53 protein-coding genes, 1 tRNA gene and 1 pseudogene (2 of these 55 running past the window's edge) are annotated in these 56,673 nt (G+C 62.9%); 32 read left to right on the forward strand and 23 right to left on the reverse strand.

The window, feature by feature from the left end; all coding sequences use genetic code 11:
* From U1E20_RS03715 to U1E20_RS03735, 5 genes are all read left to right on the forward strand, one after another.
* On the forward strand, window positions 1-80 hold the 3' portion of the coding sequence (locus U1E20_RS03715) for an IS5 family transposase (protein WP_409979238.1). It extends 886 nt beyond the left edge of the window; the window shows 80 of its 966 coding nt (coding positions 887-966); its start codon lies off the left edge, out of view; its stop codon occupies window positions 78-80.
* Between the two features lie 185 nt (window positions 81-265).
* Entirely contained in the window at window positions 266-1,213 is a 948-nt protein-coding gene (gene thiL, locus U1E20_RS03720) for a thiamine-phosphate kinase (protein ID WP_409979239.1), read from the forward strand.
* A 183-nt stretch (window positions 1,214-1,396) separates the two neighbouring features.
* Window positions 1,397-3,577 carry a sodium-translocating pyrophosphatase gene (locus U1E20_RS03725; protein WP_409979240.1) on the forward strand — a complete coding sequence of 727 codons (2,181 nt, stop codon included), beginning with the start codon at window positions 1,397-1,399 and terminating at the stop codon, window positions 3,575-3,577.
* Window positions 3,578-3,687: 110 nt separating this feature from the next.
* Window positions 3,688-3,915, forward strand: a complete 228-nt coding sequence (locus tag U1E20_RS03730) for a ribbon-helix-helix protein, CopG family (RefSeq protein ID WP_409979241.1) — start codon at window positions 3,688-3,690, stop codon at window positions 3,913-3,915.
* 121 nt (window positions 3,916-4,036) lie between these two features.
* Complete coding sequence (locus U1E20_RS03735) at window positions 4,037-6,070, forward strand: NAD(+) synthase (RefSeq protein WP_409979242.1); 2,034 nt, start codon at window positions 4,037-4,039, stop codon at window positions 6,068-6,070.
* A 57-nt stretch (window positions 6,071-6,127) separates the two neighbouring features.
* Here the strand turns inward: U1E20_RS03735 and U1E20_RS03740 are convergent, their stop codons facing one another.
* Window positions 6,128-6,301: a DUF1328 domain-containing protein gene (locus U1E20_RS03740; RefSeq protein ID WP_409979243.1), complete on the reverse strand. Its 174-nt coding sequence runs from the start codon at window positions 6,299-6,301 to the stop codon at window positions 6,128-6,130.
* 184 nt (window positions 6,302-6,485) lie between these two features.
* Between U1E20_RS03740 and U1E20_RS03745 the strand changes: the two genes are divergently transcribed.
* Window positions 6,486-7,151 (forward strand): DUF6629 family protein, encoded by a 666-nt coding sequence (locus U1E20_RS03745; protein WP_409979244.1) that lies wholly within the window; start codon window positions 6,486-6,488, stop codon window positions 7,149-7,151.
* Here the strand turns inward: U1E20_RS03745 and U1E20_RS03750 are convergent.
* Window positions 7,148-8,014 (reverse strand): D-amino-acid transaminase, encoded by an 867-nt coding sequence (locus U1E20_RS03750; protein WP_409979245.1) that lies wholly within the window; start codon window positions 8,012-8,014, stop codon window positions 7,148-7,150. The genes U1E20_RS03745 and U1E20_RS03750 overlap by 4 nt on opposite strands.
* A gap of 191 nt (window positions 8,015-8,205) precedes the next feature.
* On the opposite strand from U1E20_RS03750, the gene U1E20_RS03755 reads away from it, so the two are divergent.
* Both U1E20_RS03755 and U1E20_RS03760 read left to right on the forward strand, forming a co-directional pair.
* Window positions 8,206-9,603, forward strand: coding sequence for a hypothetical protein (locus U1E20_RS03755; protein WP_409979246.1), 1,398 nt, complete (start codon window positions 8,206-8,208; stop codon window positions 9,601-9,603).
* Window positions 9,604-9,611: 8 nt separating this feature from the next.
* Window positions 9,612-10,643: a M14 family metallopeptidase gene (locus U1E20_RS03760; protein ID WP_409979247.1), complete on the forward strand. Its 1,032-nt coding sequence runs from the start codon at window positions 9,612-9,614 to the stop codon at window positions 10,641-10,643.
* Window positions 10,644-10,663: 20 nt separating this feature from the next.
* Here the strand turns inward: U1E20_RS03760 and U1E20_RS03765 are convergent, their stop codons facing one another.
* The 4 genes from U1E20_RS03765 to U1E20_RS03780 form a co-directional block, all read right to left on the reverse strand.
* Entirely contained in the window at window positions 10,664-11,038 is a 375-nt protein-coding gene (locus tag U1E20_RS03765; RefSeq protein WP_409979248.1) for a copper-binding protein, read from the reverse strand.
* Window positions 11,039-11,069: 31 nt separating this feature from the next.
* Window positions 11,070-11,516 (reverse strand): four-helix bundle copper-binding protein, encoded by a 447-nt coding sequence (locus tag U1E20_RS03770; protein ID WP_409979249.1) that lies wholly within the window; start codon window positions 11,514-11,516, stop codon window positions 11,070-11,072.
* Window positions 11,517-11,605: 89 nt separating this feature from the next.
* The gene (locus tag U1E20_RS03775; RefSeq protein ID WP_409979250.1) at window positions 11,606-12,220 is read right to left on the reverse strand and encodes a DUF938 domain-containing protein; all 615 of its coding nucleotides are present in this window, start codon (window positions 12,218-12,220) and stop codon (window positions 11,606-11,608) included.
* 203 nt (window positions 12,221-12,423) lie between these two features.
* Window positions 12,424-13,383, reverse strand: a complete 960-nt coding sequence (locus U1E20_RS03780; RefSeq protein ID WP_409979251.1) for an endonuclease/exonuclease/phosphatase family protein — start codon at window positions 13,381-13,383, stop codon at window positions 12,424-12,426.
* Window positions 13,384-13,487: 104 nt separating this feature from the next.
* Between U1E20_RS03780 and U1E20_RS03785 the strand changes: the two genes are divergently transcribed.
* From U1E20_RS03785 to U1E20_RS03810, 6 genes are all read left to right on the forward strand, one after another.
* Entirely contained in the window at window positions 13,488-14,177 is a 690-nt protein-coding gene (locus U1E20_RS03785; protein ID WP_409979252.1) for a Crp/Fnr family transcriptional regulator, read from the forward strand.
* 148 nt (window positions 14,178-14,325) lie between these two features.
* Window positions 14,326-14,691: a polysaccharide deacetylase gene (locus tag U1E20_RS03790; protein WP_409979253.1), complete on the forward strand. Its 366-nt coding sequence runs from the start codon at window positions 14,326-14,328 to the stop codon at window positions 14,689-14,691.
* A 264-nt stretch (window positions 14,692-14,955) separates the two neighbouring features.
* Entirely contained in the window at window positions 14,956-16,314 is a 1,359-nt protein-coding gene (locus U1E20_RS03795; protein WP_409979254.1) for a tetratricopeptide repeat protein, read from the forward strand.
* 12 nt (window positions 16,315-16,326) lie between these two features.
* Complete coding sequence (locus U1E20_RS03800; RefSeq protein ID WP_409979255.1) at window positions 16,327-17,223, forward strand: FecR domain-containing protein; 897 nt, start codon at window positions 16,327-16,329, stop codon at window positions 17,221-17,223.
* A 49-nt stretch (window positions 17,224-17,272) separates the two neighbouring features.
* On the forward strand, window positions 17,273-19,489 hold the full coding sequence (locus U1E20_RS03805) for a CHASE2 domain-containing protein (RefSeq protein ID WP_409979256.1): 2,217 nt from the start codon (window positions 17,273-17,275) through the stop codon (window positions 19,487-19,489).
* A 78-nt stretch (window positions 19,490-19,567) separates the two neighbouring features.
* The gene (locus U1E20_RS03810; protein ID WP_409979257.1) at window positions 19,568-20,254 is read left to right on the forward strand and encodes a hypothetical protein; all 687 of its coding nucleotides are present in this window, start codon (window positions 19,568-19,570) and stop codon (window positions 20,252-20,254) included.
* 38 nt (window positions 20,255-20,292) lie between these two features.
* Here the strand turns inward: U1E20_RS03810 and U1E20_RS03815 are convergent, their stop codons facing one another.
* From U1E20_RS03815 to U1E20_RS03825, 3 genes are all read right to left on the reverse strand, one after another.
* Complete coding sequence (locus U1E20_RS03815) at window positions 20,293-20,622, reverse strand: hypothetical protein (protein WP_409979258.1); 330 nt, start codon at window positions 20,620-20,622, stop codon at window positions 20,293-20,295.
* A 162-nt stretch (window positions 20,623-20,784) separates the two neighbouring features.
* Window positions 20,785-21,510, reverse strand: a complete 726-nt coding sequence (locus U1E20_RS03820) for a DUF2076 domain-containing protein (protein ID WP_409979259.1) — start codon at window positions 21,508-21,510, stop codon at window positions 20,785-20,787.
* Between the two features lie 215 nt (window positions 21,511-21,725).
* Window positions 21,726-22,115 carry a hypothetical protein gene (locus U1E20_RS03825; protein ID WP_409979260.1) on the reverse strand — a complete coding sequence of 130 codons (390 nt, stop codon included), beginning with the start codon at window positions 22,113-22,115 and terminating at the stop codon, window positions 21,726-21,728.
* 238 nt (window positions 22,116-22,353) lie between these two features.
* Here U1E20_RS03825 and rplS point away from each other — a divergent pair, with 238 nt between their 5' ends.
* Window positions 22,354-22,740 (forward strand): 50S ribosomal protein L19, encoded by a 387-nt coding sequence (rplS, locus tag U1E20_RS03830; protein WP_409979261.1) that lies wholly within the window; start codon window positions 22,354-22,356, stop codon window positions 22,738-22,740.
* 192 nt (window positions 22,741-22,932) lie between these two features.
* Window positions 22,933-25,755, forward strand: coding sequence for a DUF2235 domain-containing protein (locus U1E20_RS03835; RefSeq protein ID WP_409979262.1), 2,823 nt, complete (start codon window positions 22,933-22,935; stop codon window positions 25,753-25,755).
* On the opposite strand, the gene U1E20_RS03840 is transcribed toward U1E20_RS03835, so the two are convergent.
* Together U1E20_RS03840 and U1E20_RS03845 are read right to left on the reverse strand one after the other, a co-directional pair.
* Window positions 25,733-26,146, reverse strand: coding sequence for a VOC family protein (locus U1E20_RS03840; protein WP_409979263.1), 414 nt, complete (start codon window positions 26,144-26,146; stop codon window positions 25,733-25,735). The two genes, U1E20_RS03835 and U1E20_RS03840, sit on opposite strands and share 23 nt — an antisense overlap.
* A complete protein-coding gene (locus U1E20_RS03845) occupies window positions 26,146-27,147 on the reverse strand; it encodes a small ribosomal subunit Rsm22 family protein (RefSeq protein WP_409979264.1) in 1,002 nt (333 codons plus the stop codon). The genes U1E20_RS03840 and U1E20_RS03845 overlap by 1 nt, the downstream gene beginning before the upstream one ends.
* A 124-nt stretch (window positions 27,148-27,271) precedes the next feature.
* Between U1E20_RS03845 and leuC the strand changes: the two genes are divergently transcribed.
* Complete coding sequence (leuC, locus tag U1E20_RS03850) at window positions 27,272-28,687, forward strand: 3-isopropylmalate dehydratase large subunit (RefSeq protein WP_409979265.1); 1,416 nt, start codon at window positions 27,272-27,274, stop codon at window positions 28,685-28,687.
* A gap of 25 nt (window positions 28,688-28,712) precedes the next feature.
* Here the strand turns inward: leuC and U1E20_RS03855 are convergent, their stop codons facing one another.
* Entirely contained in the window at window positions 28,713-28,985 is a 273-nt protein-coding gene (locus tag U1E20_RS03855) for a hypothetical protein (protein WP_409979266.1), read from the reverse strand.
* Between the two features lie 95 nt (window positions 28,986-29,080).
* Between U1E20_RS03855 and U1E20_RS03860 the strand changes: the two genes are divergently transcribed.
* On the forward strand, window positions 29,081-29,494 hold the full coding sequence (locus U1E20_RS03860; protein WP_409979267.1) for a metallopeptidase family protein: 414 nt from the start codon (window positions 29,081-29,083) through the stop codon (window positions 29,492-29,494).
* Between the two features lie 98 nt (window positions 29,495-29,592).
* Here U1E20_RS03860 and U1E20_RS03865 read toward each other — a convergent pair whose 3' ends face one another.
* From U1E20_RS03865 to U1E20_RS03885, 5 genes are all read right to left on the reverse strand, one after another.
* Window positions 29,593-32,058, reverse strand: a complete 2,466-nt coding sequence (locus U1E20_RS03865) for a TonB-dependent receptor (RefSeq protein WP_409979268.1) — start codon at window positions 32,056-32,058, stop codon at window positions 29,593-29,595.
* 340 nt (window positions 32,059-32,398) lie between these two features.
* Window positions 32,399-32,734, reverse strand: coding sequence for a hypothetical protein (locus U1E20_RS03870; protein WP_409979269.1), 336 nt, complete (start codon window positions 32,732-32,734; stop codon window positions 32,399-32,401).
* 68 nt (window positions 32,735-32,802) lie between these two features.
* Window positions 32,803-33,129 carry a hypothetical protein gene (locus U1E20_RS03875; protein ID WP_409979270.1) on the reverse strand — a complete coding sequence of 109 codons (327 nt, stop codon included), beginning with the start codon at window positions 33,127-33,129 and terminating at the stop codon, window positions 32,803-32,805.
* Window positions 33,130-33,424: 295 nt separating this feature from the next.
* Window positions 33,425-33,841: a hypothetical protein gene (locus U1E20_RS03880; RefSeq protein ID WP_409979271.1), complete on the reverse strand. Its 417-nt coding sequence runs from the start codon at window positions 33,839-33,841 to the stop codon at window positions 33,425-33,427.
* Between the two features lie 247 nt (window positions 33,842-34,088).
* Window positions 34,089-34,667 (reverse strand): tetratricopeptide repeat protein, encoded by a 579-nt coding sequence (locus U1E20_RS03885; RefSeq protein WP_409979272.1) that lies wholly within the window; start codon window positions 34,665-34,667, stop codon window positions 34,089-34,091.
* A 44-nt stretch (window positions 34,668-34,711) separates the two neighbouring features.
* Here U1E20_RS03885 and U1E20_RS03890 point away from each other — a divergent pair, with 44 nt between their 5' ends.
* Window positions 34,712-34,870, forward strand: coding sequence for a hypothetical protein (locus U1E20_RS03890; RefSeq protein ID WP_409979273.1), 159 nt, complete (start codon window positions 34,712-34,714; stop codon window positions 34,868-34,870).
* 510 nt (window positions 34,871-35,380) lie between these two features.
* Here the strand turns inward: U1E20_RS03890 and U1E20_RS03895 are convergent.
* The 3 genes from U1E20_RS03895 to U1E20_RS03905 all read right to left on the reverse strand — a co-directional run bounded on the left by U1E20_RS03895 (window position 35,381) and on the right by U1E20_RS03905 (window position 39,375).
* On the reverse strand, window positions 35,381-37,459 hold the full coding sequence (locus U1E20_RS03895) for a hypothetical protein (protein ID WP_409979274.1): 2,079 nt from the start codon (window positions 37,457-37,459) through the stop codon (window positions 35,381-35,383).
* A gap of 759 nt (window positions 37,460-38,218) precedes the next feature.
* Window positions 38,219-38,554 carry a hypothetical protein gene (locus tag U1E20_RS03900; protein ID WP_409979275.1) on the reverse strand — a complete coding sequence of 112 codons (336 nt, stop codon included), beginning with the start codon at window positions 38,552-38,554 and terminating at the stop codon, window positions 38,219-38,221.
* A 170-nt stretch (window positions 38,555-38,724) separates the two neighbouring features.
* Window positions 38,725-39,375 carry a TetR/AcrR family transcriptional regulator gene (locus U1E20_RS03905; protein WP_409979276.1) on the reverse strand — a complete coding sequence of 217 codons (651 nt, stop codon included), beginning with the start codon at window positions 39,373-39,375 and terminating at the stop codon, window positions 38,725-38,727.
* A 318-nt stretch (window positions 39,376-39,693) separates the two neighbouring features.
* Between U1E20_RS03905 and U1E20_RS03910 the strand changes: the two genes are divergently transcribed.
* From U1E20_RS03910 to U1E20_RS03920, 3 genes and pseudogenes are all read left to right on the forward strand, one after another.
* A complete protein-coding gene (locus U1E20_RS03910) occupies window positions 39,694-41,379 on the forward strand; it encodes an efflux transporter outer membrane subunit (protein WP_409979277.1) in 1,686 nt (561 codons plus the stop codon).
* Between the two features lie 46 nt (window positions 41,380-41,425).
* Window positions 41,426-42,568 (forward strand): efflux RND transporter periplasmic adaptor subunit, encoded by a 1,143-nt coding sequence (locus U1E20_RS03915; protein WP_409979634.1) that lies wholly within the window; start codon window positions 41,426-41,428, stop codon window positions 42,566-42,568.
* A 15-nt stretch (window positions 42,569-42,583) separates the two neighbouring features.
* A pseudogene (locus U1E20_RS03920) lies at window positions 42,584-45,709 on the forward strand (efflux RND transporter permease subunit).
* A gap of 326 nt (window positions 45,710-46,035) precedes the next feature.
* On the opposite strand, the gene U1E20_RS03925 reads toward U1E20_RS03920, so the two are convergent.
* The 3 genes from U1E20_RS03925 to U1E20_RS03935 form a co-directional block, all read right to left on the reverse strand.
* Window positions 46,036-46,111 (reverse strand) — tRNA-Asn (locus U1E20_RS03925).
* Between the two features lie 75 nt (window positions 46,112-46,186).
* Entirely contained in the window at window positions 46,187-47,095 is a 909-nt protein-coding gene (locus tag U1E20_RS03930; protein ID WP_409979278.1) for a sugar kinase, read from the reverse strand.
* Window positions 47,096-47,143: 48 nt separating this feature from the next.
* Window positions 47,144-47,482 (reverse strand): HesB/IscA family protein, encoded by a 339-nt coding sequence (locus U1E20_RS03935; RefSeq protein WP_409979279.1) that lies wholly within the window; start codon window positions 47,480-47,482, stop codon window positions 47,144-47,146.
* Window positions 47,483-47,682: 200 nt separating this feature from the next.
* Between U1E20_RS03935 and U1E20_RS03940 the strand changes: the two genes are divergently transcribed.
* From U1E20_RS03940 to scpB, 10 genes are all read left to right on the forward strand, one after another.
* Complete coding sequence (locus tag U1E20_RS03940; protein WP_409979280.1) at window positions 47,683-48,837, forward strand: deoxyguanosinetriphosphate triphosphohydrolase; 1,155 nt, start codon at window positions 47,683-47,685, stop codon at window positions 48,835-48,837.
* Window positions 48,838-49,081: 244 nt separating this feature from the next.
* Entirely contained in the window at window positions 49,082-49,408 is a 327-nt protein-coding gene (locus U1E20_RS03945; RefSeq protein ID WP_409979281.1) for a type II toxin-antitoxin system HicB family antitoxin, read from the forward strand.
* Between the two features lie 87 nt (window positions 49,409-49,495).
* A complete protein-coding gene (gene argS, locus U1E20_RS03950) occupies window positions 49,496-51,277 on the forward strand; it encodes an arginine--tRNA ligase (protein WP_409979282.1) in 1,782 nt (593 codons plus the stop codon).
* An 86-nt stretch (window positions 51,278-51,363) separates the two neighbouring features.
* Window positions 51,364-52,701 carry an SPOR domain-containing protein gene (locus tag U1E20_RS03955; protein WP_409979283.1) on the forward strand — a complete coding sequence of 446 codons (1,338 nt, stop codon included), beginning with the start codon at window positions 51,364-51,366 and terminating at the stop codon, window positions 52,699-52,701.
* Window positions 52,702-52,710: 9 nt separating this feature from the next.
* The gene (nagZ, locus tag U1E20_RS03960; RefSeq protein ID WP_409979284.1) at window positions 52,711-53,715 is read left to right on the forward strand and encodes a beta-N-acetylhexosaminidase; all 1,005 of its coding nucleotides are present in this window, start codon (window positions 52,711-52,713) and stop codon (window positions 53,713-53,715) included.
* 147 nt (window positions 53,716-53,862) lie between these two features.
* On the forward strand, window positions 53,863-54,099 hold the full coding sequence (locus U1E20_RS03965; RefSeq protein WP_409979285.1) for a hypothetical protein: 237 nt from the start codon (window positions 53,863-53,865) through the stop codon (window positions 54,097-54,099).
* Window positions 54,100-54,339: 240 nt separating this feature from the next.
* Window positions 54,340-54,627, forward strand: a complete 288-nt coding sequence (locus U1E20_RS03970) for a hypothetical protein (protein WP_409979286.1) — start codon at window positions 54,340-54,342, stop codon at window positions 54,625-54,627.
* Window positions 54,624-55,034, forward strand: coding sequence for a PIN domain-containing protein (locus tag U1E20_RS03975; protein ID WP_409979287.1), 411 nt, complete (start codon window positions 54,624-54,626; stop codon window positions 55,032-55,034). Before U1E20_RS03970 ends, U1E20_RS03975 begins: the two co-directional genes overlap by 4 nt.
* Window positions 55,035-55,290: 256 nt before the next feature.
* Entirely contained in the window at window positions 55,291-56,109 is an 819-nt protein-coding gene (locus U1E20_RS03980; RefSeq protein ID WP_409979288.1) for a segregation and condensation protein A, read from the forward strand.
* An 11-nt stretch (window positions 56,110-56,120) separates the two neighbouring features.
* Window positions 56,121-56,673: the 5' portion of an SMC-Scp complex subunit ScpB gene (gene scpB / locus U1E20_RS03985; protein ID WP_409979289.1), read on the forward strand. Its footprint extends 203 nt past the window's final position; the window shows 553 of its 756 coding nt (coding positions 1-553); the start codon lies at window positions 56,121-56,123; its stop codon lies off the right edge, out of view.

Here is a 56,673-nt window from a genome sequence, read left to right on the forward strand (position 1 = left end):
AGTTGCGCAACGCCGCCGACCTCACGTTGTTCCGCCTCGCCTTCAATTTGCGGCGCTGGCGCGTCCTCGCCGCTCTTTGAGCGCCTTGGCGGCGGCCCAAGTCGTCCCGACGACGAGGCGCAGCCGCAGCCCGCACTCAAAACGACGCCTTCTTGGCAATCAATCCACCCCAAAAAGCCTACTCGCGCCAAAACCGCCTTCCGTGCAAAGGTCTCCAGCATGAGGAGCAAGCGCAGCTCGCGTCTCGAAGCACGTGGGCGAAGTCATGTCACGCTATAGCGAAGACGAGATCATCGCCCGCGTGTTCGCGCCGATCGCCGGCGCGGCGGCGTTGGGGTTAAAAGATGACGCCGCTCTGCTTGCGCCGGAAGGCGCGCCGCTGGTCGTCACCACCGACACGGTCGTCGCCGGCGTGCATTTTTTCGCCGACGACGCTCCGGCGCTGATCGCCAAAAAGGCGCTGCGCGTCAATCTTTCCGATCTTGCCGCCAAGGGCGCCGAGCCGATCGGCTTTCTGTTGGGCCTGGCGCTGCCCGGCGACTGGACCAATGACTGGCTCGACGCCTTCGCCGCCGGGCTCGCGGAGGACGCGCGCGCTTACCGCGCGCCGCTGATCGGCGGCGACACCGGGGCGACGCCCGGCCCGCTGACCATTTCAATCACGGCGCTCGGCCGCGCGCCGCGCTTCGTGCCGCGCACCGGCGCCAGGCCCGGAGACGCGATTTTCGTCTCGGGGCCGATCGGCGACGCCGCGCTGGGTCTTGCCGTTCGCCGCGATCCCGCGCTCGCGGCGCGTCTCCCCGCCGAGGCGCGCGACCATCTCATCGGACGCTACCTGCTGCCGAAGCCGCGACTCGATCTCGCGCCGTGGCTCGCCGCCAACGCCAGCGCCGCGATGGATATTTCCGACGGGCTCGCCGGCGATCTCGCCAAGCTCTGCCGCGCCTCGGGCGTCAGCGCCATGGTCGATCTTCCCGCCGTTCCGCTGTCCGCCGCCGCCCGAGAGGCGATCGCGATCGAGCCGGCGCTGTTCGAGACGGCGATGACCGGCGGGGATGATTATGAAATCCTCATTGCCGCCGGGCCTGACGCGGCCCCTCCGGCGCCCGCCGGCCGCATCGGCGAGATTGCGGCGGGAAAGGCGCCGCCGATCTTCCTCGACGCTCAAGGAAAGCCGGCTTTTTTCAAAAAATTGTCCTTCCAACACTTCTAAAAAATAGCAGCGCCGCAGCATTGCCGCGCGGCTACGTTTCTGGCAGAAAGCCCGCCGGAAAGCCGTGTCCCCGCCCGAGTCGCTCGGCGGGGCCGGTCCTCTTTTTTTCGTTGCGCGACACGATCGCCGCGACGTGACCAATTCGGCCATTCCCCGGTCGAGGAACGAAAAGGCGAAGTCAAAATGGTTCTGTTTCTAACCATCGTCTTCGGACTGATGTCTATCGTTTACGGCGTCAAGACCTCTCAGGAATTGCTTGCGGCCGATCCGGGGTCGGCGCGGATGCAGGAGATTTCGGGCGCGGTCGCCGAAGGCGCGCAGGCCTATCTCAATCGCCAATACAAGACCATCGCCATGGTCGGCGGCGTGATTTTTCTGGTCCTCGCCATTTTGCTCGGCTGGGCGGTCGCCTTCGGCTTCCTGCTCGGCGCCATTCTCTCCGGCGCCGCCGGCTATATCGGCATGAATGTCTCGGTGCGCGCCAATGTCCGCACCGCCCAGGCGGCGACGAAATCGCTCGCCGGCGGCCTCGACATCGCCTTCAAGGCCGGCGCGGTGACCGGACTTCTTGTCGCCGGCCTCGCCCTGCTTGGCGTCGCGGTTTATTATGCGATCCTCACTTGGTACGCCGGCTATGCGCCCTCTGATCGTACGGTCGTCGACGCGCTTGTCGCGCTTGGCTTCGGCGGTTCGCTGATCTCGATCTTCGCGCGCCTTGGCGGCGGCATTTTCACCAAGGGCGCCGATGTCGGCGCTGACCTCGTCGGCAAGGTCGAAGCCGGCATTCCCGAGGACGATCCGCGTAATCCGGCGACGATCGCCGACAATGTCGGCGACAATGTCGGCGACTGCGCCGGCATGGCGGCCGACCTTTTCGAGACCTATGCGGTGACGGTCGTCGCCACCATGGTGCTCGCCTCGATCTTCTTCGCCGGCCAGGAGGGACTGGCCTCGGCGATGATCTATCCGCTCGCGATCGGCGGCCTCTCGATCCTCACCTCGATCGCCGGCACCTATTTCGTGAAGATGGGCGATGACGACACCGAATGGGGCAAATTCGCCGCGCCCTACTTCAAGCAGCTCGGCATCGACGATTCGATCATGGGCGCGCTCTATAAGGGCCTCATCGCCACCGGCGTGCTGTCGATCGCCGGCCTCTTCCTGGCGACCACCGTCACCGTCGGCTGGGGCGAGATCGGCAAAGTGAATGGCGAAGCCATTCACGGCTACGGCCTGTTCCTCTCGGGCGTTCTCGGCCTGATTGTTACTGGCGCCATCGTCTACATCACCGAATATTACACCGGCACCGGCAAGCGTCCGGTGGTGTCGATCGCTCAGGCGTCGGTGACCGGCCATGGCACCAATGTCATCCAGGGCCTCGCCGTGTCGCTTGAAGCGACCGCCGCGCCGGCGCTGGTCATCGTTCTCGGCATCATTCTCACCTATGAGCTTGGCGGTCTCTATGGCACCGCGATCGCGGTGACGACCATGCTCGGCCTCGCCGGCATGATCGTGGCGCTCGACGCTTTCGGCCCGGTCACCGACAACGCCGGCGGCATCGCCGAAATGTCGGGCCTGCCGAAGGAGGTGCGTCGCAACACCGACGCGCTCGACGCGGTCGGCAACACCACCAAGGCGGTGACCAAGGGCTACGCCATCGGCTCGGCGGGCCTCGGCGCGCTGGTGCTCTTTGCCGCCTACACCAATGATCTGAAGCATTTCATCGAGGCGGGCGTGCCCTTCTTCAAGGGCATCGACAAGGTCGATTTCGACCTGTCGAACCCATATGTCGTGGCGGGTCTCCTGTTCGGCGGCCTGATCCCCTATCTCTTCGGCGGCATCGCCATGACGGCGGTGGGCCGCGCCGCCGGTTCGGTCGTCGTCGAGGTGCGCCGGCAGTTCAAGGAGAAGCCCGGCATCATGGCCGGAACGGACCGGCCGGATTACGGCCGCGCCGTCGACATGCTGACCCAGGCCGCGATCAAGGAAATGATCGTGCCCTCGCTGCTGCCGGTGCTGGCGCCGATCGTCGCCTTCATCGTCGCTTGGATTCTCGGCGGCAAGGCCAACGCCTTCGCCGCGCTCGGCGCGCTGCTGCTGGGCGTCATCGTCAACGGCCTGTTCGTGGCGATCTCGATGACCTCGGGCGGCGGCGCCTGGGACAACGCCAAGAAATCCTTCGAGGACGGCTTTATCGACGAGGCCGGCGTCAAGCATGAGAAGGGCTCGGACGCCCATAAGGCGGCGGTGACCGGCGACACGGTCGGCGACCCCTATAAGGATACCGCCGGCCCCGCGGTGAATCCGGCGATCAAGATCACCAATATCGTCGCGCTGCTGATGCTGGCGATTTTGGCGCATTGAGCGAAGCGCGAGGCGGTTTTGAGAGGGCGGGGGAGACCCCGCCCTTTTCTTTTGAAACTGTCCTGAAATCTTGGAAGAATGTCAGAGTCTTCTCCAAGGATCGAAGAGATATGACCCGCGTTCGCGAGACGTTTACGTTCCAAGTGGATAGCGCTCTGCTGGCCCAGATAGGAAAGCTCGCGAAGCAAGAGGGCCGGCAGGCGCACGCCGTCATCGAGGACGCTCTGCGAGCGCACGTCGCGCTACGCAGCAGGGCGAAATCTCGACCTCACGTCATGAACGTCCATAGATCGAGCCTTCAGCGCTACGGCGTCCTCTATGAGAAACTCGCCGAATGAACCGATCGGCGCGTCGAGACGATCGGCGCGAGGCCGTCCGCGGCGAATAGGCATGTGACTTTCGCGCGGGCGTCTTGCATTATCGCAGCGGACGAGCGTTTCGGCGGCGCAGGCGGACTTCATGACCCACCCCTTCTATTGTCTGCACACGCATGGCTTCGTCCGGGTCGCGGTTGCGACGCCGAAGGTGCGGGTCGCCGATCCGGCGTTCAATGCAGCGCGGACGATCGAACTGGCGCGGGACGCCGACAAGCACGGCGCGTCGCTCGTTCTGTTCCCCGAATTGGGACTGTCCTCCTATGCGATCGACGATCTTCTGCATCAGGAGGCGCTGCTCGACGCCGTCGAGGCGGCGCTCGCCGAACTTATCGAAGCGTCTTGCGGCATTCATCCGCTGATCGTCGTCGGCGCGCCGCTGCGTCATCGCGGCCGCCTCTATAATTGCGGCGTCGCGATCCTGCGCGGCCGCGTTCTCGCGGCGACGCCGAAAGTCTATCTGCCGAATTATCGCGAATTCTATGAGGGGCGGCACTTCGCTTCGGGCGCCTTCGTCGCCGGCGAAGAAATCGAAATCGCCGGACAGTTTGCGCCCTTTGGCGCCGACACGCTTCTCGAAGCGACGGATTTCTCTGGCCTCGTCGTCCATATGGAAATCTGCGAGGACGTTTGGGTTCCGATTCCGCCATCGGCGCGCGCTGCGCTCGCCGGCGCAACCGTGCTGCTCAATCTTTCTGCGTCGAACGCGATCGTCGGCAAATCGGACTATCGCGAGACGCTCTGCGCGGCGCATTCGGCGCGCTGCCTTGCGGCCTATCTCTATTCGGCGGCGGGACAGGGCGAGTCCACCACCGATCTCGCCTGGGACGGCGAAGCGCTGATCTGTGAAAGAGGCGACATTCTCGCCAAAGCGCCGCGCTTTTCCGATGAGCCGCAATTGACGCTCGCCGACATCGATATCGGCCGTCTTCTTGCCGAGCGCATGCGGCAGGGCAGCTTCGGCGCCTGCGCCGACGTGGAGCAGGGCGCGACGCATTATCGCCGAATCGCGTTCGAACTTGCCCCGAGCTGCGACCGCGATTTCGGCTTTTTGCGCGACGTCGGACGCTTCCCCTTCGTGCCGTCCGATGAAACGCGACTGGCCGAACTTTGTTTCGAGGCGTTCAACATACAGTCGCATGGACTCGAACAGCGCCTGCGCGCCGCGAAGATCAACAAGGTCGTGATCGGCGTCTCTGGCGGATTGGATTCGACGCAGGCGCTGCTGGTGGCGGCGACGGCGATGGACGCGCTCGGCCTGCCGCGCGAGAATGTGCTGGGCTTCACGCTGCCGGCCTTTGCCACCAGCGAACGCACCAAGGCGAACGCCTGGCGGCTGATGCGTGCGCTTGGCGTCACGGCGCAGGAAATCGACGTGACGTCCGCCTGCAAGCAGATGCTCGCCGACATCGACCATCCGGCGGCGCGCGGCGAAGCGCTTTACGACGCGACTTACGAGAATGTGCAGGCGGGGGCGCGCACGTCGCTTCTATTTCGTCTCGCCAATCGCCATGGCGCGATCGTTATCGGCACCGGCGATCTCTCGGAACTCGCGCTCGGCTGGTGCACCTATGGCGTCGGCGATCACATGTCGCATTACAACGTTAATGCGTCAGTTCCCAAAACGCTGATCCAGCATCTCATCCGCTGGTGCGCCCGCGACGCGCGCTTCGGCGCGGAAACGGCGCCGGTGCTTGAAGATATTCTCGCGACGGAAATTTCGCCCGAGCTTGTGCCCGGCGAGACGACGCAGCGGACCGAGGCGACAGTCGGACCCTACGCCCTGCAGGATTTCAATCTCTATTACGCGACGCGTTACGGATTTACGCCGGCGAAAATCGCCTTCCTCGCCTGGCGCGCCTGGCGGCATGCGGCGGCCGGATCATGGCCGACCGGCGTCGCGGAAAACGACAAGGTCGCCTATGACCTGCCCACGATCAAACATTGGCTCGGCGTCTTCGTGAAGCGTTTTTTTGAGGGCAGCCAGTTCAAGCGGTCGGCGTTGCCGAACGGCCCCAAAGTCAGTTCGGGAGGATCTCTGTCGCCGCGTGGAGACTGGCGCGCGCCATCGGATTCGGTCGCGGACGCCTGGATAAGCTCGCTCGACGACATTCCCTGACGCCGACACGCCGGCCGCTCATGAAGAGCAGCCGGCTCTTCGTCTGTGGCCGGAAAGTCAGGCGCGCCGGAGGAGACTGACGATAACGGACACGATCAGCAGAACCAGCGCGACCCAGAACAAGATGCGCGCGCCTTCAACCGCGACGCCTGCGACGCCGCCGAAGCCGAGAAAGGCGGCGACGAGCGCGACAATCAGAAAAACGACGGCCCAATACAGAAGGTTGCCCATTTTAACCTCCGCTTTCGAACTTACGTCATAGAACTCGGTTACCGCACAGATGTTCCAGAGCCGATGGTCCAGCCGCTGAGGCGCGCGCATGGCTTAGGTCTCGACGTCGTCAAAATTGGCGTTAAAATGGTTCACAGCATTAACGTCACCCGCTCTTGATCAACGTCACTTGCTGTTGGACGTCATGTGCTATTCGCTTGAGGCAAGCATTACCGCTGGGCTCGGCCTGGGATTGGCCGGTTACGGCATGGTTTCAAAAGCGCTGCGGCACGACCGGCGCATGTTGCTCTTCGCCCTGTTTCCGGTGGTGTTTTCAGCGCATCAATTCGTCGAGGCGGCGGTCTGGCTCACCCGCGGCGATCCGATCGCCGGCCAGCCGTTTCGCTATCTTTACACGCTGATCGCTTTCACGGCGTGGCCCGTGCTCACGCCCTTCGCCGCCGCCTATGCCGAATCCGATCCGGAGCGGAAGCGTCTGTGGCGCACCATGGGCCAGGTGGGCGTCGTTTTGGACATTTATCTGATCGCCAAGCTCGCCGGCGCCGACGGCATCGATCTGACGATCTATCGGCATTCGCTCGCCTATGATCCGTTGTTCGAGCGTCCGCCGCTCGCGGCGGATTTTCTCTACCTCGTGCTAACGGTGACGCCGCTCATCTTCAGCGAGAGAAGAGCGATCAATATTTTCGGCGTCGCGGTTTTGATCACCTTCTTTATGGCGCTCGCCGCCAATCGACCGGCTTGGTATTCCGTTTGGTGTCTCGCCGCCGCGCTGTTCAGCCTGATTATCGCGCTCGCGATTGAAGGGGCGCGAAGCTCCAACTATGACGAACTGGAAATTCAGCGCTAGCCCGTCGCGTCAGGATTCATCGCCCATTCGAGATAGAGCGTCCGAAGCAGGCGCGTCTTGTCGCCCGGCGCGCCAGAGCCGATCGGACGGCCGTCGATCTCGACGACAGGCAGCACGAGATTGGAGGCGCTGGTAAGAAAAGCCTCCTTCGCTTCATAGGCCTCGGTGACCGAGAAACATCGCTCCTCGATGGTCAGTTTTTCGCGCGCCGCGAGCGTCTGCACGGCTTTGCGGGTGCAGCCGGGAAGAATCGCGGGCGAGTTCGGACGGGTCACGATCACGTCCGCCTTAGTGAGGATGAAGGCGGTGGAGGACGAACCTTCCGTCACCAGGCCGTGGCGATCGACCATCCAGGCTTCCTGACAACCGGCGTCGAGCGCCGCCTGTTTCGCCAGCACCTGGGCCAGCAGCGCGATGGTCTTGATGTCGCGCCGCGCCCAGCGCAAATCGGGGACGGTGAGGATTTTCACGCCGGTTTGCGCGGCGGGTGAGGCGATGATGTTTTTCTTCTGGGCGAAGGCGACGATTGTCGGCGCCGTTCCGCGCGGAAAACCGAAGTCGCGGTCGCCGGCGGCGCCTCTGGTGATCTGCAGATAGACGAGGCCTTCGTTCACTTCGTTTCTTGCGACGAGTTCAGTCTCGATATCGGCGATCGTCTGTATCGCGGGGGCGTTCGCGATACGAAGTTCGCGCAGGGAATTCTCGAGCCGCGACAGATGCGAATCATTGTCGACGAGCCGTCCTTCGATGATGGCGGCGACTTCATAGACGCCGTCCGCGAACAGGAAGCCGCGGTCCAAAATCGACACGCGCGCCTCGGCGAGAGGAAGGTAAGCGCCATTCACATAGGCGATGTCAGACAAGTTCGGCTCCGGGCGAAGACGCGCAAATCTATCGCAGCGCTTGCGGTTTGTCGCGCGCACGCTCTTGGTTTTATCGATAAGTCGGAAGGCCTACATTAGAGCGATCCGCGGCGAATCGGCTCTCGATCGATATAGGCTTCATGCGACCCAGTCGCGGAACGCCGACGCCCGCGAGGCCGAAAGGGGGAAACTTGGGCGAAGAAATCAAGACGGCTGGCTTCACCCCGGCCGACAAGGCGCGCTTTTTGGGCCGCCTCGCCGAGGAAACCAGGGTCGCCCGCCGACTGTATGAGGAGGAGCGATTTTCGCGCGACGGCCACATGGTGGGGTTCGAAATCGAAACCTGGATCGTCGACCACAATTACGCGCCTTCGTCGATCAATCAGACCGTGCTCGAGGCCCTTAATCACCCGCTCGTCGTGCCGGAACTGTCGCGGTTTAATCTCGAACTCAATTGCGCGCCGTTGCGCCTTTCCGGCGACGCGCTGACGCAAGCGCATGACTCGCTGACGCGGCTCTGGGCGACTTGCAACGACGTGGCCCATCGGCTCGACGCCAATCTCGTGCTGATCGGCACGCTGCCGACAATCCGCGACTCCGATCTCACGCTGGCCAATATGTCGCCGCTCAACCGCTATTATGCGCTGAACCAGGAAGTGCTGCGGCAGCGCGGCGGCGAGCCGCTGCATGTCAATATCGCCGGCCGCGACCGGCTCGCCTCCGTCCATCAGGACGTGATGCTCGAGGCGGCGACGACGTCGTTTCAGATCCATCTCAAGACGCCGGCCGATCTGGCGCATCTCTATTACAACGCCTCGGTGGCGGCTTCCGGGCCGATTCTGGCGGCCTGCGGCAACGCGCCCTTCCTCTTCGGCAAGGCCTTGTGGGAAGAAACGCGCATCCCGCTCTTCGAACAGGCGGTGAAAGTGCCGGGCCCGGCCCGGGTCTCCATGGGCTCGAACTATGCGACGCGATCGCTGATCGAAATCTTCGAGGAGAATATGCGCGATTATGATGCGCTGCTGCCGATGGCGTTCGACGATCCGCCCGAGGCGATGCGGCATCTGCGCCTGCATAATGGCGTCATCTGGCGCTGGAACCGTCCGCTGATCGGCTTCGACGAGAGCGGCGCGCCGCATCTGCGCATCGAGCACCGCATCCTGCCGGCGGGGCCGACCTTTATCGACATGATGGCGAATGCGGCGCTTTATCTCGGCCTCGCCCGCAGCCTCGCCATGTCCGGAGACGGCGCCGGCGGCCTCGCTTTTAGCGACGCCAAGCGCAACTTCTATTCCGCGGCGCGTTTCGGACTCGACGCGCGGCTTGAGTGGCCGGGGGAGGGGGAAATCGCGGCGGACCGACTGCTGCTCGAACGCCTGATTCCCGACGCCAGGGCGGGGCTCAGCGATCTCGGCGTCGCCGAAGACGGCTTCCTCGACATTATCGAAGCGCGTGTGCGAACGCGCCAGACCGGCGCGGCCTGGCAGCGAAAAGCGCTTGAGGCGCGCGGCGGCGATCTTTATGGCCTGATGGCGGCCTATTGCGAACGCCAGCGGAGCGGCGCGCCGGTCCATCAATGGGAAATATGAGGAGTAATGTGACCGACGCGCCTTGTGCCCTGCTCGACCGGCTGCCTGACGGATTTCTCGACTGTCCCGCCAAACGCCTGAAGGACATCCTGCCTCGACCGACGTTGTTCGACCTGAAAGGCCGCGATCCGCGGCCGCTGTTCGTGTCGACCCTGCTGCACGGAAACGAAACCAGCGGCCTCGCCGCGGTGCAGGAGGCGCTGCGCCGGCGGGTTGGGCGCGGATTGAACCGTTCGCTTATCCTGTTCATCGGCAATGTCGACGCCGCCGCGCAGAATCTGCGGACGCTGCCCGGTCAGCGCGACTTCAACCGGGTATGGCCGGGCACGGCCTTTCCTGACGATCCGCTCGCCCATATGGCGCGCTGGATTTACGATTACGTCGCGAAGCGCGAAGCATTCGCCGCCGTCGACATCCACAACAACACCGGCTTCAATCCGCATTACAGCTGCATCAGCAAGCTCGACGCGAAATATGTCGCGCTGGCGCAGCTCTATTCTCGCATCGTGGTGCTGTTTCAGCGTCCGCGCGGCACTTGCGCGGCGGCTTTCGCGGAGCTTTGCCCGGCGATCACGGTCGAATGCGGCAAGTCCGGACTGGAGGCGGGCGCCCAACACGCCATCGAATTGCTCGACGCCTGCCTCTCGATCGCGGAGCTCCCCGACCACCCGCCGGCGGCGCAAGACGTGGAGCTGCTGCGCACTCACGCGATCGTGAAGCCGCCGGCCGGCGCGAGCTTCTCCTTCGATGGAACGCCCGCGGATTTTCTCTTCCGGCCGGACATCGACCATCTCAACTTCAGCGAATTGGGCGCAGGCGCCTCGTTCGGCGCGCTCGGCGACGACGAGGCGCGGCTCGACGTCCTGCCGGGCGACGGTTTCGATACCCAGCCGCTCAATTATTTTGATTACGCCGGCGGCGAAATCAGACTCGCGCGTTCAGCGATCCCCGCGATGCTGACGGTCGACCGGAACGCGGTTCAGCAGGATTGCCTGTGCTATCTGATGCACCGCATCGGCATGGACGGCGTCGGCAAATAACGCCGAAGCGAAAGCGCGCGTTAAGGCTTCTCGGGCTGAACGTCTTCGACGACGTAAAGGCCCTTTGCGTCGCGACTGATCGTGAATTTGATCTTCATGCCCTTCGACAGGCTGGAAAGATCGACGTTCGGCGCGACGCGAAACGCCATCGTCATCGGCGACATTTCCAAGGGTCCCGAGACCGGACCATGGGTGATCATGATCCGCCGCTCGTCGGCGTCGATCGCCCTGACGACGCCGTCGCCCTGACCGGTCGTCTTGCCCGCCGTCTCCGCCGCCTGGGCGATGACGAGGCCCGGCGCATTGACCGCCGCCGAATTGGCCGAGGCGCCGCCGATCCCGAAAAATGCGGCGGCGCCGGCCGCGACGAGGAATGTGAAACGCTTGGTCTTCATCGCGGTTCTCGGCTTCGCAGTGTGGCGTCCGTTAGACCTTACGGCATTCGTTGGCGCATTCTTGGCAAGCCTTGCCGCAGGCCGTGCATTCGGCGATATGTGGAAACTTGTCGCACTGCTTCTTGCAGTCCTCGCAAATCGTGGCGACCACTTTCGCCATCGCAGGAACATGCGAAGAGTTGATCGCGGCCAGCGTTGCGAGCGCGTTGCATGCGGCGACTAGCTGCATTGAGGCGTCGGCGCATTCCGCCATGCTCGTGTCCTTCATCGCGAACATGCCAAGACAATGCCGGAGGCAGTCATTGCCGGTGGACACGCAGTCGATCGTGGCCTTTTCGAGCCCCTTGTAGAGAGCGGGATGCATATCCTCCATTTTGGCGCCGCCGGCGGCCTCGGCGAATGCTTGAGTGGCGAACGCTTGAGCGGCGGTTGCAACCGCGGCGGCGGATCCGACGGCGATAAATTCACGACGTTGCATGGTTTCTCTCCAAGTGGCTTCACTTCAGGCTTGACTACGCTCACGCGTAACGCCGGCGGCGCAGTTGAGCGCCGCCGGGAGGGCTGCGCTCATGCCGCTTCGAAGCTGCGGCGAAAGATGACGCTGAGATTGTTGGCGGGCATTTCCACGACCTGAGGGTCCCCAAATCCTTTCCCGCGCGCGACCCTCGCGACTTCTTCGAGATCACGGACGCCCCAGTCGGCGTTGCGCGCGCGAAGGCTCGCGTCGAACTCAGCGTTGCTTGGCGCGGTGTGGGCGCCGCCCCGCCTGTATGGCCCATATAGATAGAGCGGCGCGTTCCCAGGCAAGGCGCAGCGCGCGCCCTCGAACAGGCTCACCGTCGCGCTCCAAGGCGAAATGTGAATCATATTGATGCAGATCATCGCGTCAGCGGCGCTCACTGGCCAGGGAAATCTTTCGACGTCGAGCGGTAGCGGCGCACAGACATTTGCGGCGCCGGCGGCGGCGATCCAGGCCGCGATGCTCTCGCGTGCTTCGGCGCTCGGGTCCGACGGACAGAATGTCAGGTCGGGGAACGCCGCCGCGAAAAATGTGACGTGCTCGCCGGCGCCGCTTGCGAGTTCGAGCGCCAGCCCCGTCGTGGGCAGAATTTTGCGAAGGACGTCGAGAATCGCTTCTCGATTGCGAGCGGTCGATGGCGCGAAGAGGCGCTTGTCGTTCATATGGCTCCCTTGCTCACCCGATCGCCGCCGATCGCCGAAGCGTTAGCGCCGTTCCATCGCAGGCGCGTGACGAGAGATCGCTAAGCGCGGCCGACTGGCTATTGCGGGGCTATTCAAGAAAGGCGCCGCGCAAGACGCAAGCGCACGCCCTAGTTGAATCGTCAGGAAGGTTCGAGCCCAAACCATTGCGGCTCGATTTATGTTCAGACCAGCTCAAATTCGGCGACCACCGGCGCGTGAAGCGACGCGTCGATCGGGTCGGGCGCATAGACTTCGTCCTGAAGCCCCTCGTTCAGGATCGTGGTTTCGCGCCAGGCGGCGGCGAGCGCGGGCGAGGCGAGGAGGTGGTCGATCAGCGTCGGCCGGCCCGCATGGATGACGGTGAAGCGCCGCGACGGCTCGACGCGCTCCTCCAGCGGGACAAGAATGCGCGGCCCTCGCGCGGCTTCATCTTGCCCGCCGCGAAGGAGTCGCGTCGGCGCATCATGGGCGTCGGCGTTGAAATCGCCGGCGACTGCGATGAGCGCGTCGGGCTCGGCGTCGAACAGCGTCTCGGCGAACAGCCGGGCTTCGAGCGCCTGGCCCTCGCGTTTGAGCGCCGCCACGAACTGGCCTTCGATCTGCGCGCCGCTCGACCCCAGCCCGCGCGCCGTCGCCACTGGAATGGCGCGGGGCGCGCGCAGATGCAGATTGACGACATGAAGCGCACGGCCGTTGGGAAGCTCGACCAAAGCATAGAGCAGCGGCCTGTCCCAGACGATCTCCACCGGCTCGGGCTGTGAGCCGTCCGCCTCGCGCGGCGGCGGCCAGTCCCATCGGGCGACGATATCGTGATGGATCTGGCGGCGCGCGCCCATCGGCCATCGCGACAGGATTGCGAGATTATGCACGTCGGCGGGGACGTCGGCGCCGGGCCGCACGGTCGTCGCCCGATGAAAGGCCGCGTAACGCGTGGTCGCCAGCAATTGGTCGAGCGCGATATATTGCCGTGCGCCGCGCTTATGCTCGCGCTGCGCGTGGATTTCCTGCAGGCACAATATATCGGCGTCGAGCGCCTCCAGCAGAGGGCGCAGCGCGCCGGTTCGGCGCGCGAAAGCGTCCGGCTTGGCCGCCGACCAGTCGAGATTTTCAAGATTGAACGTCGCGAGCCGGAACGCCTGCATGGTCGATCATCGCCCGAACCGCCGGCGCGCGCCAGTAGATTGCGCCTCGACGACATCGACGTTTCGCGGCAATATCGGCGCAATTTCCAATCCGGGAGCGCGATGTGTCCCTCTTCGACGGGATCCCCTTTTTCCTTGGTTTAGATCCCGCTCGCGGGGAACAGCTGGCGCGGCAATGCGTGCGCCGGCGTTACGCCGAGCATGAACTGGTCCTCGACTTCGACGATCCTTCGACCGACGTCTATTTCATCGTCAGCGGCGACGTTCGGGTGCTCATTCGGACCGCCGCCGGCAAGGAAATGATCTTTGGCGACTTCGGACCGGGGAAATTCTTCGGCGAAATGGCGGCGATCGACGGGGCGAAGCGCTCCGCGAACGTAACGGCGCTGACGAACGCCGAACTTTTGCTGGTGCCGCCGATCGTCTTTAAGGAAATCGTGTTCGGCGAGCCCGAAATATGCGAGAGGCTGTTGCGTCTGCTGACCTTGCGCGTGCGCGAGCTGAACACGCGGCTTTTCGAGCGGTCGGTGCTTGATCTCAGGCATCGGCTCTATTCCGAATTATTGCGCATGTCGGCGCCCCGCAAAGGCTCGCCGGACCAGGGGATTGTCTCGCCGCCGCCGTTTCAGCACGATCTCGCCGCCCGAATCGGCTGCCGGCGCGAGCAGGTCAGCCGCGAACTTTCGGCGATGATCGACGAAGGCCTCGCCGAAAAAATCCGCGGCGGGCTCGTGCTGTTACGGCCGTCAATTCTGGAAAAGCGCGTTCAAGAGGCGCTCAACGAAGCGGAATGAGCCGTGTGCGCTCTCGCACAAACAGATGATGCGCGGCGCGCTACCGTCGCTATGCTGCCGGTAGGAGGCGAAGGACCCACGGCAGAGCAAGTGATTGGGAGAAACCAAAATGAATCCCGAATTAATGCCGATTGGGCGTTGCGCGGAGATGGCTGGACTGCGTAGTCATGAGCTTGTCTTGGGCGTGAGCCCGAGCGACAAGCACCAGCGCATGCTGGCGCGTTACCGCCGCGCCGTTTCGCTCGATGCGGCGAGAGGACGAGTCGTCGCCGACATACGCAGCGCCGTGAAGATTGGCGCGGCGCGCCGCGCCGCCGACCTGCTGATCGTGCTGCGCTGGTTGCTCGCACCGGAAGCGTCTCTCGACAGTTCGCCCGCCGTGGCGCGCCCGCGTCGCCGCACGCCTTCGGCGCGCCGGCGGCGGGCGATCGATCCGACGCCGCTCGCGCAGGAGTCCTCTAAGAGCGGCGGTGAAGTCGTCCTGCTCTTCGATTGCGGGCGGCGGCGCCGTTAGGCGCGCCGTCGCCGCCTGTGGTTTTAGCGCAACACCGGACAATTTGTTTCATCCCCGCCGTGGGCGCAGAGGGCGTTGAATAAATTGACAAGTCTTTGCTGCATAGAGGAATTCGCGGTGCGAGCGTCGCGCCGTCCCGGCTTTGCGGCGAAGGCGCCAGGCGCGCGAAAGCTTGCCGCTCCAGGCGACATGAGTCAGCTTTCCGCAGAGCTGGCGGTCGGGTTGCGGGAGCCGCTGATCCAAACTTTCAGGGGCTTGCCTTTCATGACCGCATCTAAAGTGGCGACGAAGCTTGTTGGCGCGCTGCTCGCCGCCTTGGCGTGTTGGGGTCCGGCGATCGCGCAGGAAGACCAGCGCGCCGAACAGGCGCGGCTCGCCGCCCAAATTCAACTTAATCCAACTGACTATGAGGCGACGTATCGTTACGTCCTGCTGTCGACCGAGCTGCGCGACTATGAGGCGGGGATCGGCGCGCTCGAACGCATCCTGATGTTCAACCCCAATCTGTCCCGCGCCCGAAAGGAGCTTGGCTTCCTCTATGCGCGGCTCGGGTCCTATCAGCTTTCGGCCCAGCATCTGCGCAAGGCGCTCGACGAAGGCGGCCTCGATCCGGTTCAGGTTGCGCAGATCGAGGCGCAGCTGCCCGACATCGAGAAGCGCACCCAGGCCAACCGGCTCTATCTGAGAATCCACACCGGTCTCCGGGCGCAGTCGAACGCCAATTTCTTTCCGACCAACAATCTGTTCCAGGTTGGTGGCGTCGGCGTGGCGTCGGCCGCCGCGCGGAAGGGCGACATCAACAGCTTCCAGTTGGTGCAAGCCGCCCATGACTATGATTTTCAGAATGCGCGCGGCGATCAGCTGGAGACGCGGCTCACCGGCTACGCGACCGAACAGTTCCGCCTGCCGCAATACAGCGTGGCGCTCTTTGCCGGCACGATCGGGCCGCGTATCCATGTCGCGCCTGATCTCTATCCGAGCCTGTCGATCAAGCCCTATCTGACGGGCGTGGTGTCCATGCTCGGCGGGACGAATTATCTGAACGCGGGCGGCGGCGGCGTGAGTTTTGGGGCTGAACTCAACCCCAATATTTGGTTCGAGCCGGGCGCCGAATGGCGGACGATCAGCGTCAATCCCCTTCCGGGCTCGTTCAACTTTCTGGGCGCGTCGCCCTACCAGACCTTGTCGACGTTGGCGACGGGTGATGTCGCTACCGGCTATCTGAGCGGGACATACAGGCTGACCAGCGATCTGCGTTTCGAGAGCCGCGTCGCCTATTCCCGCGCTTGGGCGGGCAATCCGCAACAATCTTCGAATCAGGTCGACGTTCAGGCGATGCTGCGGTTCGAGTTCGATCCGCCGTTCGAGATCATCCCGCGCCGATGGACCGTCGCGCCCTATGGCCGCTTCACGCATCTTGCCTTCGACGCCGCCAATCTGCTGATCAACCCGTTCACCGCGCGTCGCGACAACGTCTGGATCGGCGGCTTGCTGGTCGACTTGCCGGTCTCGGCCACTTTCGGTTTCGCCGGCAACGTCGAATTCGCGCGCAATGATTCGAACATACAGAATTTCAAGACGCAGAACCTGTCCGTCAGCTTCGGGCCGACGGCGAAATTCTAACGGAGACGACGGATGAAAAAACTCTCCGTGGCCGCAACGACCGTTTTGGCGCTCCTCGCTTGCCCTGCGCTCGCTGAAAAGGTCGGCAATGTGGGCGCCGTGAATCAAAGCGCCCATGGCACGCCGCCCGGCGCCTCGAAGCGCGCGCTTTCGGTCGGGCTCGGCGTGCAGCGGCGCGAACGCATCGAGACGAGTCCCGAAGGCAGCGCCCAGATCGTCTTTGACGACACGTCGACGATGACGGTCGGACGCAACAGCGCCGTCACCGTCGACAATTTCGTCTATTCCGGCGGGCGCGGTCAGCAGGGCGTGTCGATGGCGAAGGGCGTGATGCGCTTTGTCGGCGGCGGCGTCAGCCATGAGGGCGGAACCAAGCTGCGGACGCCGACGGCGTCGATCGGCGTGCGCGGCGGAACGGCGCTGATTCAAATCGGCGGCTCATGCGGCACGCTGATCGTTCATCAATATGGTTCGATCGACGTCGGCGGGCAGACGCTTACTCGCGCGGGCTATGGCGTTTGCGCGCCGCACGGCGGGCCGGTCTCGGCGCCTTTCCTGGTGCCGCCGGAGAAGATCGCGGAAATCATCGCGGCGCTGGAGAGTGGCAAAAGGCAGCGCGGCGGCGTCAAGCGCCAGCCGACGAGCGAAGAGGCGAATCTGGCGCTGGGCAACGACCCTCCGCCGGACGTTGTCAGCTCGCCTGGGCTCGACGCGCTTGGCCCGATATGGTTCGGCAACGCCCTGGTGCAGAGCCGCGCCAATGTCGACAATCAGCCTGCGACGCTGTTGACGCCCGCGCCGCCACACCGGCATCACGGTCATCGCCAGGGCGGCTATGGCGGCGGAGAAGGCGAGGGCGGCAACGGCGGCAGCGGCGGCCCCATCTTCGGGGGGAATGGAGGCGAATAACGCGGCAACGGCGTTGGCGGCGACCGCGCGGTCGTGATGCGAGGTGCGAATGTTGAAGCGGCGTCGCGCCTATCTTCTCGCGCTTGTCGCCGCTGCGGCGCTCATTCTCCCTTGGGGCGTGGTTCAGCCCAGGGCGCTCGACGATTTGCGCAATTTCGTCTTCGACACGTTCCAGCGCATCGCGCCGCGCGCCTATGACCCCGAGGCCCCGACGCGGGTCGTCGGCGTCGATGAGAAAAGTTTGAAGGCCTATGGGCAGTGGCCTTGGCCGCGGGCGCGGCTGGCCGAGCTTGTCGACCGGCTGCGCGACCTCGGCGCGGCGTCCATCGCCTTCGATTTCCTTTTCGCGGAAGCGGATCGCTACGGCGCTTCACAGCTCGTCGACGCGATTCCCGACGCCCGCGCCCGCGCCGAGGTGGCGAAGCTGGTCGCCAAGACGCCAAGCGGCGACCAGATATTCGCTCAGGCCCTCGCGCGGGCGCCGGCGACGCTCGGCGTCACTCTGACCGACGCGGTCGTCGCGCCGCTGCCGGCGAAGTCGGGGCTGGCGACCGCCGGCGACGATCCCGCGCCCTTTCTCGTCTCCTTCGCCGGCGCGGTCGGCCCGGAGCGTCAGCTGGCGGACGCGGCTCAAGGGCTCGGCGCGACGAATTGGCTGCCGGACCACGACCAGATCGTGCGGCGGGTGCCGCTCGTCATCCGCGCCGGCGAGGTTCTGATGCCGTCGCTGGCGCTCGAAGCCTTGCGCGTCGCGCAGGGCGAGTCGGCGATCGTGATCCGCTCGTCAAACGCCAGCGGGCAAACGGCTTTCGGCAAGCAGACCGGCGTCAATGCGATCAAGGTCGGCGCCTTCGAAATCGAGACCGGGCCCAACGCGGAGGTTCGGCCGCGCTATTCACATAGCGCCGCGGCGCGAGACATTTCGGCGAAGGACGTTTTCGACGGTCGCGTGGCGCGAGAGGAAATCGAAGGACGGATCATCTTCGTCGGCGCGTTGGCGACGGGGCTCGGCGACATCCGCGCCACGCCTCTGGAGCCGGTCGCGCCCGGGGTGGACGTCCATGCGCAGATCATCGAGTCGATCGCTTCCGGCGCGCTGCTCGCGCGACCGGACTGGGCGCCGGGTCTGGAGTTCGTCGTCGCCGCGCTCACATTGCTGCTGCTCATGGGCCTGCTTTACGTCGCGCCGCCGCTCGTCTCGGCGGCGGCCGCGCCGCTCGTCGTCGTCGGGCTTTTCGCAGGCGCCTTTTATCTTTTCGATCGCCACGGCCTGCTGCTCGATCCCGCCTATCCGAGTCTCGCGATCATCGGGGCCTATCTCTTCGGCGCCGTCACGCTGTGGCGCGCCGAAACCTCGGCGCGTCGCCATGTGCGTCAGGCTTTCGGCAAATTCGTCTCCCCCGCCGTGGTGGACCGTCTCGCGGAACATCCTGATCGGCTGGTGCTCGGCGGCGAGACGCGCGAACTCACCGTGCTGTTTTCGGACCTGCGCAATTTTTCGCGGATTTCGGAAGGGATGAGCGCGCGCGAACTCACGCAGTTCATGAATGATTATTTGACGCCGATGACCGACGCCATTCTCGAAGAGGAAGGGACGGTCGACAAATATATGGGCGACGCGGTGCTTGCCTTCTGGAACGCGCCGCTCGACATCGACGATCATCCCCGCAGGGCGGTGCGGGCGGCGCTGGCGATGCGCGAGGCGCTCGTCGGCCTCAATCAGCGGCGCGTCGAGGCCGCTGCGGCCTCCGGCCATGACATTCAGCCGGCGGCGATGGGGCTCGGCCTCCATCTCGGCCCGTGCAGCGTCGGCAATATGGGGTCGATCCGGCGCTTCGACTATTCGATCCTCGGCGACACGGTGAATCTCGCGTCAAGGCTCGAAGGCGCAAGCAAGGCCTTTCAGACCGACATCGTGGCGTCAACCGCGGTGCGCGACGCGGCGCCGGACTTCGCCTGGATCGATCTCGGGCGGGTCCGGGTGCTTGGAAAAAGCGAGGCGACTGAAGTTTTTGCGATCGCCGGCGACAACGGCATAGCCGGTTCCGATTCGTATGTGCGCTGGCGCAAATCGCACGATCTGATGCGCGAGGAGTATGAATCGGGCCGATTCGACGCCGCCGCCGAGCGCGCTTCGGCTCTGGCGCGGTCGGTCCCCGAGCCCTGGCCGGCGCTCTATGTCGCCCTGGAGGAGCGATATCGGATGCTGGCGGGACAGGGGTTGCAGGTTAACTGGTCGTCGGTGTGGAATCTTTCGAGCAAGTGACCTTATCGTCCGAGCGCGACAGCTTTCCGCCGTGTGATCGCATGCGTTACGTCTTCATCTCAGGATCGCTACTCGCGCATGATCTCAAATTCGGTACAGACTTATTGGGGCCTGATCGCATCGCGTCATGACCCAAACGCCTTCGCGGCTCTCGACGCCGCCTACCGCGAACCGCAGCGCGGCTACCACGACTGGGGCCATATCGGCGATTTGCTGGCCAAGCTCGACGACTTCAAGTCGCTGGCCGTGCGGCCCGATCTGATCGCGGCGGCGATCTTCTGGCACGACGCCGTATACGTCACGCGCGCCAGCGACGGCCTGCTGCGTCCCGACGCGGAAAATGTTCGCGCGAGCGCCGAATTGTTCGAGCGCCATTCCAACTTCGATCGAATGGAATCCGCCGCGATTTACGAGCTGATCATGGCGACGGCCAATCACCTCAACGCGCGCGCGACGACCGAGCACTATCCCGGTTTCGCCAGCGACCTTGATTTGTTCCTCGATCTCGATCTTTCCTCGCTCGGCGCGCCATGGCCGATATTCGCGCGAAATCTCGAGCAGCTACGCTTCGAATATGACTGGGTGCCCGAGCCGCTGTTTTGCCTTGGCCGACTCCAAATGATCGACACATTCGCCGCGCGCGGAGACCAGCTCTACAGGCGCGACGAGACGCGAAAGCTTTGGAATGCGCGCGCCCATGAAAATCTCGCGCGCGCGCAGGACGAGCTGCGCCGGCAGGTGGCGCGGCTCGCCTCGTCGGCCTGAATCAGACTCAAAACGACGTTTCCACTTTCTCTGGCCGATCAAAGCGCGTTGCGGCAGACGCTGTTCATCCGTCCGCTCTCGCCTTCTCCAGTCCCGACGGCCACGCCGCGACAGTCCGCCGTCGAATGCGATTGGGCGACAGCCTTTGACTCAGCCCAGTCGATAGGGAGGATGAAGGGTGCGACCGGCGACTGGCCGGCGATAACGCGCACGGGCTGCGGTTCCGGCGTCTTGGCGAGCAGCGCCTTGGCGGCGGCGAAGCCGACATTGGCGGCGAGAATCGCGAAGGCGATCTTCATCGCGAGAGCGATACGCACCGGTCGCGACGCAAAACCAAATTTGGCGAAGCCGTTCGTCGTGCGGTTCATCAGATTTCCCCCGTCCGTCGAGACGGTCCGGCGTGTTGGCCTTCCCGCTCGGTCAGCGATGAGCGGACCCTAAAACGCCCGCGCGGGGGTCGCGGTGCGCTGGCGCACAGGGCGCCAAATGCAAGAACTCCCGGCGTTTTGAGCGCCGGGAGCCCTGTTTCGTCAGACGTCGAAGCCGCCGTCGCCGCCGCTGTCGAAGCCGCCGCCATCGTCATAGCCGGGATCGTAATCGGCGTTCTGCGCGCCCATGGGGTCGTCATAGCCGGGGTCGTAGCCGGCGTCGGTCGCTCCCGACTGGTCGCCGTAGTAGTTGTTGATGATCGTGTCGCCGCCGGTCGGCGTGAAACCGGAGCCGATCCCGAGATTCGCTATGCCGCCATAGCCGGCGCCATGGGTGAACAGGCTGCGAATGCCGTCGGCGAGCAGCACGCCGCCTGCCACGCCCGCGGCGGTGCCGAGCGCGCCCCTCAGAAAACCGCCGCCGTCAGAGACGGGCGGCTGCTGCTGTCCCCAGCCTTGCGGGGCGTAACCGCCGGCGACGGGATTCATGCCCGGCTGCTGGCCCCAGGGACCAGACGGACGGGTCTGCTGCGGGGTTGGGCGCTGTGGCGCCGGACGGGATCCTCCGAACAGGCCGCCGAGGAAGCCGCCGGCGGGCTTCGATTCGAGCTCCTGCACGCGCGCCTCGAGTTCTTCGATCCGCGCATTGGCGCCCTGCAGCGCCTGTTCTTGCACGATCACGGTCTGCGCCAGGAGATAGGGCGCGGCCGGCTGAGTCTTGACCTGTTCGTTGATGAAGGTTTCCGCCTCCTGGTCGCGCGGCGTCGAGGCGGCGCTCTTCGTGCGCTCGAACAGACCAGCGATAAGTTGGCGTTCTTCCGGTGACATAGGTTTCTCCATCGTCGCCGCCCTTTTCGGCGCGGCGCCAAACATATGGCCCCGCCACAAAACGCCGCCAAGAGCCAAGCGCAAGCGGGGCCGATTAAACTTTCGACATCTCCCGGCAAGGATTAGGGCGCGCCCGACCGCCCTTCGCCTTCCGCCGCGCCCACATCGTCGGGCGGGAACTGCGGAAGCGTCAAGGGCTTCCGCTTCCAGGCGCGCTATGACGCGAACCGCGCCGTGGTTTCAGGACTGGAGACCCGGGCGGAACTCGACCAGAAGCGCGCGCCGGCGCTGACGATCTGCTGCGCATCGGCGAATAGCCGGCGCGTATCCTCAGTCGTTAATTCAAAGCGCTTGCTTGTCCAATCCTGCAAGGCGGTCGCGGTGTCGGTAAGCGAGCGCGACGCCGTCAGCTTCGAGGCAAGCTCGGCGGTCAGTGCCGCTTCCTGCTGCATGCGCTCCAACCAGACGCGATTGGCGTCCTGGAGGCGATCCCAAATCTCGTCCCGCGCCTCGGTGAAATCTTCCAGTCGCCGCCGGCCATCCGCCGCTTGCGCCGCAGCGCTTGGCTGCGGGGCTTCGTTACGCCGCTCTTCCTGCTGGGTCATGCGCGTCTCTCCGTCTTCGCTTGAAACGCCAGCGCCCCCGGGGCGACTATATAAGATAATCATCTGGAAAGTCTGTGACGTTTGTCTTGTTCGGCGCTCGGCGGAGCCCATTCGTCGGACGGCGCCGGCTGGCTCGACAAAGGGCGGCCTTTCCGCTATGGAGCGGGCCTCAACTAGAACAGCGTCCCGAAACGCTCGTCGGCCAAAAGGTCAAGACGAAACGGCAGGAGTTTTTGTGATGAACATCATCGAGCAGCTCGAGGCGGAACACGCCGCCAAGCTCATCGAAGGCAAGAAAATCCCGGAATTTCGGCCGGGCGACACAGTCGTGGTGAACGTCAAGGTCAAGGAAGGCGAGCGCACCCGCGTTCAGGCCTATGAGGGCGTGGTCATCGCCCGCCAGGGTTCGGGGCTCAATGAGAGCTTCACCGTCCGCAAGATTTCCTATGGCGAGGGCGTCGAGCGCGTGTTCCCCGTTCACGGACCGCTGATCGACTCGGTCAAGCTCGTGCGCCGCGGCAAGGTGCGCCGCGCCAAGCTCTATTATCTGCGCGACCGCCGGGGCAAATCCGCCCGCATCGCCGAGCGCGTCGAGACGAAGCCGAAGGCCAGCGATAAGGCGTAACCACGTATCGACACAAGGAACCGGCGACGCTGTGCGAAAGTCAGCGTCGCTTTTTTTATGGCCGCCGAAGTCTTCGCCGCGCGCTTGCGAGTCGAGCCTATTCCTGTATCTTAGCGCGGCAGAAGCGCCGGTTTTTGGCGCCTGACGCGCGGTTTAGCGCGAGATTAAATATTGTTTATTGGAGAAATTGCTATGGTGACGTCATTGACTCCGAAGAAAATCGTTCTGTGTTCCGACGGAACAGGCAATAGTTCAGCCAAATCCGAGAAAACCAATGTCTGGCGTCTTTATCAGGCCCTCGATCTTTCCGGGCCGGATCAAGTCGGCGCCTATGACGATGGGGTCGGGACCTCCAAATTCAAATATTGGGCGATCATCGAGGGCGCATTCGGCATCGGGCTGAAGCGCAATGTGCTGGACCTCTATAAATTCGCCTGTCGAAATTATCCCAACCCCAACGGCGTCGCGCGAAATCCGGACGCGCCCCAGCCGGATATTTACGGGTTCGGCTTCAGCCGAGGCGCTTTCACGATTCGGCTCCTCGTCGACTTCATCGTCACGGAGGGGTTGGTCTGCTACCGCTCTGAGGAAGAGCTGGAGCGCAACGCCCGCGCCGCCTATCGGAATTATCGCCGGACGGCGTTTCCGGCCAAGTTACGTCTGCTCACATGGGTCGGACGCTTCATTCGCGATCTGTTTTTCTGGATCAAGGACTCGGCGCTTGGTTTCCAGCCCTATTCTGTGGTCAAGGCGCAAACGAAAGAGGCTGGCCGCGCAAATATTCGCATCAAATTCCTCGGACTATGGGACACCGTCGAGGCTTACGGCCTGCCGGTGGCGGAACTCAAGGACGGCGTCAACAAATTCCTCTGGCCGCTTGTGTTCGGCAGCTTCGAGCTCTCTCCCAACGTCGATCGGGCGTGTCACGCGCTCGCGCTCGACGATGAAAGACAGACTTTTCACCCGCTGCTTTGGGAGGAAGTATCGGAGGATCCAAAAAGGAGGGAGGAGCTGAACCAGCCGCCGGTTCGCCCCGGACGGATTACGCAGGTCTGGTTCTCCGGCGTGCATTCCAATGTCGGGGGCGGTTATCCCGAGGATCAGCTTTCCTATGTATCGCTCGAATGGATTTTGAGCGAAGCAGAGAAGCATGGCCTCGTTCTCGATCAGGGCGTCATTCGCCAATATGCGGACGCCAAATCGCCGTTTGCGCGACTCTATGATTCACGGCAGGGGCTTGGCGCCTATTACCGCTATGGTCCGCGCCAGATCAGGTTGCAGAAAGACAGTCAGGGCAATGATATCCTGCCCATCATACACGGCAGCGTGATTACGCGGATGGTGCGGGGGACTGACGATTATACGTCGGTGCCCCTGCCTGGAAAGTTCTGGGTGCTCGCGCCAGACGGCGAACTTTTGCCGGGAGATTATGACGAGGATATGCCGGCGCTTGACGCCACCAAATGCTCGCCCGCCAGCGTTCCCAGCCTCGTGGCCGAACCGGAAAAGACCGCCGCGGAAAAGGCGACGCTGATCGCAACCATCAAGCAGTTGCCGCGAAGCGCCGACAGACAAAAATCAGTCGAACTCGTCCTCGACACGATCTTCTGGCGTCGCGTCCTCTATGTGTTGACGCTTGCGCTGACATTTTATCTTGCGGCCTTTCGATGGATCGGTGGGACGTTCACAAAAGGGGTCGACTACGCTCTGAAAGGAATTCCATACGTCAACGACCTTTGGGAATATTTGAATCACGCTGAGGACGCAGCGGCCCGTGGCGTCATACGGCAAGGAGCCGATGTCGCCGGCGGACTGATTCCGAGCGGGTTCAATCCCTGGGTTGAGCGGCTCAACGAGCATCATGTCGAAGCGTTCCTTGTCTTGGCGTCGATCGTCATCTGTCTTCGCTTGAGTTCCGCGCTGCAATTGCGCATCCACGACCTTGCCCGCGCGGGGTGGAACGAAGAATTTCGAAAGGCGTATGCTGGTTCGAGAACGGACGCGAAACGCGCCGTCATAGTGCGTGCGGCGATTTGGATTTTCGTGCCGCTTCTTGTTGGCTTCCTGGCCGTTTGGGGGGGCGCACCGACGTGGATCGGGAACGCACTGTTTGGCGCAAGCGGCATAGCCTTCGTCTTCGCGCTGTTCTTCGTGCCGCGCATATTGGAAGACGCCCAAAAAAATGTCCTGGACTTCGAAGCAACGCCCGCTCAGCGCGCTGCGCGCGTTTTGAGGACATACCCGCTATTTCGTGACGGCTATCCGGTGTTGACTAAGAGCATTGTTCCGGCGCTCTTCGCGCTTGCGCTCGTCGCTGGCGGCGCAATGCTCTTCAACCGAACCGCCTATGTTGCCCTCAGCGGCACCAATCTCTTTTGTACGGCATCTGTAGACGCCAAGCTTGTTGAAGGAGTGCCGCAGACATCCGATTTCAGCGTCGACCAAATGTGCTGGCCCACGAAACTGAAGCTCGAACAGGGAAAAACTTATCGCATTACGCTTACATCAAACGGAGATTGGTTCGATCAAGAGTCTCGTACCGACGTGATCGGTTTTCCCGATTCGCGTTCACTGACCTATAAATTGTCTGCGCCTTTCAAGCGCTGGCCAGACTTAAACTGGTTCACGCCCATTATCCGCGTGGGCGATTGGGGCGGCGAGGAGTATCCCCTATTGGCGGGCACGCAAGTGCCCAACAGCTACAGTAAATGCGTCAACGATGTCGAATATGAAAAGCCCGCATTCTATTTTGACGCTCGACTCTCAGACGCTTCTGCGAAGCGGCTGCAAGCCTGTTCCCCGACGCCTCAGTCGGCTCTTTCCATTTCGCAGGAAATTAAGCCCCAGCAGACCGGCGAACTTTTCGTTTATGTGAATGACGCCGCGCCGATGCTGCCCATTGTCGCGAAACTTTTTACCGCGAACAACCGCGGGACCGCGACAATCAAGGTGGAGCCGTTGGATCAGAACGTCGCGAGTTCGACTCCGCCCGCTAGCTCTCTAACGGCGCGTTGAGGATCCAGCGATGTCCAAAGGGGTCGCGCAGCGAAGCGTAGCGCGTCCCCCAGAAGGAATTGGTCGGCGCCGTCTCGATCTTGCCGCCAAGCTTGGTGGCGCGGGAACAGACGTCGTCGACCTCCTGCGCCTTGTCATATTCGAGGCTGACGGAGACGGTGGCGTGTTCGCCCAGCATTGGCACGCGGGTCTGGCCGAATTCCGGAAAAACGTCGGCGAGCATCACCGAGCCGCCGTTGATCAGCAATTCGCAATGGGCGATGCGCAGCCCGTCGACGGACGGCATCAGGGCGCGCTGCTTGGCGTCGAACGCGCCGGTATAAAAGGCGATCGCTGCCGCGGCGGGGCTGACGGTCAAATAGGGCGCGACCCTCGGACGTGGCTGTTTCATCAAATTTCCTCCGCCGGGGCGCGCAGCGGATCGCCCCAATCCTTTCTTCGAATCTTTTCGTAGCGCGGCTTGTCGCGCTTGGGAATGAATGTCTCGCGGAATGCTTTATCAGCGCAGAGCGTTAAAGAAACTCCCGTTTTATTGGCGCGCCGCGGACCGATGATGCGCGCCGAAGGGGGAGAGGCCGCTCGAAACCGTCCAACGGCGAGATAGGCGAATTTTTCGTCCTCGAAGGGGGCGTCGGCGCCCTTGACCTGCCGGTGGGCGCGCCGCCGGGCCAGCCGGACCGAGAAATGGCACCAGTCGGGCGCCGGCAAGGGGCAGGGCGCCTGATGCGGACAGGGCGCGATGATATGCGCGCCGAGCGCCAGAAGCCGGCTCCGCACCCCCATCAGCCGGGCATGGTCGCGCGGCGTCCCCGGCTCGACGATGACCAGCGCGCCGCCGGTTTGCGCCCAAAGCCGATCGGCGACGGCTGGCAGTTCGGATTCGGCGATCTCGGTGAGCGCATAGCCGGCGACGACGAGGTCAAAGGGGGCGGCGTCGGTCGCTCGCGGCGCGGCGAGATCGGCGAGAATCGTCTCGATCGCGGCGGCCGGTCCGCCGTCCCGCATCAGCCCGGCGGCGAGGCGCAGGAACAGCGCGCTGCGGTCGAGGAGCGCGATCTCGGCGATCCCCGGCCACGCCGTCGCCGCGGCGCAGGCGGCCGCGCCAAGGCCGCAGCCGGCGTCGAGCATCCTCTGGGGCGCGAATTCGGGGCATTCCTCCTTGAGCCGCCCGAGCGCGGTGACGATCGCGGCATAGGTCGCCGGCATGCGCGTCGCCGCATAGGCCAAAGCGTCGGACTCGTCGCGGATCGTCTCGAGCGTCGGCTGGCGCGCCCGATAGCCGTCAGACAGCCGTCGCGCCCTTTCGCGCAGCATCGCCTGCGGGCGGCCCGAGAGTCGCGCCTCGACGGCCGCCGCAAGCTGCGCAGGCAGTTCCGGAGAAGGGAGGCTCACCACGGCCTCGGAAAGGGGCGGTCTTCCATGGCGCTTGCGTAACGGGTAGAAGACCCTCAATTCAATAGCAATGCGTCTCGTCTCCCGCTTGAGGGGAGGTAGGGACGTAAGGAAGCGACAGTCTATGGCATCGAAGGCCGCGCCCCGCACGCTCTATGACAAAATCTGGGACGACCATGTCGTCGACCGCCAGGATGACGGCGCCTGCCTGCTCTATATCGATCGCCATCTCATTCATGAGGTGACGAGCCCGCAGGCGTTCGAGGGCCTGCGCATGGCGGGCCGCTCGGTGCGCGCGCCGGAACGCACGCTCGCCGTCGTCGACCATAATGTGCCCACGACCGATCGCTCGCTGCCGATCGAAGACCCGGAGAGCAAGGCGCAGGTCGATCAGCTCGCGATCAACGCCAAGGAATTCGGCGTCGAATATTTCAACGAGCACGACAAGCGTCAGGGCGTGGTGCATATTATCGGGCCGGAGCAGGGCTTCACGCTGCCCGGCATGACCATCGTCTGCGGCGACAGCCACACGTCCACGCATGGCGCCTTTGGCGCGCTGGCGCATGGCATCGGCACGTCGGAAGTCGAACATGTGCTGGCGACCCAGACGCTGATCCAGAAGAAAGCCGCCAATATGCTGGTGCAGGTCGACGGCAAGCTCGCCGACGGCGCCACGGCGAAGGACATCATCCTCGCGATCATCGGCGAGATCGGCACGGCGGGCGGCACCGGACATGTGATCGAATATGCCGGCGAGGCGATCCGCGACCTGTCGATGGAAGGCCGCATGACCGTCTGCAACATGTCGATCGAAGGCGGCGCCCGCGCCGGCCTCGTTGCGCCCGACGAGAAGACCTTCGCTTATCTCAAGGACCGTCCGAAGGGCCCGCAGGGCGACACCTTCGACATGGCGCGCGCCTATTGGGAGACGCTCTACTCGGATGAGGGCGCGCATTTCGACAAGATCATCCGCCTCGACGCGAGCAGACTGCCGCCGATCGTGACCTGGGGCACCTCGCCGGAAGACGTGGCGACAGTGGACGGTTTCGTGCCGAAGCCGGAGAGCGCAAAGACGCCGCAAAAGCGCGCGGCGATCGAACGCGCGCTGGAATACATGGGCCTCAAGGGCGGCGAGCGGATGACTGACATCGAGATTGATCGCGTCTTCATCGGCTCCTGCACCAATGGCCGCATCGAGGATCTGCGCGCCGCGGCGAAGATGGTGGAAGGAAAAAAGGTCGCCGAGCGCGTCAATGCGATGGTAGTGCCCGGTTCCGGTCTTGTGAAGGCGCAGGCCGAAGCCGAAGGCCTCGACAGAATTTTCACCGCCGCCGGCTTCGAATGGCGGGAGCCCGGCTGCTCAATGTGCCTGGCGATGAACCCCGACCGTTTGGCGCCGGGCGAGCGCTGCGCCTCGACTTCGAACCGCAATTTCGAAGGGCGTCAGGGCTTCAAGGGCCGCACGCATCTGGTGTCGCCGGCGATGGCGGCGGCGGCGGCGATCGCCGGCCGTTTCGTCGACGTGCGCAACTGGCGATAGGCTGGCGGCCCTGGCGCAAACGAAATCAGTCGCCGTCCGGGCCGGGTCCTTCTTCGTCCCAATCCGGGTTGCGGCGCCACTCGTCCTCGCTCCACGGACGCGGGTCGCGCCAGGAAGGACCGCCGCGACCCCACCAGTCGCCCTGTCGCTCCAGAGACTGACCCTGCTCGCGGTCGTCCGCGGTCTGCATGACGCCATCGGCGCCAAGCGCGGCGCGCGCGGCGGCGGGCGCGGAAATGGCGGAGCTCACGAAGCCGGCGACGCCAAGCGCGAGCGCTGCGATCAACAATCTGCTCATGACGATCTCCTCTCACAATCATCCTTGCTTGAACATTGGATCGCGCCGAATGTTCCGGCGAAGCCGCCCGGCTTCGCGCGCGTTGTGATGTGACGATGACTCGACAGGAATGGAGCCGTTTAAAACCGCCGACGCTGGCCGATATCGAAGCGCTCGCCGACGCGGCCTATGCCGCTTTGCCGAGCCGCTTCACGCGGCTCTGCCAAGGCCTCGTCATCCGCGTCGAGGATTTTCCCGACGACGAAACGCTCGACGACATGCAATGCGAGAGCGAGTTCGATCTTCTGGGTCTTTTTCGCGGGCGCGGCCTGACGCAGGGCGCGCATCTTTCCGAGACCGGCGAACAGCCGAACATGATCTGGCTCTATCGAAGGCCGATCCTCGACTATTGGGCCGACGGCGAAGATACGCTCGAAGCGATCGTCACCCATGTGCTCGTGCATGAGATCGGCCATCATTTCGGTCTGACCGACGACGATATGGAAGAGATCGAACGGCGCGCCGGATGAGGATCAGCGCGCAGGTTTGGCGAGCTCTTCTTCCGCCCGGTCGACGCCGCTCGCAAGCGCCGCTACAGCGAGTGGTAGCGCACTCGCCAACCCGTTAATCAAAACTTCGCATTCAAGGTCACGAAAGCGGAGCGCGGCGCGCCGGGCATGATGTTATTGTTGTTGGTCGCCGCCGCATAATAGCGTGCGCCGAGAAGGTTCTCGACATTGAGCTGGGCGGAGGTCGTATCGGTGATCTTCCAAAACACCGCCCCATCTACCCGGGCGTAGCCGGGCACCAAGACCGCATTGTCGATCGCGGGGTAGAATTTTGCATTGTAGATCACGCCCGCGCCTAATCCGAGAGCGCCCGGTCGAGCCTCGAAGAGCGACGACACGTCATATTTGTTCCAAAACGAAAATGTGTCGCGAGGGACGTTCGGCGTCACTTTTCCCGGATAGACGAGGAACGGGTCCGCGGAATCGGGAAAGGCGTTCGCGCTTAATACGCGGCCGGACTGGAGACCATAGCCGAGCGAGGCCTGCCACTGATCGGTGACATATCCGACGAGCGAAATTTCTCCGCCCCTTGTCCTTGTATTGGCGGCGACGGCGTTGAAGGCGTTGACCGTAATCGGCTGATTGGTTCGGTTGAGCTGATAGATCGCCGCAGTGAACAGAAGCAGCGGGGTGATCTGATATTTCATGCCGACTTCGAAATTCTGGAAGCCCTGGGGCGCAAGCGCCGCAAGCGAGGGCGTCAGAACGACGAACTGGTCGCTGGAAGCAGGCAGGAAGGAGCGCGAATAAGCGCCATAGAACGACAAGTCATCGTTCGGCTTGACGACAAGACCGAGCCGCGGTGACCATTTGTTGGTGACGTTTCGAATGGTCTGATTGATCGTATCGACGATTTCGCCTTCCGCCTGTTCGGCGGCCTGGCCGGCGGGGTCCGCGCCAGGGGGCAGCGGAAGATCGGCGCCGCGGAAGTTCAGGTCAAAACGATCGAACCGAACGCCCGCGAGCACATCGATATGTTTGGTGATCGCGATCTGGTCCTGAACATAGCCCGACGCCAGCATGAGATTTGTGTAACGGCGCTCGCGCCCGTCGCCGTAGATCATTGGATAGTAAATCGTCGGCGCCAGGAAGGGCGCGTCGACCGCAACCGCGCCGCCATCACAATTGATGACGAAATTGTTTTCCGGCGCGCCGAAGCAGGAGAGATTGCGCTCGCTCGCGGATCTCTGATTTCCGACTTCGGCGCCGACCAGCAACGTGTGCTTGATCTCGGGAGTCATCTGCCAGCGGTAGATGAGGTCCGTCTGGTTGAAGACGTTCCGACGCGGCGTGTTGTGGAGATAACCCTCTATCTCCATCTGCCCGCCCGGCGGGCCTTCGAATAAAAGGACATTCTCGCCGGGGAAGGTGTTGGCGTAACGCTTTTGATAAGTCGCGTAGACGGTGTGATTGCGGATTTCGAGTCCGAAATCGGTCTTGTGGTCGAAATACAGGTCGACCCAATTGACGTCCGCCTTCGAATAATTGTTCTTCTTCGCTTCGGGATTTGCGTCGCCGAAAAACCTGTAACTCGGCGCGAAGGACGGATATCCGGGATAGGAACTCGCCAGACCATTGGGGAATCCCTCGAGATAGGACCCGAGGCCGACCGAGGGAATGCCGCGGTCATTGGTGCGCCAGTCGCGGAAATGCTCGTAGCTAAACGTAATGAACGTGTTCTGCTGCGGCTTCCAAGTGATTGTTGGATTTACGCCATAGCGCTCGAGCTGAAAGAAATTGCGGAAGCCGTATGAATTTTCATAGAGCGCATTCAGGCGGACCGCGAGCGTGTCGGAAACCGCCTGCCCGAAATCAATGGTTACGCGCTTGCGGCCGAAACTGCCGAAACTCGTCTGGATGTCACGGATCGTCTCGCCATCCGCCTTCTTGGTCACCCGGTTGACGATGCCGCCGCCGCCGCCGCGGCCGAAGATCAGGGCGCTTGGTCCCTTGAGCACCTCGACCGCCTTGATGTTGTATAGATCGCGGTAATATTCCGCGTCGTCGCGCACGCCGTCCCTGAAAAAGTCGGCCGACGTGCTCTGGCCGCGGATGGTGATCGCGTCCTTGTTGCCTTCGCCTCCGGTGACCGTCACGCCCGGCACGTAAGTGAGCGCCTGCTGAATGCTCAAGGAGCCACGATCCTCCAGCTGTTGCTTGGTGAGGATCGTAACGGACTGCGGGATATCAAGGATGGGCGTGTTGGTCTTCGTCGCCGTCGACGTGCCATGCGCCACATAGCCCACGACGCCGCTCGGCCCGCCGCCCAGCGTCTGTCCGGCGGGCACAAAGGGCGCGGGCTCGGGCGATGGCGCAGGCGGCGCGGATGAGGGCGCGGCATTGACCGCGTGCGTTGCGCGCGGCGTTGAGGCATGTGAGACGGTCTTTTTCTTTCCGCCAACATCGATCCTGGGGAGCGCCTGCTGTGCATAGGCCAAAGGATCGGTGGAGAGAAAAGCGGCGATCAGAAAAACGCTGGCTCGGACGCGGTTCCATTTCGTTTTGTGCGAGATCGACCCGGTCACGAAAGGCCTCAGGGCAAGGAAATGAGTCGGCCGCCACCGGAGTTCGACCAAATTTTTGATTGAGTATTACCGTGAAAACCCTTCGTCAACAGCTTGAACAGCACATTGGAATATTTTTCAATTACATTGAAGCTGTTGAGAAATAAGCCGCAAAATCTTTTTCTTGCGTATTTTTACGCTTGACTGTTGCGCAAATGATACGCTGAGGAGCTCTCACAAGGACGCGGGCAAAACCAAATCCGCCAGGTTTTGCAAGGGCGAACAGGCGGGGCCAGCGCCTTCCGGCCCGTCAGTAACGACAGGTCGATCAAGCCAATCAACAGGAATTCATGTCAGACGATCAGTTCTGTCGATCATCATTTTTTCCGCCTTCGTTCTCGCATTCGAACGCTTCTTTCTCAAACGGAATGTTGCGGTAGGCGGCGTCGTGATCGCGGCAGCGCGATAGGTTTGTAAGATAATCGCGCAGATAGATGAAATAGAAGCGCGCGACGCCGTGCCGGTCGATCTGCTCCTGATGAATCAGTTCATGCCGAAAGAGCGTCTTTGAAACTTCCGACTCGTCGCCCTTGAAGAGGATCGTGCGGCCGACCACCATGCCGCGGTAGTTCCGCGCGAGGGGCAGCTTGAAAATCCAGTGGCGATAGCGCACGCGAGGAGAGGGGCGGGACGACATTTGGCGAGAGCGCATTGGAGGCCGTCGAATTTCGGGCGGTAGGATAAGCGTGCTAACCGCCGATCGTTTCAATCGCCGTGCCCGGCGCCATAACCGCCGTTCCAGCCGCCATAGACGCCGCCCCAGCCGCCCCGGTTCTCGAATTCGCCATGGTCGCCTCGCTCCCGATAACCGTGGTCGCCGCCATAACCGCCCCAGCCGCCGCCGCGACAGCGCCGCTGCGGTCCCCATGGCGTATCCACGATCCAGCAGCGCTGATTGCCGCCGCTCGCAAGCTCGATGCGCGCGTCGGACGCGAGCGATCGCACGACCGGCGCGGCGAACGCCGGCGCCGCGGTCGCGAAGCAGCAAGCGAGCGCGAAGGAGAGAAACAGAGGCCGGGCAGGGTGACGCATATCAATCAGCTCCGAAATCGTCGCATTGCGCGAGGGTAAGAAATGAGCGCTGAACTCGGCAAGAATGAGAAGCCGAGCTTCTTCGCGTCATTGCGCGGGGTTTAGAGAATATCCGCCGTCAAGGAGCGGACAGTGGGGCGCTGACGCGCGCGTAACGCCCGTCAGTCTCGCAGGCCGCCGTCGGCGTCGCGAGTCCTCAAGAAGAAGCGCAAGCGCGTCGTTTGCGTAGGTTACGCCCCGACCCCGCGGAACGTCGGGGCGTTTTGATGGGGCGCCGGGCTAAGCCGTGGCGTTTCTACCAACCCCAGGCGCCGTAGCCCCAGCCGGGATAGCCGCAGACATTCACCCAGGTCCGCCCCCATCCGGTCCAGACCGGGCGATAACAGCCGTAGCCATAGCCGCCGTAGAACGCCGGGCGGTAAAAATAGCGACGGTAACCCCATCCGCCATATCCCCATCCCGGGCGCCGCCAGCCATAGCCGCCCCAGCGACCCCAGCCGCCGCCCCAACCGCCGAAACGACCGCCGCCCCAACCGCCAAAGTGGCCGCCGCCCCAACCGCCAAAGTGGCCGCCGCCCCAGCCGCCGAAATGGCCGCCGCCAAAGCCGCCGAAATGGCCGCCGCCGAAGCCGCCATGTCCCCAAGCGAGAGCTTCTCCGGGGATGATGAGCGTCGCGGCCAGTGCGGAAATAAGAGCAATTCTTCGAAGCATCGCCATGCTCCCTTATCCAAGAACGCCCCTCGTCGCCACGAAGTGTAGCGGAGCTTCTGCGGCAAAGTGTTTCGCAACTATTTCCGAGGCGCCGCGCACGCGCGCCGCCCTCGTCGTTCATCGAAAAAATAGCTACGCGGCTCCAACCGGCGCATCGCGGCGCGCGACGACCGTGAACAGAGGCGGTCGAGACGCCATCATTTTTGGCGAATGCCGAGTGACGGTCGCATGCGGAAAACCGAGCTTCTCAAGCGAGCGCGATTCTGCCGCGAATCGCCAAGAGATCGGGATGCAGCGGGTCCAAGGCGATTGCCGGTTTGCTCGCCCGCAAAGCTTCTTCATTCTGGCCCAGGGACAAAAGGCTCATCGCAAGCCGGTTGGCGACATTTGGCAGATCAGGACGAATTTCAAGCGCGCGTCCCAGCAAACGCACTCTTTCAATGTTGTCGCCTTTCTCCGTCTCGCTGGCCAACAAAACCTGCATCAAGGTCAACGCATCTCGATCAGGCGGCTGATTGAAAATCGGCTCATAATCGAGTCCGGCGCAATTGTTGAACATAATACGTTCTGTTGCGGCAAAAATATCTTGGTCAAAAAACCGATGGCTTGGGCAGTGACGAGGAAAAAAGGCATATCCAGCGGTTCGTGTCGCGGCAATTTTCGGTAGTTGCTCTTCAAGCTGGGCCTCTGACATCGGCGTGGCAATCGCCGCTGCGATTCTCTGAACGGATTCTAGCGGATGGGCGGAAAGATCTTTATATTTTAGCAGGAAAGCGTTCTGCTGCGGTTCTTGGATCCATTTTTGAAAAAATGGATATAATACCAAGCGTTTACCGCTAAGAAGTGAGGCATGTATCGCGCGAAATTTTCATGTTTGAAGACAAGAGTATAGTTATCGAAATTTGCGATCGATTGTTCCAGAGGATTTCGGTACTGCACAAGCGCCAAATCGCTGTTTATTTTCCTTGGCAGCGTCAAATCCAAGTCGTGGTTTTTCTGATAGAAGAAGCGCGTATGCTCGCCGATTAGCGATGCGTGTTTTTTGCATGGAACAGTCTTGCAGCATTCATTTGTGAGATAAAACTCGCAATATTCGTATTTGTCGTGGTACGCAGCTCTCAAAAGCCTTTCGAGAAAATGGTGCCCCGATCGGGGCATTGAAATCCCAACAATCACGGACATGGCACAACTCTCTTTCTCGAATGTGAATCGGCCGTATCCGGTCCCGATTTTTAACATTGACATGACGCTGTCAACACTCCAGACAGGGATTGAATCGGGATCCGACCTATGGTCCTGTTCGAACGCAACTTCTCACGGCTTGGCGGCGTTTGACGTGACCACATTGTCGCGGACACCGCCGCCGGCGCGTGGAGTTGTGGATGGCCGACCTTGGCCCGTCTTCCGACCAGGGAAATCGTGATTTTGAAAGCCGGGCGCCGGACTGCAATGGCGACTAATACTATTCATTGCGCGCAGTCGGTCGATCGGTCCGGCATTCTCATGCCGATGCGCGACCGCACGGACGCCAATTATCCTTTATGGGCGAAGCCGGCGAGTGAGGAAACGGAAAAGGTCCTGCAGCCCCTGCCAGAATCGAAAACGCCGCGCTGGCGGGGGCTCTTCGGCCTTGGACGCTTCTTCATGAATTCCGCGCATGGCAACCTCCCCATTCGCCGAGAATGGCGCATGGCGTCCAACCGGCGCGTTGCGGTGCGCGACGACCGTGAACAGAGGCGGACGAGAAGCCATCATTTTTGGCGAATGCCGAGTGATGGTCGCGTGCGGAAAACCGAGCTTCTCAAGCATGAATGAAATTGCTTCAGGCGACAGCGACCACCAGTGGACGAGGCCGTTCGGTAACGGGCTCGGCGCAAAGAGCATGTTGACCCCATTGTTTGCGCCTCCTGCAGCAGGCAATTCGCGCAAGCTGGGTCCGCTGACCACATCGGTGACAATAATGGTGTTGTCGGTTAAGGCGGCGAGCCTCTGCAACGCCAGGAACGGGTTCGACAAGTGAAGGAGGATCGCGCCAAAAACGGTCACATCGAAGCGACCAATATCGCCTGGAGGTTCATAAATATCCGCATAGACCACGCTGGCGTTGAAACCGAGCGCGCGTTTCGTGAACCACCAGCTATTGCGCATTGCAGCTGCGGACTTTGTTCCAGCAAATCTCTGTTCCGTCAGGTCGAGACCTCGGAACGGCACCAACTCGGGGCCACGCCCGATCGGCAAATCTAGCACGACGAGGTTGGCGCCGCTCGACGCGAGATAAGCCGACAGAAAGCCGCTGGCCGGCCGCGCTTCGAGAACGCGTTTCCTGGCAAAATCAAAGTTGCCGAAATAGGCCTGTTCATGGCCACGCAAATCCCACGCGCCGGCGAGGACGCGTCCGCTTCCAAAATCGATCGTATGGTTAAATAAGCAATCTTTTTGTTCGACCGCGGCGTGGTAATTGGCGAGCGCTTGTTGAAATGACGGATTCAACTGGCCAAGATATCTGTGCTTTCGGTGCGATTCAGTCTTAAAGTAGCTGTCGATCTCTTCGGTCGTCGCCGACTTGCGCCATTTGGGGGTCTGAAGCTCTCTCACCCGCTGCAATAGCTCGGCGTATGGCACGGTTCCGCCTCCTGCAGACTCTGCAGCGCTCAGGAACTCTTCCGCGCAGCCATAATCGCCCATCGCGAATGCGGTGCTCCCGCGAATAGCCAAGAGATCGGGATGTAGCGGGTCCAAGGCAATTGCCTGCTCGCTCGCTCGTAAAGCCTGTTCGCTCTCGCCAAGGGACAAAAGGGTGGATGCAAGCAGGTTGGCGACGTTTGGCAGATCAGGACGGATTTCAAGCGCGTGTCTGAGCAAACGGGCTCTTTCAACGCCGTTGTCTTTCTCCATTTCGCTGGCCAACAAAACCTGCATCAAGATCAACGTGTCTTGATCAGGCGCCTGTTCGAAAATCGGATCATAATCGAGTCCGTCGCAATTGCTGAATATTATATGTTCCGTTGCGGCAAAAATATCTTGGTCGAAAAACCGATGGCTTGCGTAGTTGCGACGAACGAAGGCGTGTCCGGCGTTGCGTGTTGTGGATATTTTCGGCAGTTGCTCTTCAAGCTTGGCCTCCGATATCGGCGTGGAAATAGCCGCCGCTATTTTCTGAATCGATTCTACCGGGTGGGCGGCAAGATATTCATATTGGAGCAGGAATACATTCTCCTGCGTTTCCTGGATCCATTTTCGAAAAAAACGGATATAATACCACGCGTTTACTGCCATGAAGTGGGGCAAATATCGCGCAAAATTTTCATGTTTGAAGACAAGAGTGTAGTTATCGAAATTTGCGATCGATTGTTCCAGAGGATTTCGGTATTGCACCAGCGCCAAATCGCTGCTTATTTTCCTTGGCAGCGTCAAATCCAAGTCGTGGTTTTTCTGATAGAAGACACGCGTGTGGTCGCCCATTAGCGACGCGTTTTTTATGCATGGTACAGTTTTGCAGCATTCTTGTGCGACATAAAAATCGCAATATTCGTATTTCCCGTGGTAGGCGGCTTCTAAAAGCCTTTCAAGAAAATGGTGCCCGCATCGTGGCATTGAAATTCCAACAATCACAGACATTGCAACACTCTCTTGCGTGACGATGATTTTGCCTTAATCAGTCCTGACTTTTAACATGGAAATGACGGTGCCAACAATCCGAACAGGGGATTGAATCGGGATCCGCGCGATAGCTCCTGTTCGGACGCGACTTCCCAGGGCCTGGTGCTTTCGACATTACGACATTGTCGCCGAGAACGCCGTCGGAGCGCGGATTTGTGGACAGCCGACCTCGCACCACCATCCGACCAGGGAAATCGTGATTTTGAACGCCGGGCGCCGGACTGCAATGGCGACCAAGCTCGCTGCAATTCAAGCTGAACTCGATCGCCCCTGTTGATATGGCGGCCGACCGCCATTTTGAGGCGAACATCATGCCCCAACAAATCGACGCAGCTCGCGACCTAACGCCGCGAAGCGTCGTGAAGGAACGAAGGTACAAGGGAGAGCAACCTAGCCATTGTTTTAAGGCGCAGCCAGCCGCAGTGTTATCTATCCTGTATGTGCGAGGAGGGACTGCTCGTGAAGGTCGGCCGCGGGCGGTATCGGGCCGCCATTCCGAAGGCTGCTTGAATCGTCGCATTGTGGCCAGCTTCGGATGCCCTGCTTTGCCGACGCCGACCACGAGAAGCAGGCCTCAGACGAGCATCGGCGTTCCGTCATTCAACGCAACCCGCCGGAACAATTAGGGAGGAGTGGACCTCGCCGAGATCGCCGGCGAGCGGATGCGCGAAGCGCAAGCACGGCGGCGCGTGAGAGACGTGAGAACCTCTCACTTTCTCACGCTTTCGCCGAACGTGATGGCACAAGCTGACAGGGGATCGAACTGACCCGCCCGACGGGCTCGCCCTCGCGATGAATTTGTCCGCTGGCGGGGACAGGCCTCTCTGCGGAAGAAGCCTCGTGTACGTCCTCGCTTGACCAAACCTCGATCAGGTCCGCTCCGTCGTAAAGTTCGACCCGGTGCATGTCGGTGGAATTTTTATAGCGCGCCACAACGCCGCTGAAATTGCTGCGGGCCCGGCTGGCGTCGCGATCTCGTAGCGTTCCGAGTTGCTTCGCGCCCTTCCAGATGACGATGTTGAAACGTGGTTCACTCGATCGATTGGCATTCATTGTTGCGGCCCCGAATTCGAATCGCCCATGCTCATGCTTGCATAATTCGCGCAGCTTGCATTCACTCGGGCGTATTCAAAAATCGCCTGCGAAGGCGGGGGCCACAGGTTCGTAATCGTGTCGGGTGCGGAGGCGCGCGATCCTTGCGCGCTATCGCCATCTGGCGAGCTTCAACCGAGGGAAGCGTTCGAGGCGCCGTAAGCCTTTAGGAAAACCGCGATCCCCGACTGCATCATCTTTTCATATTCCGCTTCGCTGCGCAGTTCGAGGCCAAGCGCGACGCGCATCGGAAGATCCGCGACGGCGAGATTAAGCAATTGTTCGGCGGCCAGTTGCGCGTCGTCGAACAGGAGCAGGCCTCTATTCTTCGCCTCGTCGAGATAGCCGGCGACAAAGTCGAGCACCGTCTTCTTTCCGGTGGTGAAATAGAGGCGGCACAGTTCGGGAAAGCGCCAGCGTTCGCTGGAGACGGTTTGGAAAAAGGCCGCGGACTCCTTTGTTAGAAAGTGCGAGACGAAGTGCCGGCATAGCATTTCGAGCGCGGGCGTCAGCCCGACGTCGAGATCGGGAGCGGGGATGTCGCGACATTTCTCGTCGCACTCTTTTTGAACGAGATGACTGAACAGCGCCTCCTTGCTCGGGAAATAAGCGTAGAGCGTCGCCTTCGAAACGCCGGCCGCGCGCGCGATGGCGTCCATGCTCGTTTCCGAAAATCCATGCTTCAGGAACTCTAGGCGCGCCGCGGAGAGGACTTGCGTCTCCTTGCGGCCTTGGACAGGCTCTTCCGCCACTCCCGAAGCTGGCTGTGCGCTCGTCGTCATATGATTTCGGTCTTCCCGTCGTTGTTCGTCGCCGCCGACTCCGTTTTCCGCCTCGTCCGCTCCGACCCGGAATTATTCCAAAATGGACGATACCGGCTCTCGCCGAGAGGAGCACCCCAAAATCAGGTTATCTTGGCGTGAATTCAGATCGATTGGCGGTTCGCCTTTCCCGTCAGCAAACTGAACTATACGGTTCAGTTTAGCATTGACTCGGGCTGAGCGCATCAACATAATGACCCGACAGAACTGAACCGTTCAGTTTTTCAGACAGGGTTGTTAATGCCGCCGTTTACGCCTCAGGGTCGTCCTGACGCCGCTATGGTCGAGATCAATGCGCGAGGCGAAACGTCTCAGCCGCCCGGTCGCGGCGGATGGCGTTTCCTGCGTCTTGGCATTTCGGCGGCGGCCGCGATTGCGAGCGCCTTATCGTTGCCAGGTTGCGCGGTTGGTCCGGATTTTGTCGGGCCTCCGACGCCGGAGAACGCGGGCTATACATCGGGCAAGTTCTCGCCGGTCACGCAATCCGCCGCCGCCGCAGGCGGCGCGTCGCAACGGCTCGTCTCGGGGCGAGACGTGCCCGGCGAATGGTGGCGGCTGTTCCGCTCAAAGCAAATTTCGGCGCTCGTGGCCGAGGCGGTAGAAAATCACCCAAACATCGAGGCCGCGGAAGCTGCCCTTCGCCAGGCGCGCGAGACCACGGAATCCGATGTCGCCTCCTTCTTGCCGTCGGCCACTCTGTCACAGAGCGTGTCGCGCACGCAAATGACGACGGCGCAATTCGGCGGCTTGGGGCAAAGCTCCTCGTCGAGCGGATCAAGCTCCTCGTCGAGTGGATCAAGCTCCTCGTCGAGCGGACCGGTCGCGCTCATCTATACGCTCCACAATTCGAATGCCGCCGTGTCCTTTACGCCCGACGTCTTCGGCAAAACAGCGCGCACCGTCGAGGGCGATTTCGCCGCCTCGGAATATCAGCGATACCAGCTCGAGGCGACCTATCTCGCGCTCACCGCCAATGTCGTGACCGCCGCGATCACCGATTCATCTTATGCGTGGCAGATTAAAGTCACGCGCGAACTCATCGCCGCCTATCAGAAGCAGCTCGACATATTGCAGAAGCGCTTCGAGCTCGGCGCCGTGAGCGCGGCCGACGTGGTATCGGAGAAGGCGCTGGTCGCCCAAGCGCAAGCGACGCTCCCGCCGCTCGAAAAAGCCCGGGCGCAGACGCGCAATCAGCTCATGGCCTATCTCGGCCGCTTTCCCAATGACGATAAGGGAGAGGCGATCGACATAGAGCATTTGCATCTGCCGCGCGATCTGCCGCTCAGCCTGCCGTCCAATCTGGTGCGTCAGCGTCCCGACGTTCTTTCGGCCGAGGCGCAATTGCATCAGGCGAGCGCCAATGTGGGCGTGGCCACCGCCAATATGCTGCCGCAACTCACGCTGACCGCCAATGGCGGAAGTCAGGCAGCCAATTTCGCGCAATTGTTCTGGCCTCAAACCTCAGTCTACAGTCTGGCGGCGCAGCTCTCCGGCCAGGCGTTCGACGCTGGCCGATTATTCCATCAGCGCGAGGCGAAGCTCGCCGCGCTCCAACAGGCGGAAGCGCAATATCGCGCGACGGTGATTAACGCCTTCCAGAATGTCGCCAACGCGTTGCAGGCGATCAAGCATGACGCGGAGACCTTGCGTTCGCAGGTGGCGGCGGAAAAGGCCGCCGCCGAGAGCTTGAACATTTCGCAAGCTCAGTATGACGCCGGCTCGACGACCTATCCGACGGTGCTTAACGCCGCGCAGACCCTGCTTAACGCCCGTCTCAATCGCGTCCAGGCGCAGGCGGCGCGCTTTTCCGATACGGCGGCGCTCATGCAGGCGCTCGGCGGCGGCTGGTGGAATCGCATCGACGAGACGCCGGCGTCGCTGCCCAAACCCACCGACCTCATTTCGACCATGCCGATCGCGGCGGCTATACGCGCGGAGCATGAGGAACGCACCAATGCCCGTTAAGACGCTTTCGCCGGTTAAGACGCTTTTGCAAGACCGTCTTGGATCGATGTTCAAGCCCATGATGATCATGCTGGGGAGCGTCGCCGTCGTATTCGGCGGCCTTTACGGCTTCGTCAGCTTCCGCTCGATGATGATCGGGCAGTTTCTCGCCTCCATGGCCAATCCGCCGCAGACCGTTTCGGTGACCACGGCGGCCTATGAGCCATGGCTCCCGAAACTTTCCGCCGTCGGCACGTTCCGCGCCGTGAACGGCGCAGACCTCTCACTCGAATCCTCGGGCATCGTCGAGAAGATTCACTTCCAATCGGGGGAAGACGTCGAAGCCGGGAAGATTCTCGTCGAGCTGCGCAAGGATACGGACAATGCCAGGCTCGAATCATTGAAAGCCACGGCGGAGCTCAACGCCATCAACCTGCGCCGCGATCAGGCGCAACTTAAAATCCATGCCGCGAGCCAAGCCGCGGTGGATACCGACGTCGCCAATCTGAGAAGCGCCAACGCCCAGGTCGTGCAGCAGGAGGCGGTGATCGCGCAGAAGACCTTGTTTGCGCCCTTCGCCGGAAGGCTCGGCATCCGCCAGGTCGATATTGGCCAATATATTGGCGCGGGAACGGGGATCGTGACTTTGCAGGCGCTCGATCCGATCTTTCTCGACTTTGTCCTTCCCCAGCAGGCCTTGAATGGCGTCACGGTCGGCCAGGCGATTACCGCGACGGTGGACGCCTTTCCCGGCCAGAGCTTTAAGGGCAAGATCGACGCCATCAGTTCTAAGGTGGATCTCGCGAGCCGCAATGTGCAGATACGCGCGAGCCTCGCCAACGCCGATCGCAAGCTGCGGCCCGGCATGTTCGCTTCGGTCGAGATCGCGACCGGCAAGCCCCAACGCCTCATCACGCTGCCGCAAACCGCGATCGTCTACGCGCCTTTCGGCAATTCGGTGTTCCTCGCGCAAAAAGGCGAGGAGAGCGCCGACAAGAAAGCGCCGCAAGGCGCCGGACTCGTCGCGCATCAGGCCTTCGTTCGCCTCGGCGAGACGCGCGGCGATCAAGTGTCGGTGCTCGAAGGCGTCGCAGAAGGCGCCACCGTCGTGACGGCGGGACAGGTCAAGCTGCGAAACGGCGCGCCACTCGCCATTTCGCAAAGTCCGCAACCGCCCGTCGACGCCGATCCCAAACCCGTGGATCAGTGAACGGAGACTTCGCCGATGCGCTTCACCGACATTTTCGTGCGTCGCCCGGTGCTCGCCACCGTGGTGAGCCTGCTGATCCTGGTGCTTGGCCTGAGATCGCTGACGACCCTTCCCGTGCTGCAATATCCGCGCACGCAAAACGCCGTCGTCACGGTGATGACGTCCTATTTCGGCGCCGATCCAACGACCGTCGCCGGTTTCGTCACGACCCCCCTGGAAAACGCCATCGCGCAGGCGAACGGCATCGACTATCTCACTTCGACGAGCCAGATCGGCGTAAGCACGATCACCGCTAATCTGCGGCTCAATTACGATTCCGGCAAGGCGCTGACCGAGATCAGCACCAAGGTCGATTCCGTGCTCAACCAATTGCCGCAGGCCGTGCAGCGTCCCGTCATCACCGTCAAGATCGGCCAGACGACCGACGCCATGTATATCGGCTTCAACAGCGACATGCTGACGCCGAGTCAGGTGACGGATTATCTTATTCGCGTCGTGCAGCCACGCCTGCAATCCGTACCGGGCGTGCAGACGGCGGAACTCATCGGCGGCAAGACATTCGCGCTTCGAGCCTGGCTCGATCCGGTCAAGCTCGCCGCCTATGGCCTCACGGCGACCGAAGTCGCCGCCTCTCTCCAGGGCAATGACTATATCGCCGGCCTCGGCTCGACCAAAGGCCAATGGGTGCAGGTCAATCTCTCGGCGGCGACTTCGCTTCACTCGCTCGAAGAGTTTCGCGATCTCGTCGTCAAGCAGGTGAACGGCGCCAATGTGAAGCTGAGAGACGTCGCCAATGTCACGCTCGGCGCCGACGACTATGAATCCTCGGTGTCGTTCAACGGCAAGCAGGCGGTCTATATTGGCATTCTGGTGGCCCCGAGCGCGAATCTGCTCGACGTCGTCAAAGGCGTCAAAGACGCCTATCCCGACATTGTCAAAGCGCTGCCCGAGGGGCTGAACAGCGAGATCGTCTACGACACGACGAATTTTGTGAACAGCTCCATCGACGAGGTCATTCACACGCTGATCGAAGCGGTCCTCATCGTCACCGCGGTCGTCTTCGCCTTTCTGGGATCGTGGCGATCGGTGCTGATCCCAATCGTGGCGATCCCCCTCTCGCTGATCGGCTCCCTGACTTTTCTTTTTGCGCTCGGCTTTTCGATCAATCTGCTGACGCTGCTGGCGCTCGTGCTGGCGATCGGCCTCGTGGTCGACGACGCGATCATCGTCGTCGAAAACGTCAACCGGCATCTTGGCGAAGGCCTGACGCCTTTCGACGCGGCGCTGCTGGCGGCGCGCGAACTCGCCGGACCGATCGTCGCGATGACGATCGTGCTGATCGCCGTCTATGTGCCGATCGGCTTCCAGGGCGGCCTCACCGGCGCCCTCTTCGTCGAATTCGCTTTTACGCTAGCGTCCGCGGTCACCGTGTCGGGGATCGTCGCGCTCACCCTCTCCCCGGTGAGTTGCGCCCTGGCGCTCAAGCCGCCGGACCCGAACAATAAGACGCTCGAATCCCGCATTGTCAGCATTATCGACGCCAGGATGGACGCCGTCAGGGATCGCTATCACGGCCTGTTGGACTCCTCGCTCAATTTTGTCCCAGTCACACTCGTCTTCGGCGGTTTGGTGCTGGCGAGCATCTATTGGCTCTATTCCAACGCCAAGAGCGAACTCGCGCCGAACGAAGACCAGGGCATTATTCTGGCGCAAGCGACGCCGGCGCCGAACGCCACTCTCCAGCAAAAGCTGTACTACGCCGATCAGGCCTATAAGATCATCGCCAAGCATCCCGAGACGGATAGCGTGTTTCAGATCAATTCGCCGTCGTCGAACCTGGCGGGTATGGTGCTCAAGCCTGCGGACGAGCGCAAGGTCGGGGCCGAGGCGTTACAGCGTACGCTCCAGCAGGAGCTGAGCGCCGTCCCCGGCGTGCGCTTCGTCGCCTTCCAGCCGCCGCCGCTTCCCGGTTCGATGGGCCTGCCCATTCAATTCGTCTTTCAGAGCACCGACCCGTTCGACAAGATGGACGCCATCTCCCGCGAATTCTTGGCTAAAGCTTTGGCGACCGGAAAGTTCATGTTCCTCGACACCGATCTCAAGATCGACTAGCCGCAGCTGTCGCTTGTCATCGACCGCGAAAAGACGGCGCAGGTCGGCCTCAGAATGATCGATGTCGGCGGCGCGCTCACCACCGCATTGAGTGGCGGCTATACGCAATATTTCGGGTTGGCCGGTCGTTCGTACAAGGTCATTCCGCAGGTCGAGCAGAGGTTTCGCCTGAATCCCGATCAGATTCTTAATTACTACATCAAGACTGCCGACGGCTCCTCGGTGCCGCTTTCTACCGTGGCAAAACTCGAGACCATGATCGTTCCCGAATCGCTCAATCACTTCCAGCAGATCAATTCCGTGACGATTTCGGGCGTGGCCGCGCCAGGCGTCATCGCCGGCGAGGCGCTCGACACGTTGAAAGCAGTCGCGCGCATGGTGTTGCCGCCGACCTATACGATCGACTATGCCGGCCCGTCACGCCAATTCGTCCAGGAGTCGAGCGGCTTCGTGGCCACCTTCGGCTTCGCGCTAATCATCATCTTCCTGGCGCTCGCCGCACAGTTCGAGAGCTTTCGCGATCCGCTGATCATTCTCGTCTCCGTGCCCATGTCGATCGCCGGCGCGCTGATGTTCATCATGCTCGGCTTCGGCGACGCGAGCATCAACATCTATACGCAGGTGGGTCTGGTGACGCTGATGGGCCTTATCAGCAAGCATGGCATCTTGATCGTCGAATTCGCCAATGAGCTGCAGCATGCCGGCAAGTCGAAGCGCGAGGCGATTCTGGAGGCGACCTCGATTCGGTTGCGCCCAATTTTGATGACGACCGCCGCCATGGTGCTCGGGGTGCTGCCGCTCATCGCGGCGAGCGGGGCCGGCGCGGCGTCGCGCTACAATATGGGGCTTGTCATCGCCTCGGGCCTCTCGATCGGCACGCTTTTTACGCTGTTCGTTCTGCCGGCCGTCTATCTCGTGCTCGCCGCCGACCATCATGCGGCGGCGCCGGCGGGCGCCGCATTGTCACCTAGCGCGCCTAATGCGAATCCTGGCGTCGATCGTGTTCAGGACGCCGTTCGCTTTCACTAAATGCTCCACTTCGCTCGGCAGGTTCGTCCCGCCCCGTTTGCGCCGACGCGATTACCGGATTCGGGATTGGCCGCACGCGGTCTCGGACATGGCTGAGCCCTGAGCGTTTGCGTCGATTCGGGATCGAAGCGCGCAAGAAGATAAGGGCGCGCGAAGCAGGAATTCGACGAAGCCGCATCCAGGCGCTGGTCCAGCGCGTTGAAGTGGGAACGGACGAATTAGGATTAGGGGGTTCAAGGCCAAGGCTCCTCCAGACGCTCGCGGCGTCTGGAAGAGGCTACGGAGTGGAAACGGCGACGCCGGGCGTTGGCAGTTTCGTTCCGAAATGGCTCCCCGAGTAGGACTCGAACCTACGACCTAGCGATTAACAGTCGCGTGCTCTACCAGCTGAGCTATCGGGGAATGCGGTCCCGCCTATACAGGCCGATGGGCGATTTGCCAAGCCCGCTTCCCGTTGAGAATTCCAGCTCGCGCCGCTTACGCCGGACTCAGCGCGTCGGCCGGAGCGAAGGCGGCGAGCGCCGCCGCCACATCGCCCGGCGAGGGCAGTCCCGCCTCATTGCCGAGATGCTGGATTTTATGCGCCGAGGCGGCGCGGGCAAATTCGAAATGTTCGCGCCAGGGCGCGTCAGGGCGCTCGAGATAGGAGGCGCAATAGGCGCCGTGGAACACGTCGCCGGCGCCGGACGTGTCGACGATGAGTTCGTGCGGCACGGCGAGCGACGGCATCTGCGAAATCTCGCCGCTTTCGTCGTACCACAACATGCCCTTCTCGCCGGTCGTCACCCCGCCGATCCGGCAGCCCTTGGCTTTCAGCCAGCCGAGCATGTCGAGTTCCGACATCGACATCTGCTCGCAGAGTTTCTCGGCGACGATCGCGACATCGACATAGCCCATCAACTCCTCGATGCAGGGCCGCAGCGCGCCGCCGTCGAGCGAGACCAGCGCGCCCTGGGCCCGCGCCGCCCTGGCGTAATGCAGCGCGGCGTCGGCCATATGCCCGTCGAGATGGAGAAGCCGCGCCTGTGAAATGTCGAGCCGGGGAAAGGGCTGCAGATAATTGTCGTCGCGGGCGCGCAGGATCGAACGCTTGCCGTCATTGGGCCAGACGAAGGAGAGCGACGAGCGCGACACGCGCCGCGGATGGACATTGACGCCATAGCTATGGGCCATGTCCATGAACATATGGCCAAGCCAGTCGGGCGCGAGCGTGGTCAAGAGGCCGACGGGATGGCCGAGCTTGGCGCAGGCGAAGCCTGCGGTGACGGCGTTGCCGCCGAAACTCACCGCATAGTCGCGGGCCAGCGTCTTCTGATCGCCGTGCGGCAGGCGATCGGCCAGCATGGTGACGTCGATATAGGCGTGGCCAATGAAAAGCGCGTCCAAGGCACGAACCTCCAAGATGCCGCCGAGCGTGCGATCTGGTCTGTCGCCTCAGACCGCGAAGCTCGTTCCGCAGCCGCAGGAGGCGACGGCGTTGGGATTGTCGATGCGGAACGACTGTCCCATCAGATCGTCGACGAAGTCGACTTTGGCGCCAGCGAGAAAGCCCATCGACGACGGGTCGATCGCGACGCGCGCGCCATTCTGCTCGAGCAGCGCATCCTCTTCGCCGGGCGCGGGATCGACGGCGAAGTGATATTGGAAGCCCGAGCAGCCGCCGCCTTCGACCGAAATGCGAAACACCGCGCCGGGCGACTCACTGGCGAGAATCGCGTGAATGCGCCGCGCCGCCTGTTCGGTGAGCGCGATGTCGCCTGCCGCCGTCGTCATCCGTCTTTCTCCGTCACTTGCTTGCGTGGGCTGTCGCGCGTTACAGCGCGGTTCGAGCGCGCTCGCGCGATCGAAAGGAACTCTCCCCGAAAATTAAAATTCCGGCATATCCAATTCCGCGTCTCGCCAGCGCTTTGCGGATATGCTCCATGCGGCAAGATAGGTCCAAAGCTGTGGCCTTTCAATGAAAGGAGCGCAATGTGGCGGTTCGCGGCCCTCTCGCGGCCTATGCCTGCGACGCCGCGCGCTCGCGCGGGCGGCTCTATGCGGAGCCGCCGTCGCGAACGCGCAGCGAATTCCAGCGCGACCGCGACCGTATCATTCACAGCACCGCCTTTCGCCGGCTGGCGCATAAGACGCAAGTTTTCGTGCCGCTCGACGGCGATCATTTCCGCACGCGGCTGACCCATACGATCGAGGTCGGGCAGATCGCCCGCGCGCTCGCCCGCGCCCTGCGGGTCGACGAGGACCTCGCCGAGGCCGTGGCGCTCGCCCATGACCTCGGGCATACGCCCTTCGGCCATGCGGGGGAGGGCGCGTTGGAGGCCTGCATGGCGCCCTATGGCGGCTTCGATCACAACGCCCAAGCGCTGCGCGTCGTGACGCTGCTCGAACGCCGCTACGCGCGCTATGACGGGCTCGATCTCGCCTGGGAGACGCTCGAAGGCATCGCCAAGCATAATGGGCCGCTCATCGGCCGCCTGCTGCCGCGCTATATCGCGCAGTTCGATGCGATCTTTCCGCTAGACCTTTCGACTTTCGCCGGCATTGAGGCGCAGGGGGCGGCGCAGGCCGACGACATCGCCTATATCGGCCATGACATCGACGACGGGCTGCGCGCCGAACTCTTCGCGCTCGACGACATCGCGCGGACGCCCTTCATCGCCGGCGTTCTCGCGCAGATTCGTGAGGTGCATCCTGGACTCGAACGGGGCCGCGTCATCCATGAACTTGTGCGCCGCGTCATCACCGCCTTCGTCGAGGATGCGATCAGCGAATCGCTGCGCCGTCTGGCCCACATCGCGCCGGCGAGCGCCGATGACGTGCGGCGAGCGGGAGAAACCCTCGTCGGCCTCTCGCCGCCGATGGCCGAGGCCGAGCGCGACATCAAGAAGTTTCTCTTCGACAATATGTATCGGCACGAAAAGGTCATGGGCGTCTGGGAGCGCGCCCGCGACGCGATCTCGCGCCTGTTCCCGGCCTTTTTCGAGCGGCCCGAACTGATGCCCGCCGAATGGGCGGCGCAGGCCGCCGCCCTGCAAGGCGCCGAACGCGCGGTAATCGTCGCCGACTACATCGCCGGCATGACGGATCGTTACGCGCTCAATGAGGTGAAGCGGGTGTTTGGCGGGTGAGAGAAGTGGTATCGTTTTATGATTGCTTACGATGGCAGCAGCGATATACCGCAGGTGCGGAAGCCAAGCCGTTTCGGTTTCGCGCAGCGCGTGATTTCTTGAACTGAATGGGGTGACGCCGTGCAATCGGGTGAAGGGCTTCCTCATCCTGAGGAGCGTGCGCAGCACGCGTCTCGAAGGACGAGGGTGAGGAAAACACGCCTCACCCGATCTCCCTGCGTGACGCCGGAACCGGAATGATCCAATGAATCCGATGACCTATAAGGGCTACGCCGCCCGCATTGACTATAGCGAGGAGGACGAGGATTTCATCGGCCGCGTCGCCGGCATTCGCGACATCGTGACCTTTCACGGCGCGTCAGTTGACGAAATCCGCGACGCCTTTCATGAGGCGGTCGATTTCTATCTGTCGACCTGCGCCGAGCGCGGCGAGGCGCCGCAGAAACCATTTTCGGGCAAGCTGATGTTGCGCGTGCCGCCGGAACTGCACGCACGCGCCGCCATGCGTGCTGAGGCCGCCGGCAAGAGCCTGAACGCCTGGGTGGCGGAGACATTGGCGAAGGCGGTGTGACCCTCCTTTCGCGGCGTGGGTCGACCAGGGGTGCGTTCGCGCGTCGGCTCTGCTAAACCGCCGCGCACCCCACCCGCCCGGACCTCCATGAACATTTTCGACGACTTTCACGCCCGCATCGCCGCCACTCTTGACCGCATCGCCGCCGACGGGCGTTTGCCGAAGCTCGATCATGCGCGCTTCGTCGTCGAGCCGCCCAAAGACCCAACGCTTGGCGATCTCGCGTCGAACGCCGCCATGGTCTTCGCCAAGGAGGCGAAGCCGCATTTTTCGTCGCCGCGCGAATTGGCGGTCGAGATTTGCCACGCGCTGGCCGAGACCGAGAATGTCGCGAGCGCTGAAGTCGCCGGGCCCGGATTCATCAATATCCGCCTCAAGTCGCAGATTTTCGCCGACGTTCTCCGCGCCGCCTTGCGCGATCCGGAAAATTTCGGCCGCGTCGCCAAGAGCCGCGCCGGCGCGCTGCAGGGCAAGGCGAATGTCGAATATGTCTCGGCCAATCCGACCGGGCCGATGCATGTCGGCCATGGCCGCGGCGCGGTCTTCGGCGACGCGCTCGCCAGTCTTCTGGCCTTTTCCGGCTGCGCGGTGACGCGGGAATATTACATCAACGACGCCGGCGCCCAGGTCGACGTTCTGGCGCGCTCCTCTCATCTGCGCTACCGCGAGGCGTTGGGCGAGACGATAGCGATCCCGGAAGGGCTCTATCCCGGCGACTATCTCAAGCCCGTTGGAGTTGCGCTCGCCAAGACGCATGGCGTCGCGCTCGTCGGCAAGCCCGAGAGCGAATGGCTGCCGATGGTTCGCGCCGCCGCCATCGACGCGATGATGGGAATGATCCGCGACGATCTCGCGGCGCTGGGCATCACGCATGAAACCTTCTTCTCCGAGCGGACGCTGCACGAAAAGAAAGACGGCGTCTCGCCCATCGACGCCGCGATCGAGTGGTTGCGTCAGAAGGACCTCGTCTATGAAGGCCGGCTGCCGCCGCCTAAGGGGCAATTGCCTGAGGACTGGGAAGACCGCGAGCAGACGCTCTTCAGATCGACGCAATTCGGCGACGACGTCGATCGGGCCTTAAAGAAATCCGACGGCTCGCCGACCTATTTCGCCGCCGACATCGCCTATCACAAGGACAAGATCGACCGCGGCTTCGACACGCTGGTCGACGTCTGGGGCGCCGATCACGGCGGCTATGTGAAGCGCATGACCGCGGCGGTCGCCGCTCTTTCCGAGAAGCGCGTGACGCTCGACGTGAAGCTCTGTCAGCTGGTCAGGCTGATGCGCGCCGGCGAGCCGGTCAAAATGTCGAAGCGGGCAGGGGATTTCGTCACGCTGCGGGAGGTCGTCGACGAAGTCGGCGTCGACGCCGTGCGCTTCATGATGCTCTATCGCAAGAATGACGCGCCGCTCGACTTCGATCTCGCCAAGGTCATCGAACAATCGAAGGACAATCCGGTCTTCTATGTCCAATATGCCCATGCGCGGGGAAAATCGGCGCTGCGGCAGGCGCTCGCCGCCTTTCCCGACATCGACCTCTCGGCCGAGAGCCTGGCCGGAGCGGATCTCGCTTTATTGGCCGATGAGGGCGAGCTTGCCTTGGCCAAGATCATCGCCCAATATCCACGCGCAATCGAGGCGGCGGCGGCGGCGCATGAGCCCCACCGGGTCGCCTTTTATCTGCACGAACTGGCGAGCGTCTTCCATTCGCACTGGAATCGCGGCAAAGATCAGCCGCAATTACGCTTTGTTAAGTCTGATGATAGAGAATTGACCATCGCTCGGATTGCGTTGGTTGGCTCTCTAGCGATCGTCCTGGGGTCAGGCTTGAGGCTGCTTGGCGTGAGCGCCCCCGACGAAATGCGCTGATCGACGCTTGAAGGGCCCCGTCCGGGCGTCGGACGCGCCGATCAATTTGCTTCGCGCCCCACAGGAATCAGCGAGCGAGGTGTATCATGCGCGAGACATCCGTTAGAGGTCCGGCAATCGACCTTGGAGAGTTCGAACGGCGGCTGCGCGGCGCGAAACAGCCCGCCTCGGCGGACGATGATCTGCTTGGCGAACTCGCGCGACTGGTCCACGGCGAGGACCCGGCGGCGACCGATCCCTATGGGCAAATTCTCGCGAAATCGCATGATCCTCGGGCGCAGGCTTCGGACCTTCGGGGCTCCTATGACGCCGCGCCGGCCGTGGCGCCGGAACCGCCCTTTTATCCGGAGCCGGCGATCGAGCAGCCCCTGGCGCGCACCTATTCGGCCGGCCCTGGCGACCAGGTACTGCCACCGAGTCATGATCCGCAGCAGGCGGCCTACGAGACCGGCTATTACGAAGGCGACGCCAATTGGAGCGAAGATTCGGCCTATCTCGACTATGGCCATGACGATGGCGAATACGAGCCCCAATATGACGGCGGCTGGCGCTCCTGGTTCAGGCCATGGCACGCCGTCGTCGCGATTTCGCTCGTGGCGGTTCTCAGCATCGGCTTCGCCTTCTGGCATCGCAGCGGCTCCAACGCCTCCCGCGAGATCGCGACGATCACGGCGCCTGATGGACCGGTAAAGGTCAAGCCAACCGCCGAGACCGAGGCCGCGGCTGACGCCAGCGGGGCCGTGGTGCTCGACCGCAAGGAGCAGGCGCCGGTTCAGAAGGTCGTCACCAATCAGGAGCAGGCGGTCGATCCCGCCGTGACGCCGAAAGCGGCGCAGCTTGGCGACGGGCCGGTTGATCTGCCCCATGAGCCGCCGCCGGCGTCCGCGCCAAAAAGGGTCAAGACCGTCACGGTGCGTCCGGACGGAAGCCGGGTCGATGCGGAAGCGCTGCCGCCGGCCGTCGCCGTGGCGAGCCGGCCCGCGCCGGAAGCGGCGCCCGCCGCCAGCGCCGCCGCCACGGCCGCCGCGACCGCGACTCCCCCGAGCCAGGCGAAGCCGACCGCGACTCCGCCGCGGATCGCTAAGCCGAAGCCCGTCGCCGCGAAGCCGGCCGCGGCCGACGAAGCGCCGGACGCCGCGGCGCCCGAAGCTGATGCCGATCAGGCGGCCGCGCCAAGCACGGGCGGATTCGCCGTGCAGTTTGGCGCGACCGGCAGCGAGGCGGATGCGCGCGCCTTGATGAAGTCTGTCGCCGAAAAATATCGCGCACAGCTTGGCGGGCGGAGACCGACGTTCAAAATGGCGACGGTCAACGACAAGACGGTCTACCGCGTGCGCGTCGCGGGCGTGAGCAAGGAGTCCGCCAACGCGATTTGCGGCAAGGTGAAGGCTTCGGGCGGCGCCTGCTTCGTTGCGGGGAACTGACGCGAAGCCATGCGCGCTTTCATCTGCGGACTAAAGGGCGTCGCGCTCGACGACGAAGAGCGCGCGTTCCTGCGAGAAGCGGCGCCGTGGGGCGTCATCCTCTTTCGCCGCAATATCGACGCGCCCGCGCTGCTGTCTCGACTGACCGCCGACATTCGCGACGCCCTCGGCCGCGAGGCGCCGATATTGGTCGATCAGGAAGGCGGTCGCGTCCAGCGGCTCGGACCGCCCCATTGGCGCGCCTATCCCGCAGCGGCGCGCTTCGAGGCGGCGGGCGCCGACGCGGCCCAGGCCGAGCGGCTCGCCTGGCTCGGCGCGCGGCTGATCGCCCATGATCTGCGGCAAGTTGGAATCGACGTGGATTGCCTGCCGGTGCTCGACGCGCCGTCGGAGGGCGCGCACAATATCATCGGCGACCGCGCCTATAGCCGCGACCCGGCGCGCGTCGCGACGCTCGGCCGCGCGGCGGCGGAAGGGCTGATGGCCGGCGGCGTCGCGCCGGTGATGAAACATATCCCCGGGCACGGGCGCGCCCGCGCCGACAGCCATCTGGAGCTGCCGGTCGTCGAGGCGAGCCGCGAGGAGCTAAAGGCGGTCGATTTCGCGCCGTTCAAGGCCAACGCCGATCTGCCGATGGCGATGAGCGCCCATGTCGTCTATACGCATATAGACGCGACGGCGCCCGCTACGCTGTCGAAGACCGTAATCGGGGAAATCATCCGCGGCCGTATCGCCTTCGACGGCCTGCTGATGACCGATGATTTGTCGATGAAGGCATTGACCGGCGGCTTCCGACAGCGCGCCGAGCGCGCGATCGGGGCGGGATGCGACATGGTCCTGCATTGCAACGGCGACCTCGCCGAAGCGCGGCCGGTCGCCGAAGGCGCGCCGACGTTGGCGGGCAAGGCGCTGGCGCGGGCCGAAAAGGCGCTCGAATGCGTGCGGCGGATCGAGCCCTTTGACGCGGCCGAAGCGACCAGCGAATTCGAGGCGGCGATGTCGGCGGCAGCGTGAGCGCGCCTGGCTCGCCGGCTCTTAAGCAGTGCTATTGTGACAGCGTCGCCGAATGCGCGCGCCTCCGTCCTTTTCGCGGGTCGCCGCGAGCGACCGCCGCCGCGAGCCAACGCGGCGCGCCTCATAGGATAGACTAAGGATAGACTCATGAAACCAGTCACGCCTGCGTCGATTGTGGTCGCGATCGCCGCGATATTGGGAACGCATCCCGCGGTCGGAGAGGAGCCTCCGGAAAGCTTCAAGGCGGCGGCGAATTCAGAGAATGGTTCGGCAAACCAGAATAACGCGCCGATCCAGACGACCCGCTCGAATATCAAACACGCCGCGCCAAGCAAGACCCCCAGCCAAAAAGGCGGCTGCGCCGTCCCTCCGTCCCGCCGATGAGGCGCGCGCACGGGATGGATCAAGTCATACGAATTCCGGCTGATCTGCTCGACTGTCATTCCAGACGCGCGCAACGCGCGCGATCTGGAATCCAGAGCAAAACCAGCGTTCTTGGATTGGCGCTGGATTTCCGGTCAGGCCTTCGGCCAAGCGAACCGATCAGCCGGAATTCGGATCAGATGCATTTTGGGCGATCGCGCTCCAACGTGCCGGATGCCAGGCCACCGATGATCGGATCGCTTGCGCTTCCTCGATATCCAGTATTACTGTGATAACATGAAAAATATCACAGTTTCACTGGATGATGAACTCTATCGCCGCGCGCGGATCAGGGCGGCGCGGGAGGATACTTCCGTATCGGCCGTCGTTCGCCGCTTCCTGACCGAATTCGCTTCGGAAGGGTCGGCCTTCGAGCGGCTGAAGCGCCAGGAGCAGGAACTGCGCGCTCAAATCCAAGAATTTTGCGCTTCCGACCAGCTGTCGCGCGAGAGCCTTCACGACAGGCGAACTGCGCGACCAAAAGCGTGATCGGCTTTCTCGACACCAATATTCTGCTCTATTCGATCAGCCGCGATCCGTCTGAGTCGGAAAAGCGCGAACGCGCGATTGCGCTCCTGGATCAGGATGACTGGAGTCTTTCGACCCAGGTTCTGCAAGAGTTCTACGTTCAGGCCACTCGTCCCTCGCGCGCCGACGCTCTGCCGCAAGATATCGCCGCCGGTCTGGTGCGCGCATGGGAGAGATTTCAAGTTCAGGACATCACGCCGGCGATCGTCAACGCCGCGCTCGACGTCAAATCGCGCTATGGCTTTTCCTACTGGGACGCCGCCATTATCGCCGCGGCGCAGGCCCAAGGGTGCGCTCGGCTCTATTCCGAGGACCTTTCGCACGGGCAGGTGATCGACAATCTGCGGATTGTCGATCCCTTCCGCTAGGGCGGCGCGGTGAATTCCATACGCCAACCCCGGCTTGTTCGAAACCATGCGAGAATGGAGCCTCGCGGTCCTGGATGCGCCTTGGAACGCGAGCCTCCAGGCTCGCCAAAGCTCCTGCGACCGCCAAGCGGCCTCTCCTGTGGACGGGCGTCCTAAAGCGCAGGCGGCGCTTGCGATTGCGGGCCTTAGGGGCCACTCTCGGAGCGAGTCGCTCGCAGCGGCTGATTCGGCAACGGAAACAGACGCAAAGCTTCCTATGGCGCAGGAATTGAGCTTCGAAATGGACGAGCCCCGCGGCGCGGGCGAAGAAGCCTTTCTCGTCGACGTCGACGGGTTCGAGGGCCCGCTCGACCTGCTGCTCGAACTCGCGCGTCGTCAGAAGGTCGACCTCGCCCGTATTTCAATCCTCGCGCTCGCCGAGCAATATCTCGCCTTCGTCGAGGCCGCGCGCCGGCTGCGGCTGGAGCTTGCCGCCGACTATCTGGTGATGGCGGCCTGGCTCGCCTTCCTGAAATCGCGGCTGCTGCTGCCCGAGCCCCCCAAGGGCGAAGAGCCTTCGGCGTCCGATCTCGCCGCCGCGCTCGCCGAACGGTTGCGCCGGCTGGAGCTGATGCGCCGCGCCGCTGACAAACTCACCGAACGCGCCAGGCTCGGCCGCGACATGTTTCTGCGCGGCGGGCCGGAGGGGGTCGAGACCATCTCGCATCCGAAATTCCAGGCGAGCCTTTACGACCTTCTCTCGGCCTACGCCCGCCAGCGCCAGAAGACCGCGACTTCGCGCGTGGTGCTGCGCCAGCGCGCGGTCTGGTCTCTGGCCGAGGCGCGCGAGGCGCTGGAACGGCTCGTCGGCGTCGCGACCGAATGGACGGTGCTGGACGATTTTTTGCTTCATTACTGTGTCGACATGCAGACGGCGCGCACCGTGCGCGCCTCGGCCTTCACCGCTTCGCTCGAAATGGTGCGGGAGGGGCGGTTCGATTTACGTCAGGACCGGCACTTCGCGCCGCTCTGGGTGCGGCGGCGCGCGCCGGCGCAAGCGGAAGATTCTGCCGGCGCGTTTAGCCAGGACAAATAGGAGAACGCGTCGTGGCGCAGGCTGCGGAGAAAATCGAACTGTTTGACGTGAACAGCGACGACGAGCTTGCCCGTCCCGAGGCTCGGCTGCGCGAGGCGGAGCGCTTCATCGAGGCGCTGCTTTTCGCCTCCGCCGAGCCGCTCGACGAAGCCGAAATGGCGCGCCGTCTCGAAGCGGGCGTCGAGCTCGACCGCGTGCTTGAGCGGCTGCGCGCCCATTATGCTGAGCGTGGCGTCAACCTCACCCGCGTCGGCAGGAAGTGGTTTTTCCGGACCGCCGCCGACCTCAACTGGATCCTCGCCCGCGAGCAGGTCGAGCAGAAGAAACTTTCCCGCGCCGCTCTGGAGACGCTGGCGATCATCGCCTATCACCAGCCGACGACCCGCGCCGAGATCGAAGAAATCCGCGGCGTGGCGATTTCCAAGGGCACGCTCGACGTGCTGCTCGACACCGGCTGGATCAGGCTGCGCGGTCGCCGCAAGGCGCCAGGGCGGCCGATCACCTATGGCACGACCGACGCCTTCCTGATGCATTTCGGGCTGGAACAGATCGGCGATCTGCCGG

Source organism: Methylocystis sp. (assembly GCF_046349115.1).
Classification (GTDB): domain Bacteria; phylum Pseudomonadota; class Alphaproteobacteria; order Rhizobiales; family Beijerinckiaceae; genus Methylocystis.

What these genes read in the sequence shown, in the direction of transcription:
- U1E20_RS03805 (WP_409979256.1), top strand. Translation starts at nt 17,273, where the DNA reads ATGTTGAAGCGGCGTCGCGCCTATCTTCTCGCGCTTGTCGCCGCTGCG.
- U1E20_RS03855 (WP_409979266.1), bottom strand. Translation starts at nt 28,985, where the DNA reads ATGAGCAGATTGTTGATCGCAGCGCTCGCGCTTGGCGTCGCCGGCTTC.
- U1E20_RS03840 (WP_409979263.1), bottom strand. Translation starts at nt 26,146, where the DNA reads ATGAAACAGCCACGTCCGAGGGTCGCGCCCTATTTGACCGTCAGCCCC.
- U1E20_RS03800 (WP_409979255.1), top strand. Translation starts at nt 16,327, where the DNA reads ATGAAAAAACTCTCCGTGGCCGCAACGACCGTTTTGGCGCTCCTCGCT.
- U1E20_RS03875 (WP_409979270.1), bottom strand. Translation starts at nt 33,129, where the DNA reads ATGCGTCACCCTGCCCGGCCTCTGTTTCTCTCCTTCGCGCTCGCTTGC.
- U1E20_RS03870 (WP_409979269.1), bottom strand. Translation starts at nt 32,734, where the DNA reads ATGTCGTCCCGCCCCTCTCCTCGCGTGCGCTATCGCCACTGGATTTTC.
- nagZ (WP_409979284.1), top strand. Translation starts at nt 52,711, where the DNA reads ATGCGCGCTTTCATCTGCGGACTAAAGGGCGTCGCGCTCGACGACGAA.
- U1E20_RS03810 (WP_409979257.1), top strand. Translation starts at nt 19,568, where the DNA reads ATGATCTCAAATTCGGTACAGACTTATTGGGGCCTGATCGCATCGCGT.
- U1E20_RS03880 (WP_409979271.1), bottom strand. Translation starts at nt 33,841, where the DNA reads ATGCTTCGAAGAATTGCTCTTATTTCCGCACTGGCCGCGACGCTCATC.
- U1E20_RS03790 (WP_409979253.1), top strand. Translation starts at nt 14,326, where the DNA reads ATGGCTGGACTGCGTAGTCATGAGCTTGTCTTGGGCGTGAGCCCGAGC.
- U1E20_RS03945 (WP_409979281.1), top strand. Translation starts at nt 49,082, where the DNA reads ATGAATCCGATGACCTATAAGGGCTACGCCGCCCGCATTGACTATAGC.
- U1E20_RS03965 (WP_409979285.1), top strand. Translation starts at nt 53,863, where the DNA reads ATGAAACCAGTCACGCCTGCGTCGATTGTGGTCGCGATCGCCGCGATA.
- U1E20_RS03905 (WP_409979276.1), bottom strand. Translation starts at nt 39,375, where the DNA reads ATGACGACGAGCGCACAGCCAGCTTCGGGAGTGGCGGAAGAGCCTGTC.
- U1E20_RS03825 (WP_409979260.1), bottom strand. Translation starts at nt 22,115, where the DNA reads ATGACCCAGCAGGAAGAGCGGCGTAACGAAGCCCCGCAGCCAAGCGCT.
- U1E20_RS03955 (WP_409979283.1), top strand. Translation starts at nt 51,364, where the DNA reads ATGCGCGAGACATCCGTTAGAGGTCCGGCAATCGACCTTGGAGAGTTC.
- U1E20_RS03900 (WP_409979275.1), bottom strand. Translation starts at nt 38,554, where the DNA reads ATGAATGCCAATCGATCGAGTGAACCACGTTTCAACATCGTCATCTGG.
- U1E20_RS03725 (WP_409979240.1), top strand. Translation starts at nt 1,397, where the DNA reads ATGGTTCTGTTTCTAACCATCGTCTTCGGACTGATGTCTATCGTTTAC.
- rplS (WP_409979261.1), top strand. Translation starts at nt 22,354, where the DNA reads ATGAACATCATCGAGCAGCTCGAGGCGGAACACGCCGCCAAGCTCATC.
- U1E20_RS03765 (WP_409979248.1), bottom strand. Translation starts at nt 11,038, where the DNA reads ATGAAGACCAAGCGTTTCACATTCCTCGTCGCGGCCGGCGCCGCCGCA.
- U1E20_RS03815 (WP_409979258.1), bottom strand. Translation starts at nt 20,622, where the DNA reads ATGAACCGCACGACGAACGGCTTCGCCAAATTTGGTTTTGCGTCGCGA.
- U1E20_RS03780 (WP_409979251.1), bottom strand. Translation starts at nt 13,383, where the DNA reads ATGCAGGCGTTCCGGCTCGCGACGTTCAATCTTGAAAATCTCGACTGG.
- U1E20_RS03910 (WP_409979277.1), top strand. Translation starts at nt 39,694, where the DNA reads ATGGTCGAGATCAATGCGCGAGGCGAAACGTCTCAGCCGCCCGGTCGC.
- U1E20_RS03835 (WP_409979262.1), top strand. Translation starts at nt 22,933, where the DNA reads ATGGTGACGTCATTGACTCCGAAGAAAATCGTTCTGTGTTCCGACGGA.
- U1E20_RS03740 (WP_409979243.1), bottom strand. Translation starts at nt 6,301, where the DNA reads ATGGGCAACCTTCTGTATTGGGCCGTCGTTTTTCTGATTGTCGCGCTC.
- U1E20_RS03795 (WP_409979254.1), top strand. Translation starts at nt 14,956, where the DNA reads ATGACCGCATCTAAAGTGGCGACGAAGCTTGTTGGCGCGCTGCTCGCC.
- U1E20_RS03895 (WP_409979274.1), bottom strand. Translation starts at nt 37,459, where the DNA reads ATGTCTGTGATTGTTGGAATTTCAATGCCACGATGCGGGCACCATTTT.
- U1E20_RS03860 (WP_409979267.1), top strand. Translation starts at nt 29,081, where the DNA reads ATGACTCGACAGGAATGGAGCCGTTTAAAACCGCCGACGCTGGCCGAT.
- U1E20_RS03980 (WP_409979288.1), top strand. Translation starts at nt 55,291, where the DNA reads ATGGCGCAGGAATTGAGCTTCGAAATGGACGAGCCCCGCGGCGCGGGC.
- U1E20_RS03935 (WP_409979279.1), bottom strand. Translation starts at nt 47,482, where the DNA reads ATGACGACGGCGGCAGGCGACATCGCGCTCACCGAACAGGCGGCGCGG.
- U1E20_RS03775 (WP_409979250.1), bottom strand. Translation starts at nt 12,220, where the DNA reads ATGAACGACAAGCGCCTCTTCGCGCCATCGACCGCTCGCAATCGAGAA.
- U1E20_RS03730 (WP_409979241.1), top strand. Translation starts at nt 3,688, where the DNA reads ATGACCCGCGTTCGCGAGACGTTTACGTTCCAAGTGGATAGCGCTCTG.
- U1E20_RS03820 (WP_409979259.1), bottom strand. Translation starts at nt 21,510, where the DNA reads ATGTCACCGGAAGAACGCCAACTTATCGCTGGTCTGTTCGAGCGCACG.
- argS (WP_409979282.1), top strand. Translation starts at nt 49,496, where the DNA reads ATGAACATTTTCGACGACTTTCACGCCCGCATCGCCGCCACTCTTGAC.
- U1E20_RS03770 (WP_409979249.1), bottom strand. Translation starts at nt 11,516, where the DNA reads ATGCAACGTCGTGAATTTATCGCCGTCGGATCCGCCGCCGCGGTTGCA.
- thiL (WP_409979239.1), top strand. Translation starts at nt 266, where the DNA reads ATGTCACGCTATAGCGAAGACGAGATCATCGCCCGCGTGTTCGCGCCG.
- U1E20_RS03890 (WP_409979273.1), top strand. Translation starts at nt 34,712, where the DNA reads ATGTTTGAAGACAAGAGTATAGTTATCGAAATTTGCGATCGATTGTTC.
- leuC (WP_409979265.1), top strand. Translation starts at nt 27,272, where the DNA reads ATGGCATCGAAGGCCGCGCCCCGCACGCTCTATGACAAAATCTGGGAC.
- U1E20_RS03915 (WP_409979634.1), top strand. Translation starts at nt 41,426, where the DNA reads ATGTTCAAGCCCATGATGATCATGCTGGGGAGCGTCGCCGTCGTATTC.
- U1E20_RS03745 (WP_409979244.1), top strand. Translation starts at nt 6,486, where the DNA reads ATGTGCTATTCGCTTGAGGCAAGCATTACCGCTGGGCTCGGCCTGGGA.
- U1E20_RS03735 (WP_409979242.1), top strand. Translation starts at nt 4,037, where the DNA reads ATGACCCACCCCTTCTATTGTCTGCACACGCATGGCTTCGTCCGGGTC.